We start from the raw sequence: 55,564 nt of genomic DNA on the forward strand, positions 1-55,564 counted from the left end.
GGGCTGTTCGCGGGCCCCCTTTTCCGCCGTGGGCGGCGTGCTGGGCTTTGACGTAGGTCGAGTCGAGGGCGGCCGCTTCGCCGGACCATCCGGCTTTGGCCAGGGCCTACAGCATGCCGGTCCAGAAACGGCGGCGCGCCCATCTGTTGAAGCGGTTGTTGAGGGCCGTACTCGCTCGGGCAATCCTTCCAGCGGCAGCCGGACTTGATGACGTGCAGGATGCCCGACAGGATGGTGCGGTCGTCCTTGCGACGAGCGCCGAACTGGTCGATGGGCATGAACGGCGCCATCGCCTGCCATTGTTCGTCCGACAGCCAGAACAGCTCTGCCATAGCCTCCTCCGTCTGGGAGGCGATCCGATTCACATTTCCCTCATCCTTGCAACGCCTTGAACGGGTATAGACCCTAGATCCCGAAGGAGAAGGGATCGACCTTGGGGTTGTAGGCTGAAAAAATGCACGAAAAGAGTGTGGCCATCGGAGCCGCTGCGACAAAACAGTAGATGCAGAATTTATTTCAGGCGTCGCGTCGTGTCGCGCCGACCGCCGCGTCATGCCCCGATGGAGCGAGTCCCCGATCCGCGAGGTACGTACCGGCTTCCGGCGGGCAACGTACGACCCGGGATGAGGCCGGACAGGACTCGTCCACCGGCCTCGGTGACGAAAGGCGATCGATGCCGTCCGCCTTGTCCCGCCGCCGTCGCGCCGGTTCGTCCCCGTAGCCAGCGCGGGCGTCGGAGACCCCGTACCGCTCCAAGGCGGATGGCCGGCGAGGGCACAGCCCTCGCCCCGGCTCCCCGTCGTCACGCCGCGGCGCGGTAGCCTTCGCCCGCCAGGCCGGCGGACGGATCGTGGCGGCCGGTCGCCCGCACCATGCCGTCGGCGCCGTCCAGCGTACCGGGCACGAGGTCGAGGGCGAGGAAGCGCTCCGGCGCGTAGGGGCCGGGCAGGCGCAAGCCGCCGACCCGCTCGCGGGTGAAGCCGAAGCGGGCGTAGTAGGGCGCGTCGCCGACCAGGATCACGGCCCGGTGACCGAGGGCGGCGGCGCGGGCGAGCGCCGCGCGCATCAGCCCGTGGCCGATGCCGAGGCCGTGGAGGCCGGGCTCGACGGCGATCGGTCCGAGCATCAGGGCGGGCGTGCCCCCGGCATCGACGTCCCACAGCCGCACGGTGGCGACCAGTCGGCCGTCGAGCTCGACCACGAGGGCGAGGCCCTCCGCGGGAAGGCGGCCCTCTCGCAGGCGCTCGCAGGTCTTGGTGAAGCGGGCCTCGCCGAAGCACGCGTCGAGCAGGTGCTCGCGGGCGGCGACATCGGCGGCGCGCTCGTCGCGGATCTGGATCATGGCCGTACCCTCCCGAGACTGACAGAAGACGGGCAAAGGACAGCCCTCGCACCCGCCGCATCGGCGGGCCGTCCGGGACTTGAGGATGGGTGACGAGGAGAGGCGTCGATGCGCCGGGCTCCCTAGAACGGGGAACCCGGCGCATCGTTCCGTTGGGTCAGCGCCGTGTCGGCCCCGGACCTCGATGGGAGACCCGGATCAGATCACGTAGGACTGGAGCGGCGGGAAGCCGTTGAACGCCACCGCCGCGTAGGTGGTGGTGTAGGCGCCCGCGCCCTCGATCAGCACCTTGTCGCCGATCGCGAGCGAGATCGGCAGCGGGTACGGGGTCTTCTCGTAGAGCACGTCGGCCGAATCGCAGGTCGGGCCGGCGAGCACGCAGGGGACCGTGCGGTCCTCGTCGTGCTCGGTGAGGATGCGGTAGCGGATCGACTCGTCCATCGTCTCGGCGAGGCCGCCGAACTTGCCGATGTCGAGGTAGACCCACCGCACCTCGTCGGTGGCGTCCGACTTCTGCGAGACCAGGACGACCTCGGCCTCGATCATGCCGGCATTGCCGACCATGCCACGGCCCGGCTCGATGATCGTCTCGGGGAGCTGGTTGCCGAAATGCTTGGTCAGCGCCCGGAAGATCGCGTCGCCGTAGGATTCCACGCCCGGCACCGCCTTGAGGTACTTGGTCGGGAAGCCGCCGCCGAGGTTCACCATCGAGAGATGGATGCCGCGATCGGCGCACTCGCGGAAGATCATCGCGGCCGAGGCGAGCGCCCCGTCCCAGGCTTCCGTGTTGCCCTGCTGCGAGCCGACGTGGAACGACACGCCGTAGGCGTGCAGGCCCGCCCGGGTGCCGTGCTCGAGCACGTCCACCGCCATCTCGGGCACGCAGCCGAACTTGCGCGAGAGCGGCCACTCGGCCCCGGCGCCGTCGCACAGGATGCGGCAGAACACCTGCACGTCCCCGCGGGCGACCTTGACCGCGTCGGCGGCGCGGGCGATCTTGTCGACCTCGGCCTGGCAGTCGACTGCGAAGAGCCGCACGCCGAGCTGCAGCGCGCGGGCGATGCAGCGCTCCTTCTTGATGGTGTTGCCGAACGACACCCGGTCGGCGGTGGCGCCGGCGGCGAGCGCCATCTGGACCTCGACCACCGAGGCGGTGTCGAAGCAGGAGCCCATCTCGGCGAGCGCGCGCAGCACCTCGGGGGCCGGGTTCGCCTTGACGGCGTAGAACACCCGGGTGTCCGGCAGGGCACGGGCGAAGGCGGTGTAGTTGTCGCGCACGACGTCGAGGTCGAGGACCATCACGGGACCCTCGTCCCGGCCGAGCTCGCGGCGCACGCGCAGGAAATCGCGGATGCGATCGGTCATGATCAGCCCCACCAAAGGTTCGAGAGGGCTCCCGCGGGAACCCGATGTCGAGATCAAGACGGCGCGCGTCGGCCGTCCGGCGTCAGGGGGCGATGCGGCGCGGCGCGGACGTGCTGTGGAGACACGCCGCGCGTCGCGGGCACAGAGCACCCGGAAGCTGCCTTTGCTTGGAACGGGGAAACCCGATCCGCACTCGGGGCAAGGAGAAACAAGCCTCTTCGGTGTCGGCCTTTGGAGGGCCGACGAGACCAAAAAAGCCCGTTCGTCGTTGCTTTAAGCTGCGTCCCCCGTGGAGAGCGGGGTTCGCCGGTTTTGCCTCCGGCTGCCGGTTGTTGTCGGGGTCCGGTGTTTCCACCTGGATGCCGGCCGGAGGGATCCACCCTTCCCGGCCATCGATCCTTTAAGACCCCTGGCGGCTGTCCGGCCTCTTGTCCGGATGCCCACCAACCGGCACGCGGCCACAGGCACGTGCGAAATTGGGCAAGGCAGTAGATACGGACCACGGCCCCCCGCCGCAAGCCCCATCGCGGGGTTTTTCGCCGGATTTCCCCGGCGTGGCCCCCGCGCCACGCCCCCTGGAGAGGCCGTCGCGTCGCGGGGCCTTCTCAAGCGGCGCCGGACGCGCCATTCAACCCGGCGACAGACAGCAAAGAGGCGCGCGTTCAGGACCCGCGCCCTATCCTCCGGGACACCATGACGATCTCGCCCTCGCGCCGCGCGCTCCTCGCCGGCCTGCTCTCCTCCGCCGCCCTCAGCCGGGCGGCCTCCGCCCAGGTCGGGCCGACCCAGCCCGGCCCGAGCGCCCTGCCGCCGCCCGCGCCCGCCCCGGCGCCCTCCGGCCCGCCGCGCTTCCGCTTCGACGAGGTGGTGCGGCGCGCGAAGGCCCTGGCCGGCGCCCCGTTCGAGGCGAGCGTCGCGCCGCTGCCGGCGCCGCTCGCCTCCCTCGACTACGATGCCTGGCGCGACATCCGCTTCCGGCCCGACAAGGCCCTCCTGGGAGACCAGGACGGGCCGTTCCGGCTCCAGCTCTTCCACCTCGGCTTCCTCTATACCCGCCCGGTCGTCGTGAACGTGGTGCGGGACGGGGTGCCGACGCCGGTGCCCTACCAGCCGGCCCTGTTCGATTACGGTCGCACCACCATCGACAAGCCGCTGCCGGTCAATCTCGGCTTTGCCGGTTTCCGGCTGCACTATCCGCTCAACAAGCCGGGCGTGCTCGACGAGCTGATCTCGTTCCTCGGCGCCAGCTACTACCGCTTCCTCGGCCGCGACCAGCTCTACGGGCTCTCGGCCCGGGGGCTCGCCGTCAACGTCGAGGGCGTCGGCGGGCCGGAGGAATTCCCGGTCTTCCGCGAGTTCTGGATCGAGATGCCGCCGAAGGGCGCCGACCGGGCGGTGATCTACGCGCTGCTCGACGGGCCGTCCTGCACCGGCGCGTTCCAGTTCCTGGTCTATCCGGGCGACGAGACCGTGGTCGACGTGCGCTGCACGCTCATTCCGCGCCGCGAGATGGCGAGGGTCGGCCTCGCGCCGCTGACCTCGATGTTCTTCATCGGCGAGAACGACCGCCACCATTCGGACGATTACCGCCCCGAGCTGCACGATTCCGACGGGCTCCTGATGCAGTCGGGCGGCGGCGAGTGGATCTGGCGGCCCCTGCGCAACCCCAAGGAGCGCTGGGTCTCGGCCTTCGAGGACCGCAACCCGAAGGGGTTCGGGCTGATGCAGCGCGACCGGGTGTTCGAGGACTACCAGGACCTCGAGGCGTTCTACCACCGCCGCCCGGGCTACTGGGTCGAGCCGCAGGGCGAGTGGGGCGAGGGCACGGTGCGCCTCGTCGAGCTGCCGACCGAGAACGAGACCCACGACAACATCGTGGCCTCCTGGCAGCCGAAGCAGCCCTACAAGCCCGGCGAGGCGGTGGAGCTGTCCTACAAGATCCGCTCGCTCGCCGAGACCGACGACCTGCATCCCGGCGGGCGGGTGGTGAACACCTACGTCGCCCGCACAACGGCGAGCGGCGGCACGGCGGATGCGAGCGAGCCGCGCACCCGGCGCTTCCTCGTCGACTTCTCCGGCGGCGACCTCGCCTACTGGCTCACCGACCCGAAGGCGGTCGAGATCGTGCCCTCGACCACCGCCGGCAAGATCACCGCGATCTCCCTGGTGCCCAACCTCCACGTGAAGGGCTTCCGCGCGGCGATCGACGTGCGGCTCGACGGGGCCGGGCAGTCGACGGAGCTGCGCGCTTTCCTGCGCGCGCGCGGCCAGACCCTGACAGAGACCTGGACCTATCCGTGGAAGGCCGCGTGAGCGCGCGCCCCGCCCAGGCGCCGGCCGTCACCATCCGGCCGGCGCGTCCCGAGGACCTCGACGCCCTGGTGGCGCTCGAGGCCGCGGCCTTCGCCACCGACCGGGCGGAGCGCCGGGCGATCCGCCACGCCATCGGCTCGCCGTCGATCTCGCTGCTCGTCGCCCTCGACGATGCGGTCCTGGTCGGCGCCGCCACGATCGAGCGCCGCCGCGGCAGCCGGCGCGCCCGTCTGTCCTCGATCGCGGTGGCGCCGAGCCGGGCCGGCACGGGTTTGGGCCGGGTGCTGCTCGCGGCCGCCGAGGCCGAGGCCCTGGCGCGGGAGTGCGACCGGCTGCGGCTCGAGGTCCGCGAGGACAACGGCGCCGGCATCCGCCTCTACGAGCGCAGCGGCTACCGCCGCTTCGAGACCGTGCCGGACTACTACGAGGACGGCACCACCGCCTGGCGCTACGAGAAGCCGCTGGCCGGGGAGGGGGCGGGAGGCGCCGTCCCTGATCCGTCCTGATACAACCATGGAACGAGCGGGCCGGCGGCGGTACCACTGTTCGCCCTTGACGCAGCGAAATGTGCCGATCCGATATGGTTTCCGATCGGTTACCGTTGGCACGCCGCACGCACAGATCCCGGAGACCGAGGCACAGGATGCCTCACATCGGGATGAGGTACCACCATGGCCACGACGAACGCCGAACTCCGCCGGACGATCTTCGCGCAGCATAGCGGGATGATCGGGGCGGCAGCGCCCGCCATCGTGCCCGATCGGTTCTCTCAGCGTTTCGAGCCGGACTCTCGACGTCCGGCGCGCGGGCAGGATGGTTTCGCCGACCGTCCCGACGCGCGCGAGGTGCGCACCATCGAGATCGTCCTCGTGCCGGATCGACGGACCGGGGGCGGCTGGCTCCGGGGGCTCGGGACCGTCGCGAAGATCCTGGCGGTACCGGCCGTCATCGCCGGCGCGCTCCTCGCCGAGCCGGTCTACGATTGCCGCAAGCAGAAGAGCTACGGGATGCTGTATTACGGCACCACCGTGCAGATGTGCGTGAGCGAGCGCCTGTCCGGCCGCTTCGGCGGCGTGCAGGCGGCCGTGGACCGGACGATGCGGGCGATGTGAGGATCACGGTCCCCGCCCCGCGGAGCAGGGCTGTCCGGGGAAAGGAGGAGACGCGTGTTTCCCATCTCCCCGCTGGCGGCTAGAGCATTTTCCGATGAAGTGGAAACCGGTTCGTCGCAGAAAATGCGACAAGACAATGACTTGGAGAGCTTCGCGATTGCAGCGCGATCGTGAAGTGCTCTAGCGTATTCACACAACTCGGTTCGAGCGGTTTGCCCATTGAAGGTCGCGCGCCTCTCCTACCCCTTGTGGGGAGGAGTTGGAGGTGGGGTGGTGCCGCGTAGAACTCGACGCCCCATTCTGCACCACCCCCACGCGGGATCTTCGATCCCCATAATCCCTCCCCACAAGGGGGAGGGGGCAGGCGCACGGCAGCGAGAGGCTTGGGAGAAAGACCTCGGGGGTCGATCACTCGTCCGCGGCGAAGCGACCGTGGCAGTGCTTGTACTTCTTGCCCGAGCCGCAGGGGCAGGGCTCGTTGCGGCCGACGCGGCCCCATGTGGTGGAATCGTCGGGGTTGCGCTCCAGCACCGGCGCGTCGGCGGCGAGCGCCTGGCCGGCGAACTCGTAGGCGCCGCCCCCGCCGCCCGCCGCGCCCTCCGCGAAGGCGAACTCGTTCTCGCCGGTCACGGGATCGAGGTGCTGGGCGAACATCGGCGGCAGGCTCGGCTGCTCCGGCTCCTGGTACATGATCTCGACCCGCATCAGCTGGCCGGTCACCTGCTCGCGCAGGGAGCCGACGAGGCTGTTGAACAGGTCGAACGCCTCCGACTTGTACTCGTTGAGGGGATCGCGCTGGGCGATGCCGCGCCAGCCGATCACCTGGCGCAGGTGGTCGAGGGTGACGAGGTGCTCGCGCCAGAGATGGTCGAGGCTCTGGAGCAGCACCTGCTTCTCCACGTAGGCCATCACCTCCGGGGTGTTGCGGGCGGTGCGCTCGGCATAGGCCTCGTCGGCCGCCTTGCGCAGGCGCTCGCGGATCTCCTCGTCGGCGATGCCCTCTTCCTTGGCCCAGTCCTCGACCGGGACGTCGAGGTTGAGGTCGCGGGTCACGCTCTCGCGCAAGGACGCGATGTCCCACTGCTCCGGATAGGCGTCCTCCGGGATGTGGCGCGCCACCACGTCGTCGATCACGCCCTGGCGCATCTCGTCGACGGTCTCGCGCACGCTCTCCTGCGCCATGAACTCGCGGCGCTGCTCGAACACGACCTTGCGCTGGTCGTTCATGACGTTGTCGTACTTCAGCACGTTCTTGCGCATGTCGAAGTTGCGCGCTTCGACCTTCTGCTGCGCCTTGGCGATCGCCTTGTTGATCCAGGGATGGATGATCGCCTCGCCCTCCTCGAGCCCGAGGCGCTGGAGCATGCTGTCCATGCGGTCGGAGCCGAAGATCCGCATCAGGTCGTCCTGAAGCGAGAGGTAGAACTTCGAGCGGCCGGGATCGCCCTGGCGGCCGGAGCGGCCGCGCAGCTGGTTGTCGATGCGCCGGCTCTCGTTGCGCTCGGTGCCGACGATGTAGAGGCCGCCGGGCAGCGCGGTCTTGCGTCCCGCCTCCGGGTCGGCGGGCTCGCCCGAGGCCAGGACCTTGGCGCGGTTCTGGTCGATCTCGGCCTTCAGGGTCGCGATGCGGGCGTCGCGCTCCGGCCCCTCGGGGACGTTGGCGAGCTCCTGCTCGATCCGCATGTCGAGGTTGCCGCCGAGCTTGATGTCGGTGCCGCGGCCGGCCATGTTGGTGGCGATGGTGATCGCGCCGGGCACGCCCGCCTCGGCCACGATGTAGGCTTCCTGCTCGTGGAAGCGGGCGTTCAGCACCGCGAAGCGCTTGGTCACCCGGCCCTCGCGGGCCGCCGCGTAGACGTCCTCCAGCGCCGACGGGTCGCTGTAGTCGAGCGGCGTGTAGCCGTGCTTCACCAGGAGGCCGGCGATGTGCTCCGAGCGCTCGATCGAGCCGGTGCCGACCAGCACCGGCTGCAGCCGGGCATGCGCCTTGTCGATCTCCTTGATGATCGCGGCGTACTTCTCGTCGACGGTGCGGTAGACCTCGTCGTCCTCGTCGACGCGCTCGACCTCCTTGTTGGTCGGGATCTCGACCACTTCGAGGTTGTAGATCTCGTGGAACTCGTCCGCCTCGGTCGAGGCGGTGCCGGTCATGCCGGCGAGGTGCTTGTAGAGCCGGAAGTAGTTCTGGAAGGTGATCGAGGCGAGCGTCTGGTTCTCGGGCTGGATCTCGACCCGCTCCTTGGCCTCGAGCGCCTGGTGCAGCCCCTCCGAGTAGCGCCGGCCGGGCATCATGCGGCCGGTGAACTCGTCGATGATCACCACCTCGTCGTTGCGGACGATGTAGTCCTTGTCGCGGGTGAACAGGGTGTGGGCGCGCAGAGCCTGGTTGACGTGGTGGACCAGCGTCACGTTGTGGGCATCGTAGAGGTCGCCCTCCTTGAGGATGCCGGCCTCGCGCAGCAATTCCTCGATGTGCTCGTTGCCGGCCTCGGTCAGCGAGACGGTGCGCTGCTTCTCGTCGAGGTCGTAATCCTCGCGCACCAGGCGCGGCATCACCGCGTCGATCATGGTGTAGAGGTCGGAGCGGTCGTCGATCGGACCGGAGATGATCAGCGGGGTGCGCGCCTCGTCGATCAGGATCGAATCGACCTCGTCGACGATCGCGAAGTTGTGGCCGCGCTGGACCATCTGGCCCAGCTCGTACTTCATGTTGTCGCGAAGGTAATCGAAGCCGTACTCGTTGTTGGTGCCGTAGGTGATGTCGCAGGCATAGGCCGCCTTGCGCTCGGCGTCGTCGAGCCCGTGCACGATGATGCCGGTGGTGAGGCCCAGGAAGCGGTAGACCCGGCCCATCCATTCCGCGTCGCGGCGGGCGAGGTAGTCGTTGACCGTGACGACGTGCACGCCCTTGCCCGACAGGGCGTTGAGGTAGGTGGCGAGCGTCGCCACCAGGGTCTTGCCCTCGCCGGTCTTCATCTCGGCGATGCCGCTCTCGTGCAGCACCATGCCGCCGATCATCTGCACGTCGAAGTGGCGCTGGCCGAGCACGCGCTTGGCCGCCTCGCGCACGGTGGCGAAGGCCGGGACCAGGATGTCGTCGAGGGTCTTGCCGGCGGCGAGCTCGGCCTTGAGCGCGTCGGTGCGGGCGCGCAGGGCCTCGTCGGACAGGGCGGCCAGTTCGGGCTCGAGGGCGTTGATGGCCTGGACGCGGGGTCGGTATCCCTTCACCCGGCGGTCGTTGGACGACCCGAAGATCTTCTTGGCAAGGGAACCCAGCATCGTGAACCTGCGATCGATCGTAGCGGTAGTGGCGCGCGCCGCGGGCGCCTTATAGGCCCATATAGGGAGCCGTGCACCCAAAAGGCAGCCGTCGCCCGGCACGAGCGTGGCCGTGCTGCGAAAGACGGGGGGAGGGGGCGGACGACGCCGCTTGATTCCCGCCCCGGCACCGCCCTAGCTCCCGTGCTGCGATCAGCAAGGACGACGGCCGGCGGGGAAACAACCGCGGCCCGGGGAGGAACATCATGACACGCTTGAGCCGGGCGCTCGCCCGCACCACCGCCCTCGCCGCCGGGCTGGCTTTCGCCGTCGCCGCCCAGGCCCAGAATGCCGCACCGAAGGGCGCCTCCGACGGCGTGGTGAAGATCGGCATCCTCAACGACCAGTCGGGCGTCTACGCCGATTTCGGCGGCCGCGGCTCGGTCGAGGCGGCCAGGATGGCGGTCGAGGATTTCGGGGGCAAGGTCCTCGACGTGCCGGTGCAGATCGTCGACGCCGACCACCAGAACAAGCCCGACATCGCCTCGAACGTCGCCCGCCAGTGGTACGACACCGACAAGGTGGACGCGATCATGGAGCTGACCACCTCCTCGGTGGCGCTCGCCGTGCAGGGCCTGTCGAAGGAGAAGCGCAAGATCACCATCGTGGACGGCGCCGCCACGTCCGATCTCACCGGCAAGCAGTGCACGCCCTACGGCTTCCACTGGGCCTACGACACCCACGCGCTCGCGGTCGGCACCGGCGGCTCGCTGGTCGAGACCGGCGGCGACACCTGGTTCTTCCTCACCGCCGACTACGCCTTCGGCACCGCGCTGCAGGCCGACGTGACGCAATACGTCACCCAGAAGGGCGGCAAGGTGGTGGGCGCGGTGCGCCATCCGCTCAGTGCCCAGGACTTCTCGTCGTTCCTGCTCCAGGCGCAGGGGTCGGGCGCCAAGATCATCGGGCTCGCCAATGCCGGGCTCGATACCTCGAACGCGATCAAGCAGGCGGCGGAATTCGGCATCGTCCAGGGCGGGCAGCGGCTCGCCGCCCTGCTGTTCACGCTCTCGGAGGTCCACGGCCTCGGCCTCAAGGCGGCCCAGGGCATCGTGCTGACGGAAGGCTACTACTGGGACCTCGACGACCAGGCCCGGGCCTTCGCCAAGCGGTTCATGGCCAAGACCGGCAAGATGCCGAACATGATCCAGGCCGGCACCTATTCCTCGGTGCTGCATTACCTGAAGGCCGTGAAGGCCGCCGGCACCGACGACACCGACGCGGTGGCGGCCAAGATGCGCGAACTGAAGGTCGACGACTTCTTCGGCCGCGGCGGCACGGTGCAGGCCAACGGCCGCATGGTCCACGACATGTACCTGTTCCAGGTCAAGTCGCCGGCCGAGTCGAAGGCGCCCTGGGACTACTACAAGCTGCTCGCGACCATTCCGGGCGACAAGGCCTTCCTGTCGGCCAAGGCGAGCGGGTGCCCGCTGACGCAGTAACCACGGAAGCGGGGGCGCCGGACCGGCGCCCCCGCTCTTGCATCAGGCGAAGTACTGGCCGCCGTTGATCGTCAGCGTCGAGCCGGTGATGAAGCCCGCCTGCTCGCCGGCCAGGAACTCAACCGCGCGGGCGATCTCCTCGGCCTCGCCGAGGCGGCCGACCGGGATGTGCGGCAGGATCTTGGCCTTTAGCACCTCCTCGGGGATCGCCTTGACCATCTCGGTGCCGATGTAGCCGGGCGCGATCACGTTGACGGTGATGCCCTTGTTGGCGTTCTCCTGCGCCAGCGCCTTGGCGAAGCCGATCACGCCGGCCTTGGCGGCGGAGTAGTTGGTCTGGCCCATCTGGCCCTTCTGGCCGTTGATCGACGAGATCAGGATGATGCGGCCGAAGCCGCGCGAGCGCATGCCGTCGATCAGCGGACGGGTGCAGGTGAACATCGAGTCGAGGTTGGTGCGGATCACCGCCTGCCACTGCTCGAAGGTCATCTTGTGGAACATGCCGTCGCGGGTGATGCCGGCATTGTTGACCAGGATCTCGATCGGGCCGAGCTCGGCTTCCGCTGCGCGGATGCCGGCCTCGCAGGCGGCCGGATCGCCGACGTCGAACTTGAAGACCGGGATCCCGGTCTCGGCCTTGAAGGCCTGCGCGGCCTCGTCGTTGCCGCCGTAATTCGCCGCGACCTTGTAGCCGGCCTCCTTCAGCCCCTTCGAGATCGCGGCGCCGATGCCGCGGGTGCCGCCGGTGACCAGTGCGACGCGTTCTGCCATGTGCCCTCTCCTCTTGGACGTGCGAGCGGTTTCATCCCTCGGCGCATCTCCGTGGTACTTTACGGAAGGCCGACGTTCCACAACGAAGGCGGGTGCTGTCCCGCTTCTTTAAGTACTAACTGTAAGGGGCGGCCGGACTTCCGGCCGCCCCTCGTCGCGCGGCTAATATTTCAGCGCGACTTGATCGATCGAGCCTGTGCCGACGCGTGCGGCGTTCAGCGCTCGAGGCACATGGCGACGCCCATGCCGCCGCCGATGCAGAGCGTGGCGAGGCCCTTCTTGGCGTCGCGGCGCTGCATCTCGTGCAGCAGCGTGACGAGGACGCGGGCGCCCGACGCGCCGATCGGGTGGCCGATGGCGATGGCGCCGCCGTTCACGTTGACCTTCGCATCGTCAAAGCCCAGGTCCTTGTTGACCGCGAGCGCCTGGGCGGCGAAGGCCTCGTTCGCCTCGATCAGGTCGAGGTCGGAGGCCTTCCAGCCGGCCTTCTCCAGGGCCTTGCGCGAGGCCGGGATCGGGCCGGTGCCCATGATCTTCGGGTCGACGCCGGCGGTGGCCCAGGAGGCGATGCGGGCGAGCGGCTTGAGGCCGCGCTTCTCGGCCTCCGCCGCCGACATCAGCACCAGGGCGGCGGCGCCGTCGTTGATGCCCGACGCGTTGCCGGCGGTGACCGTGCCGTCCTTCGAGAAGGCGGGCTTCAGCTTGGCCATCCCCTCGGGGGTCGCGCCGTCGCGGATGTACTCGTCGGTGTCGACCACCACGTCGCCCTTGCGGCCGGGCACGGTGACGGGGGCGATCTCGTCCTTGAAGCGGCCGTCCTTCTTGGCGGCCTCGGCCTTGTTCTGCGAGCGGGCCGCGAAGGCGTCCTGCTCCTCGCGGGTCAGCTGCCACTGCTGGGCGATGTTCTCGGCGGTGTTGCCCATGTGGTAGCCGTTGAAGGCGTCCATCAGGCCGTCCTTCAGCATCGTGTCGACGAGCTTGAGGTCGCCCATCTTCTGGCCGCCGCGCAGGTACTGGGCGTGGGGGGCCATCGACATCGATTCCTGGCCGCCGGCCACGATGATGTCGGCGTCGCCGTTGGCGATCTGCTGCATGCCGACCGCGACGGTGCGCAGCCCCGAGCCGCAGAGCTGGTTGAGGCCCCAGGCGGTCTTCTCCTGCGGGATGCCGGCGGCCATGGCGGCCTGGCGGGCCGGGTTCTGGCCCTCGCCCGCGGCGAGCACCTGGCCGAAGATCACCTCGTCGACCTCCTCGGGGGAGACCTTGGCGCGCTCGAGCGCCGCCTTGATGGCGACCGCGCCGAGCTTGTGGGCCGGGACGGTGGCGAAGGCCCCGTTGAACGAGCCGACCGGGGTGCGGGCCGCACCCACGATGACGATATCTGCCTTCTCAGCCATGCGCCTCTCCTGACCCTCTCCCAGCGTCGTGGGCCGCCGCCGGCGCGATCTCCCGGCGGCCGCGCCCCACGCGCTTTGGGGTGGATGAAAGCTTTGCCCTCCGGGAAGTCAAGGCGTGCTCCGCCCGTTATCGCTCTGGCAGCGCGGCCAGTTTGCGTGGACGGCGCGCAGATTGCTGTTTTCGCCGGCACACGAAGGCTTTAAGGTCGGTTCATGAGACACGGTGAAAATTCGGCTCGCCCGGTACCGTCCAGTTCCCGCCGGGTTCGCCAAGAGGGAGACAACGCACCGATGGCGGACAGCGGCAAGTCGACACCCACCGTCATCAAGAAGTACGCCAACCGGCGTCTCTACCACACGGGCACCTCGACCTACGTCACCCTCGAGGACCTCGCCGCGATGGTGCAGGCCGGCGAGGACTTCGTGGTCTACGACGCCAAGTCGGGCGAGGACATCACCCGCTCGGTGCTGACCCAGATCATCTTCGAGCAGGAGAACAAGGCCGGGGCCGAGAACCTCCTGCCGGTGGCGTTCCTGCGCCAGCTGATCCGCTTCTACGGCGACAGCATGCGGGCGATGGTGCCGAGCTTCCTCGAGCATTCCATGCACCACCTCGCCCGCGAGCAGGACGGCCTGCGCGAGAAGATGTCCCAGACCTTCGGCCCCACCGCCTTCCAGCACGCCATGGAGGAGCAGGTGCGGGCCAACATGAGCTTCTTCAACGAGGCCATGCGGATGTTCACGCCGTTCGGCCCGGGCGGCCAGCCGGGGAGCCCCGACGCTCCGGCCGAGGCGCCGGTCCCGGCAGCCCCGGCCCCGAAGGCCGAGCTCGACGACATCAAGCGCCAGATGGCCGAGATGCAGAGCCGGCTCGAGGCGCTGGCCAAGAAGTAGCGCGGGACCGCGGGGGAGGGCGGAACACGGCAGGGCCCTTGCGACGTTGACGGCGCATCGATCCGCGGAGTCCGTGCCATGTCCCAGCCCGACACGCCCGTCCCGCACCCGGACCCGCCCGGGCGGGCCCTCGTCCCGATCCAGGCGCCGACGCCCGTCCCCGCGGTGCCGGCCCGCCCGCTCGCCACCTTCCTGGTCCAGCTCATCGACGGGCCGGACGGGGGCTTGCGGCCCTCGCGGCTCCATCGCTCGCAGGTCGCCTCGGCGCGCTACGCGGCGGGCGGCGATCTCTGAGCCGGCGTTCGGCTCCCGGGGGATTTCACGACCACGGGGCGTCGGGCGTGACCCGTCGAACGGCCGCGCGAGAACGTCGACGGGCTACGACCGCCTCGCGCGCGCCTCCGGCTCCAGCAACGTCATCAGCGAGCGCAGCGGCGGGCTGGCCTCCCCCGACCAGACGAGGTGGGTGCGGCTGAGCCGCAGGTGGTCCGGCAACGGGTGGCGCGCGACCGCGGTGGCGAGCACGGCATGGTCGAGCACCGCGGCCGGCACGATGGCGGCTCCGGTCCCGGCGGCCACGCAGGCCACGATGGCGTGGTACGAGCTCATCTCGAGAATCCGCTCCGGCGACCGGCCCGCCTCGGCGAGCCAGGCGAACAGGCGCTGGCGGTAGGAGCAGCCGTGCGGGAACGCCACCACGGTCCGGGCCCGCTCCGGCCCCGCCTCCGCCGTGCCCTCCGCGGCGATCAGCACCAGCTCCTCGTCGAAGGCCGGCATCGACGACAGCGGGCCGTGCTCGAACGGCTCGGACACGAAGGCCGCCTCGACCTCGTGGCGTTCGAGCTGGCGCAGCATCGCCCGGGTGGTGCCGGTCTGCAGCTCGATCGTCACGTCGGGATGGTGCGCGTGGAAGGCCGAGAGGACCGGCGGCAGCCGGGCACCGGCGGCGCTCTCGATCGAGCCGAGCCGCAGCACGCCCCGCACGCCGCCGCCGCGCAGCTCGCGCTCGGCGAGGTCCGCCAGCTGCAGCAGCTTCTCGGCATGGCCGAGCAGGGTGCGGCCGGCCTCGGTGAGGACGAGCGACCGGCCCTCGCGGCGAAACAGGAGGACGCCCAGCCGCTCCTCGAACTGCTTGATCCGGGTGGTCACGTTGGACGGCACCCGATCTAGCAGGCTCGCCGCCCGCGTCACCCCGCCCTCCCGCACCACGCAGCGGAAGATGTGCAGGTCGTCGAGATTCATCGTTCTCATAGAGAGAACGATATATCAGAAGAATTCATTTTCCAAGAATGAGTGCCGGGTGTCTGATCCCGGCATGCACACGCCCCTTGCGTCCCCCGCCCGCTCCGCCACGCGACCCGCGACCTGGCCCGTCGTCGCGAGCGGCGTCCTCGCCCTCGCGGTCGCGATGGGCATCGGCCGTTTCGCCTTCACGCCGCTGTTGCCGTTGATGCTGCGCGACGGCACCCTGACCGCGGAGGCCGGCGCCGAGTGGGCGGCGGCGAACTATCTCGGCTACCTCGCCGGTGCGCTGACCGCGGGGCGGTTCTCCGGCAATCCGGGTCGTGGTCTGGCCGCGAGCCTCGCCGGCGTGGCGCTGACGACCCTCGCGATGGCGCTCGCCGGTGCGCCCGCGCCGGCCCTCCTTGGCACGGCGTTACGCGCCGCGGCCGGCCTGTTCAGCGCCTGGGCGCTCGTCTGCGCCAGCAGCTGGTGCCTGGCCGCGCTCGCGCGGGGCGGGGCGGCGCGCCTGGGCGCCTGGATCTATACCGGGGTGGGCCTCGGCATCGCGCTTGCCGGAGCGCTCGCCTGGCTCGGCGGGCGCCAGCCGGCAGCCCGGCTGTGGCTCGAGCTCGGCGGTCTCGCCGTCGCCGGCGTGCTGCTCGCCGGATTCCTCGCCCGGGGCGCCGACGCGATCCCGGCCGGAACCCCGGAGCGCGAGGCCGCGGCGGTCGCGCGGGGTGCGGCCGACGGGCAGGGCGCGCTGATCCTGTGCTACGGCCTGTTCGGGTTCGGCTACATCGTGCCGGCGACGTTCCTGCCGGCGATGGCGCGCGACCTCGCGCCCGATCCGCTGGTCTTCGGCCTAGCCTGGCCGCTCTTCGGCCTCGCGGCGATCCTGTCGGTGGCGGGCGCGGCCCGCTACCTCGCGGCCGTTCCGCGCCGGCGGCTCTGGGCGGCGGCGCAGGGCCTGATGGCGCTCGGCACCGCCCTGCCGGTCGCGATCCACGCCCTCTGGGCGGTCGCCGCCTCGGCGCTCCTCGTCGGCGGCACCTTCATGATCGCCACCATGGCGGGGTTGCAGCTGGCGCGCGAGGCGCGGCCCGACGACCCGACCCCGCTGCTCGCCCGGATGACCGCCGCGTTCGCGGCCGGGCAGATCGGCGGCCCGCTCGCGGTGCGCGCCTTAGGAGCCGGCGGCGGGGACGGGCTCGGCCCGACGGGGGCGGTCGCGGCCTCCCTCCTCGGACTCTCGGCCCTGTGGCTGTGGCGGGCGGGGCGCCGCCCGGTCTGAGACGGCCCACAAACGAGAACGGCGCCCGCGAGGGGCGCCGTCATCCCGTGCCGGTCAGCGGCGGCGCGGAGGCGCCGCCGAACCGCATCACGCGTCGGACTTGACCTTCAGGACCTGGCGACCGCGGTACATGCCGGTCTTCAGGTCGATGTGGTGGGGGCGGCGCAGCTCGCCGGAATCCTTGTCCTCGACGTAGGTCGGGGCCTTGAGGGCGTCGGCGGAACGGCGCATGCCGCGCCGCGACGGGGAGGTCTTTCGCTTCGGAACGGCCATTGGAACTGTATCCCGTGCAACAAAATAGGCGCGAAGCTGCTCCCGGGCGGAGCCGCCGCGCGCGTCGCGATCCTGATCGGAGCGGGGTCTATAGAGGAGACGCGCGCTCCTGGCTAGGGGACCGATCCCAGAAATCCGCCCGGCCCGTCATACACCCATTCATGCACCCATTAAGGTGCCGTTCAACGGCGAAGGTCGCATGATGGGTCCAGCCGCTCCGGACTGCCCAGGCCCGGGCACCCGAGGGCGGCACGATCGGAGCTCTTCCCGATGACGCGCTTTCCCCGCCTGACCCGCGCCCTGGCGCTGACCGCCCTTCTCGCTGCGGGCCCCGCTCTCGCTCAGACCCCGGCGCCGTCGACCCCAACGGCGCGGCCCGCTCCCACCACGACGGCCCCGGCGGCGCCGGTCGCCCCCAAGGCGCCCGAGGCCCCGAAGGCCGCCCCCGCCGCGCAACCGGCGCAAGCCGGCAAGCCCGCCCTCATCGACCTCAACAGTGCCAGCAAGCAGGAGCTCGAGACCCTGAAGGGCATCGGCGCGGCGCGCTCCGAGGCGATCGTCAAGGGCCGGCCCTATCGCGGCAAGGACGAGCTGTTGTCGAAGAAGATCGTCCCGTCGAACGTCTACGAGGACATCAAGGACAAGGTCATCGCCCGTCAGAAGTCCTGACCGCCCGGATTCCCGGCGCAGCCTTGGGCGCATCCTTGCCGGCCCGGGGGAGGGGTGCTAGGCGCCGGGGCAACCCCTCTCGACGTTGCCCCGGACGCGCCTCCCATGCCCCATCGCCTGCACCGCGGCGACCTGCCCGACGATTACGTGCCGGGCCCGGCCATCGCGGTCGACACCGAGACCCTCGGCCTCCAGCCCCACCGCGACCGGCTCTGCGTGGTGCAGATCTCCCGCGGTGACGGCGAGGCCGACCTGGTGCAGATCCCCAAGGCCGGCCCCGAGCCGGTGGTGCTCAAGCGGGTCATGGCCGATCCGGCGGTCACCAAGATCTTCCACTACGCCCGCTTCGACCTCGCGGTGCTCTACCATCGCCTCGGCGTGATGCCGGGGCCGGTCTACTGCACCAAGATCGGCTCGCGGCTCGCCCGCACCTACACCGACCGGCACGGCCTGAAGGACCTGGTGCGCGAGCTCCTCGGCGTCGACCTGTCGAAGCAGCAGCAATCCTCCGACTGGGGCGCCGACACCCTGACCCAGGCGCAGATCGACTACGCGGCCTCGGACGTGCTGCACCTCCACGCCCTGCGCGCCCGCCTCGACGCGATGCTCGCCCGCGAGGACCGCGCCGCCCTGGCGCAAGCCTGCTTCGACTTCCTGCCGACCCGCGCCCGCCTCGACCTGCTCGAATGGGACGAGACCGACATCTTCGCGCATAGCTGAGTGCATTTCACGACGCTCCCGATCGCCGTCGGCATCCGGTGGGGCGGTGGCCCGACGGGAGTGTCGTGAGACACTGGGCCGAGACAGAAGCCTGGCCGTTCTGTTAACCTTCCGGCCATAACTTCGACACCGGACCGGGGCAGGGGTGGGGCGTGTCCCGCGCACCCCGCCCGGGTCTCGGCATGACGCAGGTGGCCACAACCTTGCTCGACGCGGTCCCGTCCCCGGCCGGCCCGGCCCTCGATTCCCGGCGCCTGCGCGCCCATACCCGCGCCCGCCGGCACAGCGCCCAGGTGCGCTGGCTGCGCCGCGCGATCCCCCTCGGCGCGGGCGCGGCCGGGCTGGCCATCGTGGTCGGCACCTGGCTCAACCCGTTCGCCGATCTCGGCGTCTCGGTCAGCCTCGGCTCGATCGGCGTCTCGGGCTCGAAGGTGACGATGGAGAGCCCGCGCCTCTCGGGCTACCGCTCGAAGGACAACCGCCCGTACGTGGTCACCGCGAAGGCCGCGCTCCAGGACGTGCGCAAGCCCTTCGTCATCGAATTGCAGAACATGCTCGGGCGCCTCACCACCGACGAGTCGGGGGGGCTCGCCCATATCGAGGCGACGGCCGGCATCTTCGACACCCAGAAGGAGGCGCTGGAGCTGAGCCAGCATATCCGCCTCTGGACCGACAAGGGCCAGGAGGCGCGCCTCACCTCGGCCCATGTCGACTTCAAGGCCGGCGCGATGTCCTCGCGCGAGGCCGTCACCGTCACGATGCCGACCGGCTCGATCCGGTCCGACGGCCTCGAGGTGACCGAGAGCGGCAAGACCATCTCGTTCGTCGGCAACGTCAAGGCGGTCTTCTCCAACCACGCCCCTTCCGAGACCTCGGAGCAGGATCCGCCGCTGCGGACCACCGAGGCCCAGATCAAGGACGATTGAGCCCGTGCCCCGTCTCCCGGCCCTCGCGGCGCTCGGCTGCCTCACCCTCGCGACGCTCGCCCTGCCCTCCGTCCCGCGGGCCGAGACCCCGGCCGCACCCGCCACCAAGAAGAAGGAGGCGGGCTCCGGCTTCGGCGCCTTCGGCAGCGGCGGCGGCAAGGAGCCGATCAAGATCGACGCCGACCGCCTCGACGTGTTCGACCGCGAGAACAAGGCGATCTTCGCCGGCAACGTCGTGGCGGTGCAGGGCGAGAGCACCATCCGCTGCTCCAGCATGACCGTGCACTACCAGCGCAAGGAGAAGGAGCCGAAGGGCAAGGCGGAGGCGAAGGCGCCCGAGGCCAAGCCCGACGCCAAGGCCTCCCTCACCCAGCCCCCGGATGCCAAGCCCGTCGAGAAGGCCGTGAAGGTCGAGGCGAAGCCCGAGCCCAAGGTCGAGAAACCCGAAAAATCGTCCGATCCCACCGACGGCAGCGCGATCCGCCAGGTGGTCTGCGCCGGCCCGGTCACGGTGGTGTCGAAGGACCAGGTGGCGAGCGGCGACAACGCGGTGTTCGACCGGGTGGCGAACCGCGTCGTGCTCACCGGCAACGTGGTGCTGAGCCAGTGCCAGAACGTCACCCGCGGCTCGCGCCTCGTCTACGACATGAATACCGGCCGGGCGAACATGGACCCGGTCGCGGGCGGTCGTGTTTCGGCGATGTTCGTGCCGGGCGGCAAGGACGACAGCGCCAAGGGCAAGCAGGCCGGCTGTGCCCAGCCGCCGGGACAGGCGGGCAAGGCGGCGCCGAAGCCCAGGGGATAAGCCGGGCACCGAGGGGATCGATTGGCGGTGAAACCGCATGTCCTGCGGAGGTGGGCCCGAAGGAGGCGGTACGAGGGCCGAGCGGCCCGTCACCTGTCGGCAAGCGCCTGTTGTCCGACAGAGGTTTCGATCGCAGGTGAGTCACCGGACCCGGCCTCCAATCGAGGAGGGAATGGCGCATGCCTGCCATGCCGTTGCCGTCGGCGGTCATTCGACTTCGGTGGAGAGGGGTCGGATGAGAGCCATCGCGTAGGCCTCACCGCCGCGCCGCATCGCTCTCACACTCAATGAGACCACCTAACAGAACGGCTCGATCGGGTCGGTTGGGCGTTGTCTGGTAGGGATCGCCCGCTTCTTCCCGACGATCTCTGGACTGCGATCGCCCCGCTTCTGCCACCGCACCCACCTCGCCCGGAGGGTGGGCGTCCTCGGCTGGACGATCGCGCCGCCCTGACCTGCATCCTGTTCGTGCGGCGCTCGGCATCCCCTGGGAGATGCTGCCGGCCGCGATGATGTCGTGGACCAGGCGGCCGGAATCCTGCGGTGCTTCGAGAATACCATCGATCGGCGACCCGGTGCGCCCGAGGGGCGTGCGCCTCGGGGATGCTCGGTCGAGCGATCCTGGGCGACGCGGTCGACGTCGGGGCGCCGTTCGAGCCGGCCCTGCGCGGGCGGAAAATGGGGAGGCCCGCGCTCGTCGGGTCTCCACGCGAATCAGGATGGCGTACGGCAGGAGCTACGAGGGCCGAGCCGGCGTGCCGCCCATCAATGCTCCCCGACCTCGCCCAGATGCGCCAGCAGCGCCTCGGCGACCTTCTCGGGCGCCTCGCGGGTCGGGAAGTGGCCGACGCCCTCCAACTCGACCTGGCGGTAGGTGCCGGTGAAGAACTGCTTCTGGCCCTCGAACGAGGCCGGCAGCAGGCAGGTATCGGCGGCCCCGTGGATTACCAGGGTCGGCACGTCGATGCTGCGGGCCTCCTCGGCCGCCTGCCGCAATTCCGCGAAGCGCGGGTCGGGCGCGTCGGCGCCCCAGCGCGAGCGGTAGAAGTTGAGGGTGATTGCGGCCCAGTCCGGGTTCTGGAGCGAGGGCGCGGTCTTCGAGAAGGTCTCGTCGGTGAACCACGGGCCGGGCGGGCTCCAGGCCACCCATTGCTCGCGGGCGAAGGCGAGCGGGTTCTCGCGCACGAAGGCGGCGCCCGGCTCGGTGTTCATGAACCATTGGTACCAGAAGGCCCGCACCTGCGGCAGCGGCGGCACGCCGAGGCGGCCGGGCGCCCAGGGCACCGAGAGGGCGGTTATCGAGGTGACGCGCTGCGGCCGGGCGGCGGCGATGAGGTAGGCGACCCGCGCGCCCCAATCGTGCCCGATCACCGGCAGGCGCGAGAAGCCGAGGGCGTCCATGAAGGCCAGGATGTCGGTGGCGAGCGCCGCCGGCTCGCCGGTCCTGGGCGTCGCGGCATCGAGGAACTTGGTCGGCCCGCAGCCGCGCCAGTAGGGCACGATGGTGCGCCAGCCGGCGGCGTTGAGGAGCGGCACCACGCGATCGAAGGTGCGCGGATCGTCCGGCCAGCCGTGCAGCAGCAGGACCGGCTGGCCCATGTCGGGGCCCGAGGCCTCGTAGGTGATCTCGACCTCGCCGGCGGCGACGCTGTTGACGTCCATGGGCGGTACTCCCCGTGCAAAAACGCGAAGGGCGAGGCCCGAAGGCCCCGCCCCTTGCAAACCCTCACCCGTCGAGATGGGTCAGGCGATGATCTTGTCGATGGTGATCGGCAGCTCGCGGATCCGCTTGCCGGTGGCGTGGAACACCGCGTTCGCCACTGCCGCCGCGGCGCCCACGATGCCGATCTCGCCCAGCCCCTTGACGCCGAGCGGGCTGACCTTGTCGTCGTGCTCGTCGACGAAGATCACGTCGATGTCGTGGATGTCGGCGTTCACCGGCACGTGGTACTCGCCGAGATTGTGGTTCATGATCCGGCCGAGGGTGTGGTCGAGCATCGACTCCTCCTCGAGCGCCGCGCCGATCCCCATCACCACCCCGCCGAGGATCTGGCTGCGGGCGGTCTTGAGGTTGAGGATCTTGCCGGCCGCGATGGCGCTGACCACCCGGGTCACCCGCACCACGCCGAGATCCTCGTCGATCTTCACCTCGGCGAAGACCGCCGAGTGGGTGTAGGCCGAGAAGCGCATGTTGGTGAGCATGCTGGGCTTCACCTTCTCGGTCGCCTCGACCCGCTCGACGCCGCCGGCCCGCATCGCCGCGGCGATTCCGACCTTTCGCGCGGGATCGCCCTGAAGCCGGATCTCGCCGCCCGCGAAGGTGACGTGGGCGAAGTCGGCGTTGGCGAGCGGCGAATCGGCCATGCCGCGGGCGTAGCCGAAGAGCTTTTCCGCCACCGTGCGGCAGGCCGCCTGCACGGCCGCGCCCGAGGAGGCCGCGGTCCAGGAGCCGCCGGCGAGCGGCGCCTCGGGGAGCGCGGTGTCGCCGAGCCGGGTGGTGACGTGGTCGAGGTCAAGGCCGAGGGCGTCGGCGCCGATCTGGGCGAGGATCGTGTAGGTGCCGGTGCCGAGATCGGCGGTGGAGCAGGCGAGTTCGAGCTTGCCGTCGGGCGTGAGCGTGGCGCTGGCGCTCGACTGCATCATCATGGCCTCCCACACGCCGGTGGCCATGCCCCAGCCGACGAGCTCGCGCCCGTCGCGCATCGAGCGCGGCTCCGCCTTGCGCTTCGACCAGCCGAAGCGTTGCGCGCCCTGCTCGTAGGCGGCGCGCAGCGCCTTGGAGGTGAAGTCCTTGCCCTCGCCCTCGTCGCTCTCGGCGTAGTTGCGCAGCCGCAATTCCAGCGGATCGACGCCGGTGGCGTAGGCCAGCTCATCCATCGCCGATTCGAGGGCGAAGATGCCGGTGACCGCGCCCGGCGCCCGCATGTCGGACGGGGTGTAGGTGTCGATCTTGGCGAGCTTGTAGTCGAGGGTGACGTTCGGGCAGTGGTAGAGCAGGCCCGACCAGTTGACGACCGCCTCCTGGTAGTCCTCGAAGGTCGAGGTCCCGGCCACCGCGTCGTGGGTGAGCGCCTGGAGCCGGCCGTCCTTGTCGGCGCCGAGCGCCACCGTCTGGTAGGTCTCGGGCCGGTAGCCGAAGGTGAACATCTGGTCGCGGGTCAGCACCACCCGGACCGAGCGCTCGAGGTCGAGGGCGGCCGAGACCGCGAGGTAGAGCTGGTATTGCGGCCGCAGGCCCGAGCCGAAGCCACCGCCGACGTAGGGCGTGATCACCCGCACGTCGTCGGGCTTCAGGTCGAACACGCTGCAGACGTAACCCTGGGTGTTGTTCACGCCCTGGATCTTGTCGTGGATGGTGAGCTTGCCCTTGCCCTCGTACACCACCGTCGAGGCGTGCGGCTCCATCGGGTTGTGGTGCTCGATCGCCTGCTTGTACTCGTGGCGCAGCTGGATCGGGGCCGCGTCGTAGGCGCCGGCCGCATCGCCGCGCGGGTCCGGCGGCGGCTTGATGCCGGAGCGTTTCTTGGGCGGCACGTAGGCCGCGTCGCGGTTCTTCGCCAGATCGGTGTTCGGTACCTCCTCGGCGTAGGTCACCTTGACGAGGCTGGCGCCGTGGCGGGCGAGCTCGAAGCTCTCCGCCACCACCAGCGCCACCGGCTGGCCGCCATAGACGATCTCGGGCCCGTTCAGCGCCCGGAACGGCGAGCCGGGGGGCGCGACCTGATCGCGGTAATTGTAGTCGAGCCAGGCGGTGCGCGGCCGGTTCTCGTGGGTGAACACCTTGATCACCCCGGGCACCGCCTCGGCGGCCGTGGTGTCGATCGCCGTGATGCGGCCCTTGGCGATGGCGCTCGACACGACGACGCCGTGGGCGAGGTCGGGGGCGGTGAACTCGGCGGCGTACTTGGCGGCGCCCGTCACCTTGGCGGGGCCGTCGAGCCGGCTCCGGGCGGTGCCGACGTAGTGGGATGGGGTGGCCATGGGTTACCTCAGGCGATGCGCTTGTCGGTCTGGGATTGCGGCGTGCCGGCGGCGGCCTGAGACAGTCCCCGCACGATGGCGCGCCGCGCCAGCTCGACCTTGAAGGCGTTGTGGGCGTAGGGCCGGGCCTCGGCCAGGATCACGTCGGCGGCCTCGCGGAAGGTCTGTTCGGTCGCCGGCTTGCCCTGGAGGCGGCTCTCGGCTTCCGCGTTGCGCCAGGGCCTGTGGGCGACGCCGCCGAGCGCCAGGCGCGCCGTGCGGATCGTGTCGCCGTCCATCTCGAGGGCGGCGGCCACCGAGACCAGGGCGAAGGCGTAGGACAGCCGGTCGCGCAGCTTCAGGTAGGTGTAGTGCTTCGAGAAATCCTCGTCCGGCAGGTCGACCGAGAGCACGATCTCGCCGTGGCGCAGGGTGGTGTCGCGCTGCGGCTCGTCGCCGGGCAGGCGGTGGAACTCGCCGAAGGGAATCGCTCTCCGGCCGTTCGGACCCTCGACCTGCACGGTGGCATCGAGGGCGGCCAGCGCCACGCACATGTCGGAGGGGTGGGTTGCGATGCAGGTGTCGGAGGCGCCCAGGATCGCGTGGATGCGGTTGACCCCGGTCATCGCCGGGCAGCCGCTGCCGGGCTCCCGTTTGTTGCAGGGCGTGCCCTCGTCGTAGAAATAGTAGCAGCGGGTGCGCTGGAGCAGGTTGCCGCCGGTGGTGGCGGCGTTGCGCAGCTGCGGCGAGGCGCCGGCGAGCAGCGCGCTGGCGAGCAGGGGATAGCGCTCGTTGACCAGCGGGTCGTAGGCGACCGTGGCGTTGGGCACCAGCGCGCCGAGGCGCAGGCCGCCGTCGTGCTGGACGATCTCGTCGAGGGGCAGGCGGGTGATGTCGACGATGCGGCCGGGCCGCTCGACGTTGTACTTCATCAGGTCGACGAGGTTGGTGCCCCCGGCGATGAAGCGCGCCGCGGGATCGGCGGCCAGCGCCTGCACGGCCTCCTGGACGGTGCCGGCGCGGGTATACTCGAACCGGTTCATTCCGCGGCCTCCTTGAACGACGAGGTCTTGCTCTTCAGGACATCCTCGACCGCGTCGACGATGTTGGAATAGGCGCCGCAGCGGCAGATGTTGCCGCTCATGTGCTCGCGGATCTCCTCGCGGGTGCGGGCCCGGCCCTCCTCGATCAGGGCCACCGCCGACATGATCTGGCCCGGCGTGCAGTAGCCGCACTGGAAGGCGTCGTGCTCGACGAAGGCGGCCTGGACCGGGTGGAGGGCGCCCGACGACAGGCCCTCCACGGTGGTGACCTCGGCCCCGTCCTTCTGCACCGCCAGGGCGAGGCAGGAATTGATCCGCTTGCCGTCGACGATCACCGTGCAGGCGCCGCACTGGCCGTGGTCGCAGCCCTTCTTGGTGCCGGTGAGGTCGAGTTCCTCGCGCAGGAGGTCGAGGAGCGTGGTCCAGGGCGCGACCTGGAGCTGGCGCTCCTGCCCGTTGACCGTGAGGGTGATCGGGATCGTGCCCGTTCGGGCGGAGGTGCCGCTGTCGCTCAGCATGGGCGTGACCGTTTCTCGAAACACGGGGAGCCCGGGGCCGGCGCGCGCCGGGTGAGGCGCGCAACTCCGCCCGGGCTGGCGTACCCGATAACCGTTCCAGGGTGCGGGCGTTCCCCAAGGTCGAACGCCGGGGGTTAGGTGGGGCGGACTGGCGTCGCACGAGCCTCGGTGGGACGGCGCATGGGCGTATCCCGGGCCATGCGCCGGAAGCCGCGTCCCACGGCTTCTGGCCGCTCTCCGGCTGGGCTAGTGATGACGCCGTGACGATCGGGCCCGCGGGGCCCTGACGCAGACCGGAGACACCGCATGGCCGCGCTTGACCGGATCCTCGACGACATCGACCGCGACCTCGACAATTCCCTGGAGCGGCTGTTCGCCTTCCTGCGCATCCCGTCGATCTCGACCGATCCGGCCTACGCGGCGGAGTGCCGGAAGGCGGCGGAGTGGTTGAAGGGCGATCTCGCTGCCATGGGCTTCGAGGTCTCGTTGCGCGAGACCGGCGGTCACCCGGTGGTGCTCGCGCATTACCGCAAGCCCGGTGCCCCCCACGTCCTGTTCTACGGCCATTACGACGTGCAGCCGGTCGATCCCCTGGACGAGTGGGAGACGCCGCCCTTCGAGCCGCGCATGGCGACGCTCGCGGACGGCCGCAAGGTGATCAGCGCGCGCGGCGCCTGCGATGACAAGGGCCAGGTGATGACCTTCGTCGAGGCCTGCCGGGCCTTCAAGGCGATCGACGGCGAGCTGCCGGTCGGCGTCACCCTGCTGATCGAGGGCGCGGAGGAGGACGGCTCGAAGTTCCTGCCCGAATGGGTCGCGCAGAACCGCGACGAGCTGAAGGCCGACGTGGCGCTCGTCTGCGACACCGGGATGTGGGACCGCGACACCCCGGCCATCACCTCGTCGCTGCGGGGGCTGGCCTATTTCGAGGTCACGGTCGCGTGCGCCGACCGCGACCTGCATTCGGGCCTGTTCGGGGGCGCGGCCGCCAACCCGATCCGGGTGCTCTCGCGCATCATCGCCGACCTGCACGACGACCGGGGCCGGGTGACCGTGCCGGGCTTCTACGACGGCGTGCACGACACGCCGGACGACGTGCTGGAGCAGTGGCGCGGCCTCGACCTGACCCCCGAGAACTTCCTCGGCACCGTCGGCCTGAATACGCCCGCCGGCGAGCGCGACCGGATGCTGATCGAGCAGATCCAGTCCCGCCCGACCTGCGATGCCAACGGCATCATCGGCGGCTATACCGGCGAGGGCACCAAGACGGTGATCGCCGCGAAGGCCAGCGCCAAGATCTCGTTCCGCCTCGTCGGCGACCAGGACCCGGAGGCGCTCGACCGCAACTTCCGCGCCTTCGTCGCGGCCCGCATCCCGGCCGATTGCTCGGTTGAGGTGATCACCCACAAGGGCTCGCGGGCGCTGGCGCTCCCCCACGGCATGCCGGCCCTGGAGGCCGCCAAGGGCGCGCTCGCCGAGGAATGGGGCCGGCCCCCGGTGACCATCGGCTCGGGCGGCTCGATCCCGATCGTCGGCGACTTCAAGCGCACGCTGGGCCTCGACACGCTCCTCGTCGGCTTCGGTCTCGACGACGACCGCGTGCACTCGCCGAACGAGAAGTACGACCTCCAGAGCTTCCACAAGGGCACGCGCTCCTGGGCGCGGATCCTGACGGCTTTGGCGAAGTAGGACGGCGTGGGTTCCGCCGCCGGGACGACCGGCGGTGGACGGCCCGAGGCGCATCGTCGACCGGGAGCGGGCCCCGAGGTGCAGCAGAAGGTCATCGGTCTGATCGGCGGGATGAGCTGGGAGAGCTCGGCCGAGTACTATCGCATCGTCAACGAGACGGTGCGGGCCCGCCTCGGGTCCTTGCGCTCGGCGCGCTGCCTGATGTGGTCGTTCGACTTCGGCGAGATCGAAGCCCTGCAGCATGCCGGGCGCTGGGACGAGGCGACCGCCGCCCTGATCGATGCCGCCCGGCGGCTGGAGCGGGGCGGGGCCGATGTCGTGCTGATCTGCACCAACACCATGCACCGCATGGCCGACGAGGTGCAGGCCGCGATCGGCCTGCCCTTGCTGCACATCGCCGACCCGACGGCGGAGCGCATCCGCGCCGCCGGCCTGTCCCGGGTGGGCCTGCTCGGCACCGCCTTCACCATGGAGCAGGACTTCTACAAGGGCCGCCTCGCGACGCGCCACGGCTTCGACGTGCTGGTGCCCGAGGCCGGGGACCGGGCGGAGGTGCACCGGGTGATCTACGAGGAACTGGTCCAGGGACGGGTGTTGCCGGCCTCGCGCGAGGCCTACCGGGCGGTCATCGCCCGGCTGGTCGCGCGGGGCGCGCAAGCCGTCATCCTCGGCTGCACGGAAATCATGCTGCTGGTGCGGCCGGAGGACAGCCCGGTGCCGCTGTTCGACACGACGGCGCTCCACGCCGAGGCGGCAGTGGATTGGGCGCTCGACCCGGGCGCCTAATCGCCGTTCACCAATCGCCGGCTGAGACCATTGTGCCGCTCCGCCAGCCGCTCCGTCTCCAGCGTCAGCAACCGCCCGTCCCGCACCACGATCCGCCCGTTGATCACGCTCAGCGCCACCGCGGGCGGTGCGCAGAACACCAGCGCCCCGACCGGATCGTGCAGGGCGCCGGCGGAGGACAGCCCCCGCAGCTCGAAGGCGACGCAATCGGCGGCCATGCCGGGGGCGAGCGCCCCGATATCGTCGCGCCTGAGCACCTTGGCGCCGCCGAGCGTCGCGATCTCCAGGGCCTCCCGGGCGGTCATCGCGGCCGGGCCGTAGCCGACTCGGGCGAGCAGCATCGCCTGGCGCGCCTCGCCGAGCAGGTGGCCGGCATCGTTCGAGGCCGAGCCGTCGACGCCAAGGCCGACGGAAACCCCTTCGCAGCGCATCCGCGGCACCGGGGCGATGCCGGAGGCGAGCCGCATGTTCGAGCACGGGCAATGCGCCACCCCGGTGCCGGTGCGGGCAAACAGCCGGATCCCGTCCTCGTCGAGCTTGACGCAGTGGGCGTGCCAGACGTCCGGCCCGACCCAGCCGAGATCGGCGGCGTACTCGGCCGGCGTCTTCCCGAATCGTTCGCGGCTATACGCGACGTCGTCCTGGTTCTCGGCGAGATGGGTGTGGAGGCAGACCCCGTAGGACCGGGCGAGGGCGGCGGCATCCCGCATCAGGCCCTCGCCGACCGAGAAGGGCGAGCACGGCGCCACCACGATCCGGCGCATCGCGTAGCGCGCGGGGTCGTGCCAGGTCTCGATCAGGCGGCTTGTATCGGCGAGGATCGCGGCCTCGTCCTCGACCAGGGCGTCGGGCGGCAGGCCGCCGGCACTCTCGCCGAGGCTCATCGCCCCGCGGGCGGCGTGAAAGCGCAGGCCGATCTCATCCGCCGCTTCGATGCTGTCGTCGAGGCGGCAGCCGTTGGGATAGAGGTAGAGGTGGTCGCTCGACGTGGTGCAGCCCGACAGCATCAGTTCGGCCATCGCGACCTGCGTCGACACCCGCACCATCTCGGGCGTGAGCCGGGCCCAGATCGGGTAGAGCGCCTTCAGCCAGCCGAACAGGTCGGCGTCCTGCGCCGCCGGCACGGCGCGGGTGAGCGACTGGAACATGTGGTGGTGGGTGTTGACGAGGCCGGGCATCAGGACGTGGCCGGGCAGGTCTATCACCGCGTCGGCGCCCTCGGGCAGCGCCTCCGGGCCGCCGACCGCGACGATCCGGTTGTCCTCGATCAGCACGAACCCGTCGGCGATCTCGCGCCGGTCGGCATCCATGGTGACGACGCGCGCGGCGTTGCGCAGGAGAAGCGTGGCCATGCGGGGCTCCGGCGGGGAGGGCGGCCATGCTCGGGCCCGGCCGCGGCCCGGTCAAGCCGTGCTTGACCGCCGGGCAGGCCTCGGGCACCCCGAACGAGCCCGAGACGGAGGCCCAGACATGTCGCCCGAGACGCCGCGCCTGACCACCCACGTGCTCGACACCGCCCATGGCCGCCCGGCCGCGGGCGTCGCGGTCGGGCTCTGGCGCCTCGCCGAGGGCAGCCGGGAGGAGGTCGCCCGCACCGTCACCAACGTCGACGGGCGCTGCGATGCGCCGCTTCTGGCCGGCCCGGCCCTGCAGCCGGGCATCTACGAGCTGGTCTTCGCGGTCGGTGCGTATTTCGCGGGTGTCGGCGATGCCGGGGCCAGCGACTTCCTGGACGACGTGCCCGTGCGCTTCGTGGTCCGGCCGGGCCTCGACCACTACCACGTCCCCCTGCTGATCGCGCCCTATTCCTACAGCACCTACCGGGGCAGCTGAGGCCCCGGGCGCGGCTCTCCGGCGGTCAGAGCATGCCCGCCTTCTGCCAGCCGCGGCGGCGCTCCATCAGGCCGTGCTCGCGGTAATGCAGCAGCGGGTTCACGCCGGCCCGCGCCACGTCCGGGTTGGCCGAGAGGTAGCCGCTGGTGCTGAACTCGGCGGAGGGGTCCCGCCCCTCGCGCCAGCCGAAATACAGGTAATGCTCGAACGGGTCGCAGCCCTCGGCCGCCACGTCCGGGTTCTTGCGGAGGTAATAGGCCGGGTCGAACCCCCCGATGAGAGCGGGCGGGCTGGCCTTGCGGCTCCAGTTGACGATGCGCCACAACATCGGACGTTTCGGGCTCCCACGGGAGGGCCGAGCGACGCCGGTATTCGATGACCTAGCGTTCAGCCGGATTCCCGAACCACAGCAAACCTGAATCGCAGGCTCCGTGCAAGTGGCCGGATCACCGACTTACGATCGCAGCGGCCCCCCTTTTCGGACGAGGATTATTTTTGCGTTTGCGAGATCGGAACGGGTCCGCCGGCCGGCCGGTCGCGCGGCGGCCCGGCCCCGGCTCGGCATTGCACCACCGGACGGGGGGGTGGTGCCGGCGGAGCGGACCGGGCAGGAAGAGGACGGATGCAGACGACAGGATCAGCCATGCCGCGATACTTCTTCAATACGCAGATCGGCGAAGACGTCATCACCGATCTGAACGGCGAGGAGCTGCGCGATCCCGATCATGCCTGGGAGGCGTCGCGCGCGATCATCCACGCGATGGTGCAGGATCCGAAGATGGCGCAATCCGGCAACCAGGACCGGCTGCTTGCCGCCATCCTGGTGGTGACCGACGAGGCCGGCGAGGTGGTGCTGGAATTCCCTTTCGCGGAGGCGCTGGCCGCCGACGCACCCTTGGCCGACGCGCCGAGCCTCCATTAGCCCGCGGCCTGCGGCCCCGCCCGGCCTGGTCGGGGACACCCGCCCGGGCAAGATCGGCTGTCAGTCCTCGCCGGGGCGAATCGGCGCGCCGGCGTGACAAATCGCGGCCGCGCCCCATATGTCCAAGTGGCGCCCGGGGGCGAGCCGCACCCGGCGGCCCGTTCGGCCCGGCCGCCCCCCGGGGTCGCGGCTCGCCCGCGCCCCGTACGAGGGATGACGTCATGGCGACCCAAGACAGCACTGCGCGCGGACAGGCCGAGACCCGCGCGGCTCGGGCCCAGATGCAGGCCGAAATGGCAGCGCAGGCCTGGGCCGACCTCGCCAGCGCCGAACGCAACCGCGACGACAACACCGCCCGCCTGAAGGCCTTGCGCCTCGCCCGCGAGGCCGAGGCCGAGGCCGTCGTCGCCGCCAAGCCCGCCCCGAAGCCGCGGGCGAAGAAGGCCACCGTCCGGGCCCGCGCGGCGACCTGATTTTCTGAGCCTTCGCCCGGCGGCGCGAACGGCCCCGGTCGCAGCAAAGCCCGGGATCGTCCCTTCCTGCGGGGAGGGGACGATCCCGGGCTTTTCCGTGTCTGCGAGACGGGAGGAGGGGGCGGTCCGGCCGGGCGGGAGCGAGGCCGGAACGCGCCGTGCGTTCGGCGGGCACGGGGGCCCGCCGCCCTCACCGCTACTCGAGGCTGAGCGCCACGAACCGCACCTCGCCGTCCTTGTTGGCGACGAGGAGCAGCGCCGACTTGCGGCCGTCCTTCTTGATCTGGTCGATGCGCCGGGTGACGTCGGTGGGCGAGGTCACCGCCTCCTGGCCGACCTCGACGATCACGTCGCCGGGCTGGATGCGCTTGTCGGCGGCGTTGGAGTTCGGGTCGACCCGGGTGACCAGCACGCCCTTGACGCTGTCCTTGACGCCGAAGCGCTTGCGTCCCTCGTCGGACAGGCCCGAGAGGTTCAGGCCGAGCGCCTGACGGGTGACGTCGGCGTTGGGCTGCGGCTTGCTGAGGGCGGCCTGCTGCTGCGGCTTGTCGCCATCCTCCAGGCGGCCGAGCGTGACCTGCTTGGTCTGCTCCTGGCCCTTGCGGATCGTGGTCACGTCCACGACCTTGCCGACCGGGGTCGAGGCGACGATGCGGGGCAGGTCGCTCGAGCTCTTGACGTCGACGCCGTTGAACTTGGTGATCACGTCGCCGACCTCGAGGCCGGCGGTGCGGGCCGGGCCCTTGTCGTCGACGCCGGCGATCAGCGCGCCGCGGCCGCCGCCCTTGAGGCCGAGCGCCTCCGCGGTGGTGTCGTCGACGTTCTGGATCCGCACGCCGAGCCAGCCGCGGCGCACCTCGCCGAACTGCCGCAGCTGGTCGATCACCGGGCCGGCGGTGGCGGTGGGGACGGCAAAGCCGATGCCGACCGAGCCGCCGGTCGGCGACAGGATCGCGGTGTTGATGCCGATCACCTCGCCGTTCATGTTGAACAGCGGACCGCCCGAGTTGCCCTTGTTGATGGCCGCGTCGGTCTGGATGTAGTTGTCGTAGGGGCCCGACTCGATGTTGCGGCCGCGCGCCGAGACGATGCCGGCCGAGACCGAGCCGCCCAACCCGAACGGGTTGCCGATCGCGATCACCCAGTCGCCCGGGCGCATCTTCTCGGAATCGCCGAGCGGGACGGACTTCAGCGGCCGGTCGGGATCGGGCTTCACCCGCAGCACCGCGAGGTCGATCTTCGAATCCTTGCCGATGATCTCGGCCTTCAGCTTGCGGCCGTCGTGCAGGATCACCTGGATGTCGTTGGCGTCGCCGATGACGTGGTTGTTGGTGACGACGATGCCGGACGAGTCGATGATGAAGCCCGAGCCGAGCGAGTTCGAGCGGCGCGGCGCACGCGGCTGGCTCTCGGCCCCGCCGCCGCCGCCCTGGCCGCGGCGGTTGAAGAACTCCTCGAACAGGTCCTCGAACGGGGTGCCCTGGGGCAGCTGCGGCAGGGTACGGCCGCGCGCCTCCACGGTGGTCGAGGCCGAGATGTTGACCACCGCATCCGTCACCTGGTCGGCGAGGTCGGCCAGCGATTCCGGCCCCTTGGCCAGGGCGACGCCGGGCAGCGACGCGGTGCCGACGGAGAGCGCCAGGAGCGCTCCGGCGAGGGCGGGCAGGCGCCGTCTCGCGAAGGCGGAGTTACGGCGCGAGGAAGCGGCCATCTTGGGAACCTCGTTGGGCAATAGGCGTCAAGGGTGTCACGGCACGGGCCGGCGCGGGGACGCGTCGGTCCCGCCCGCGCGGCCCGGGCAGCCCCGGCGCGGAGCCGGGAGCGTGCCTTAAGATCGTCTCCCGGCGGAACGGTTCAAGTCCCGCGACAACTCAGCCGAAGAGCAGGCGCACCACGCCGACCACGACGACGCCCGCCACCGCCGAGACGAGGCCGACGAGGCGCATCCGCTCCATCGGGGATTGCGAGGCTTCCTGCATCGCCCGGCGCATCGCCCCCGGGAAGGCGGCGCAGAGCAGGCCCTCGATGGCGAGCGCGAGGCCGAGCGCCGCGGCGAGGTCCTTCACGGTTTCCCCAAGGCGCGTCGCGCCCCTTCCGTTTCCCCCTGCGGTCGCATCTTCGTGTCGTCTCCGCCGCCCGGCCGGCCCGTACGGCCGCCGTCACACGCAAATGCGCCCCGCCGAGGCGGGGCGCTGGATGTCGTCACAGGTCGAGCCGGTCCCGCGCAGGGCTCCGGCCGATCACTGGCCGGCTTGTGCCGGGGCCGGGGCCGCGGCGGGCCGGGCCCGGCCCTGCGGGTCGTTGAAGTAGCGGAAGAACTCCGAGCCGGGGCTGATCACCAGCCGCGTGTCGGGCCCGGTCAGGCCCTTCTCGTAGGCCTGCATCGAGCGATAGAAGGCGAAGAAGTCCGGATCCTGGCCGAAGGCCTCGGCGAGGATGCGGTTGCGGTCCGCCTCGCCCTGGCCGCGGAGCTGGTCCGCCTTCTGGTTGGCCTCGGCGAGCAGGACCGTCACGTCGCGGTCGGCCCGCGCCTTGATGGTCGCCGCCACCTGGGCGCCGTTGGCGCGCAGGTCCGCCGCCTCGCGCTCGCGCTCGGTGCGCATCCGCTGGTAGACCGCCTGCGAGTTCGCCGCCGGCAGGTCGACGCGGGTCAGGCGCAGGTCGACGATCTCGATGCCGAGGTTCTTCGCCTGCCGGTTCACCTCTTCCTGGATGCGGTTCATCAGGGCTTCGCGCTGGGTGCGCACGATGGCGTCCCGCGAGGCGCTGGCGAGCACGTTGCGCATCGCCGCGTTGGTGAAGCTGCCCAGGCGCTGGTTGGCGACCTGGATGTTGTTCACCGCCTGGTAGAAGCGCAGCGGATCGATGATCTTGTAGCGGGCGAAGGCGTCGACCTCGAGGTTCTGGCGGTCGGCCGACAGCACGGTCTGCACCGGCAGGTCGAGGTCGAGCAGCCGCTTCTCGAACATCGTGACGCTCTCGAGGAACGGCACCTTGAAGTACAGGCCCGGCTTGTCGGTGCCGGCCTGGTTCAGCACGGTGCGCACCCGGCCGAACTGCAGCACCAGGGCCTGCTGGGTCTGCCCGACCGTGAAGGCCGAGGCGTAGATCACCACCAGGACGAGGGCGCCGAGGACGACGAGGCCGGTGCGGAGGGCGTTGCCGTTCATCGGGCGCTCCCCTGGGCCGAGGTGCCGGGACGGGTGGCGAATTCCTGCAGCGGCAGGACCGGCACCACGCCGGCGGCGGCAGCGCCGGCGCCCGCCGTGGCGCCCTGGTCGATGATCACCTTGTTCACGCCGCCCAGAACCTTCTCCATCGTGTCGAGGAACATGCGCTCGCGGGAGACCGCGGGCGCGAGCTTGTAGGATTCGTAGACCTCGCGGAAGCGCTGGGCCTGGCCGGTCGCCTCGGCGGTGGCCTGGGACTTGAACGCCTCGGCCTGCTGCACCGCCTGCGCGGCGCGGCCGCGGGCCTCCGGCACCATCCGGCTGGCATAGGTTTCGGCCTCGTTGCGGGCGCGGGCCGCGTCCTGCTGGGCCGCGTTCACGTCGACGAAGGCCTGGCGCACCTCGACGGGCGGGCTCACGCCCTGGAGCTGGACCACGTTGATCAGCACGCCGGCGCCGTAGGAATCGAGCGCCTTCTGGATGATCTGCTGCACCTCCTGCGCCACGCTCGACTGCTCGGTGGTCAGGATCGCCTGGATCTGGCGACGGCCCACCACCTCGCGCATCGCGCTCTCGGCCACCGACTTGATGGTGCCCTCGGGGTTCTGCAGGTTGAACACGAAGTCCTCGGCCTTGGCCGGGTTGACGCGCCACTGCACGTCGAAATCGATGTCGACGATGTTGTCGTCGCCCGTCAGCATCAGGCTCTCCTCGGGAACGTCCCGGGAGCGCTGGGCGCCGATGCCCGAGCGGTAACCGATCTGGATGCTGCGCGACTCGCCGACATTCGGCTTGACCACGGCGCCGATCGGGTAGGGGAAGTTGTAGCGCAGGCCCTCGCCGGACTGGCCGGTGTAGCGGCCGAACACCGTGTTGATGCCGACCTGGTTGGGCAGCACCGTGTACCAGCCGGTCATCAGCCAGAGCGCCAGCACGACCAGCACCGCCAGGGCCGCGCCCTTGGCGCCGACCGAACCGCCGCCGGGCATCAGGTTGCGCAGGCGGTCCTGGCTCCGACGCAGCAGATCCTCGAGGTCCGGCGGCTGGTTGCCGCCGCCCGATCCCCCGCCGCCGCCCCACGGGCCGCCGCCGCCACCGCCGCCCGAGCCGCCGCCCCAGGGGCCGCCGCCATTGCCGCCGCGGTTGCCCCAGGGACCACCCCCGTTGCCGCCGCCGCCGCTACCGCCGCTCTGATTGCTCCAAGGCATGCTCGCCCACGTCCTTTCCCGGCCGGCACGCCCCGCGCTGTCTCTCGCGTCCCGCACGGCACTCGCATCACTCTCGTACTCGCTCTCTTGCGATATCGGACGAGCCCCACGCGAAAGCAACCTCCGGTCCCGCTCCAATTCTCAAGGTTCGTGCGCCGCCGCGGGAGTACCATCGCCGCACCCGGGGAATTGAGATGGCCGGACCGTCTCAGACGTGCCGTTCCAGCGTCGCGAACCGGAAGGCGTGCTCGTCCTCCGGCCCGGACGGGTGGGCCTCGGACGCGACCTCGCGGAAATCGGCGGGGATCTCGGGGAAGCGCGCGTCGCCGTCCGGCGCCGTATCGACCTCGGTGAGGTGGATGCGGCCGGCCCGTGCCATGGCCAGCGCGTAGATCTCGCCGCCGCCCGCCACCATCACTTCCTCGACCGGCCCGGCGAGCCGCAGGGCGTCGTCGAGACTCGTCGCCCGCTCCACGCCGGGCGCCGTCCAGGCGGGATCGCGGGTCATCACGATCACCCTCCGCCCCGGCAGCGGCCGGCCGATCGAGTCCCAGGTCTTGCGGCCCATCACCACCGGCTTGCCCATGGTGAGGGCGCGGAAGCGGCGGAGGTCGCTGCGCAGGCGCCAGATCAGCGAGTTGTCGCGGCCGATGACACCGTTCCTGGCGACCGCGGCGATCAGGGTGACGAGGGGAGGGGACATCCTAGACGGCCACCGGCGCCTTGATCGCCGGGTGCGGGTCGTAGCCCTCGATGGCGATGTCGTCGTAGCGGTAGTCGAACAGCGAACGCACCGACGGGTCGAGGTGCAGGCGCGGCAGCGGGCGGATCTCGCGGGAGAGCTGCTCGCGGGCCTGCGCGACGTGGTTGGAATAGAGGTGCGCGTCGCCCAGCGTGTGGACGAAGTCGCCGGGGGTGAGGTCGAGCACCTGCGCCATCATGTGGGTGAGGAGCGCGTAGGACGCGATGTTGAACGGCACGCCGAGAAACACGTCGGCGGAGCGCTGGTAGAGCTGGAGCGAGAGCCGGCCGTCGGCGACGTAGAACTGGAACAGGCAGTGGCAGGGCGCGAGCGCCATCCGGTCGAGGTCGGCCGGGTTCCAGGCCGAGACGACGAGGCGGCGCGAATCCGGGTTGCGGCGGATCTCGTCGAGCACCCAGGCGATCTGGTCGACGCTGCCGCCGTCGGGCTTCGCCCACGATCGCCACTGCCGGCCGTAGACCGGGCCGAGGTCGCCGTGCTCGTCGGCCCACTCGTCCCAGATCGTCACCCCGTTCGCCTGCAGGTAGGCGACGTTGGTGTCGCCGGCGAGGAACCACAGGAGCTCGTGGATGATCGACTTCAGGTGCAGCCGCTTCGTCGTCACGAGGGGAAACCCCTCGGCGAGGTCGAACCGCATCTGGTGCCCGAACACCGAGAGGGTGCCGGTGCCGGTCCGATCCTGCTTCTCGACACCGTCGTCGAGGATGCGCTGGAGGAGGGCGTGGTAGGGGCGCATGGCGGGCTTCCGCGTGGAGCGAGGATTCGGGGCGCCGCGCGGCGCTCGAGAAACCCCTCTGTGTCGATGCGTCGGTGGAGGAACGGTTCCCGGCCCGGCCGCGTGATGGAGCAGGATAGCGCGTCGCCGGCCCGGGCGTGAGACGCGCGGCGGCGGATTCAGCCGGTGCTCCACACCCGCGCCAGCACCACGGCGCCGTTGCTGAGCGCGTGGAGCGCGATGCAGGGCCACAGGCTGCCGGTCCACAGCCGCATCGCGCCGAGCGCCACCCCGAGGGGCAGGACCGAGACCGGCTGGAGCAGGCCGCGCTCGGCGTGGCAGAGCCCGAAGACCAGGGCGCCGACCGCGACCGTGGCGGCCGGCGGCAGGAGGGCGCGCAGGCGCGAGAAGAGGTCGCCGCGAAACAGCATCTCTTCGGCGAGCGGCGCCAGCATCACCAGCCACAGCGTCCAGGCCAGGAAGACCTCGCCGGTGAGGAACGGCGACAGGCGCCAGGCCCGGACCGGCACCGCTCCCGACAGGAGCAGGAGCCCCGCCGTCCAGGCGACCTGGAGCGGCGGCCAGAGAATCAGCAGGAGCACCGCGCGCCGGGGCAGCGCCGGCCGGGCAAAGCCGATCCTCTCCGGGGAGAACCGGGCGGCGGCCAGCACGAGGAGCGCCAGGGCGGCCGGGGGCAGCACCGTGAGGGCGAGCGCCGCCCGCTCAGGTCCGGTCAGGTCCGCGAACGGCAGCAGGCCGGGTGGCGGGGACGGCAGGCGCCGGGCGAGGGCGAGCGCGCCGAGAACGAGGCCGAACGCGGCGAGCTGGAGCAGCAGCGCCCGCAGGATCGCCGCCGCGACGGCCCAGGCCCGGCGGGGTCCGCCGCCGGGGTTCGGGGGAGCATTTCCGGGCGCCGGAGACACGCTTTGCGAAACGGATGCAGAATGGTGCGGGGCGGGCTTCAAAAGCGGCACGGAACCCCCTATATTCGCCTTGCCGGTCGCGAGGCCGGCTATGGCGATAAACGTTCTTCGGAATAAACCTATCGGACCCGGGGGCGGTACCCGGCGCCTCCACCCAAGCCCGGAACGGCCCGTTCGGTTCGGGCTTCGGCGGGGGCGAAATAGGATCGACGAGGGCGTAAAGGTTGAGCTTTCGCTCGGCATGGTTCCGCCGTTATCGGGCCAATGCAATAGTTGCCAACGACAACTTTGCTCCGGTGGCGGTGGCCGCGTAAGCGGTCCCCAATACCAAACGAAGTCCTACCGGGTAGCACCGAATAGGCGGGGTTCGGAGGCACCTGGCAACAGAAGCCTCCACTTCGAATTCTCTTCCCGCGAGCGATGCGGCGCCAGGCAACGGTTGATGGCAGACGATCTGATTCGCTACGATCTCCTGGTGCAGGATGCCCTGCGCAACGTCGTGCGCAAGGTTCTGGGCGATGCGGCGCGCGACGGCCTGGCCGGCGAGCACCATTTCTACGTCTCGTTCCGGACCGACTATCCCGGCGTGCGGGTCTCGCAGCGGCTGCGGGAAAAGTACCCGCAGGACATGACGATCGTCCTCCAGCACCAGTTCTGGGACCTCGGCGTCACCGAGCACACCTTCGAGGTCGGCCTGTCCTTCTCCGGCGTGCCGGAGCGGCTGCTGGTGCCGTTCGAGGCGGTGACCGGCTTCTTCGATCCGTCGGTGCAGTTCGGCCTCAAGTTCGAGCTGAACGACGGCACCGCGACCGCCGAGGACGCGGCCCCGACCCCGGCTCCCTCGCCCCTGCGGGCGATCCGCGGCGCCGGCTCGGAGCCGAGCGAGTCGCTGCCCAAGGTCCCGGCGATCGGCAGCAACGTGCCCAAGATCCTGCCGGCCGCGAAGATCGACCTCAAGGCCGACGCCAAGGCCAAGGACGGCGCGGGCAACGACGAGACGGATGGCGGCGAGGCCAAGCCCGACGAGGCCGCCGAACGAACCGACGCCCCTCAGGAGGGTGCGTCCGTCGTCAGCCTGGACGCGTTCCGCAAGAAGAGCTGAGCCGAGCCGCCGGTAGCGTTCCGGCCCGCTCGCTCCCTTCGCATTCACCATCAGAGCCGTTCGGACGCCGTCTTCATCGGCCTCCGAACGGCTCTTTGCGTTTGGCCTGGCTCGGGTGCGCCTCACCCCCGCGCCGTCACCCGCATCCGCAGGCCGTCCTGCGGCCGGAGCGTCACCCGGTGCAGCGGCACCACCGGCCCGGCCTCCGGCGCCCGGTCGAGTCGCACGGCGTGCAGGACGTGGGCGAGCACCAGGGTCGCCTCCATCACCGAGAAGCTCGCGCCGATGCAGACCCGCGGGCCGGCCCCGAACGGCAGGTAGGCGTAGCGGTCGATCCGGGCACGGTTCTCCGGCAGGAAGCGCTCGGGGATGAAGGCGTCGGGCTCGTCCCACAGCCGGCGGTGGCGGTGGAGCACGTAGGGGGCGACCGTCACCAGCGAGCCGCGCGGGATCTTGATCCGGCCGATCCGGTCCTCGGCCAGCGCCTGCCGGCTCATGAACGGCACCGGCGGAAACAGGCGCATCGCCTCCTCCAACGCCGCCTTGGTGCGGGGCAGGGCCTCCAGGCCCGGGGCCGGGTTTTGGGCGAAGGCCGCGTCGATCTCGGCCTCGACCGCCTCGCGCGCCGTTTCGTCCTGCGACAGGCAGTAGAGCGTCCAGGTCAGGGCGTTGGCGGTGGTCTCGTGGCCTGCGCCGATGAAGGTGACGATGTTGGCCCGCACCTCGAGGTCGGAGAGGCCGCGGCCGGTCTCCGGGTCCTGCGCCTGGAGAAGGAGTGTCAGGAGGTCGTGCGGCGCCTCCTCGCCGGAGGCGACGAGGGCGCGGCGGCGCTCGATCAGCTCGTCCACGACCTCGGCGAAGAAGCGTAAGGCCGGCCGCGCCTTGAGCCGGCCGATCCGCGGCAGCCAGTCGGGCATGCCGAACACGTCGAGGGGGTCGATCGGCCCGAGCGCCTCGAAGTAGCGGGTGATCGCGCGCCCGAGCGCGTCGGGCTCGCGGGCGAGGCCATGGGTGAAGATCGTGCGTTCCAGCACGTCGAGGGTGACCCGGGTCATCTCGAGGCCCGCATCGACGCTCTGGCCGTCCCGGCGCTTGAGCCGGCGGGCGAGGCGGGCGGCGGCCCCCGCCATCGGTGCCTCGAAGCGGGCGACGTGGCGGGGCGAGAAGATCGGCGCGAGGGTGCGCCGCTGCAACCGCCACTCGTCGCCCTCCGCGGTCAGCAGCCCGTTGCCGAGGCCCGGCGCCAGCACCCGGCGCTGCAGGTCGTCCTTGCGGTAGTTGGCGGCGTTGTCGACCATCACGTGGCGGATCGCCGAGGGCTCGCTCACCACCGTGACGCGGCCGAGCGCCCCCTCGCCGGTGACGATCGGCTTCTCGAAGTGCTCCTCGTACCAGGTGGTCAGCGGGTTGGCGCGCGCCGCGCGCAGGAAGCTGAACAGCCCCATCGGCTCGGTCCTCGGGCGGGGCACGGCGGGACGGAAGGGGGCGGCCACGGCCGCCGCGGGGGAGGTCATCCGGACTCCTTGAGCGTGGCGTGATTCGGGGCGTGCCGGGGCATCGCGCAATCGCCGCTCATGGCTTAAGTAGGCGCCGTTTCGCACCGCCAAAGAGGCCAAGATGTCGCCGACCGAGACAACCACCCGCACGGAATCCGATACGTTCGGGCCGATCGAAGTCCCGGCGCACCGCTACTGGGGTGCCCAGACCCAGCGCTCGATCCAGAACTTCCGCATCGGCACCGAGCGGATGCCGGCGCCGCTCGTCCACGCGCTGGGCCTCGTCAAGCAGGCCGCGGCGCTGGTGAACCGCGACCTCGGCGTGCTCGATCCGAAGCTGGCCGAGGCCATCGCGGCCTCCGCCGCCGAGGTGGTCGAGGGCCGCTACGACGACGAGTTCCCGCTGGTGGTCTGGCAGACCGGCTCGGGCACGCAGTCGAACATGAACGCCAACGAGGTCATCGGCAGCCTCGCCAACGAGCGTCTCGGCGGCCAGCGCGGCGGCAAGTCGCCGGTGCACCCCAACGACCACGTCAACCGCGGCCAGTCCTCGAACGACGTCTTCCCGACCGCGATGCACATCGCGGTGGCGCGCGAGATCAACGACCGGCTGATGCCGGCGCTCCGGCACCTGCACGGCGCCCTCGACGCCAAGGCGAAGGATTTTGCCGAGATCGTCAAGATCGGCCGCACCCACCTGCAGGACGCGACCCCGGTCACGCTGGGCCAGGAATTCTCCGGCTACGCCGCGCAGGTGGCGCTCGGTGGCGCCCGCGTCGGAGCGACCCTGCCGGGCGTGCTGGCGCTGGCGCAGGGCGGCACCGCGGTCGGCACCGGCCTCAACGCGCATCCAGAATTCGCCGAGAAGTTCGCCGCCAAGGTGGCGGAGCTGACCGGGCTGTCCTTCACCTCGGCCGAGAACAAGTTCGAGGCGCTGGCGACCCACGACGCCCTGGTGTTCACGCAAGGGGCGCTCAACGCGCTGGCGAGCGGCCTGTTCAAGATCGCCAACGACATCCGGCTGATGGGCTCGGGGCCCCGCTCGGGCCTCGGCGAGATCTCGCTGCCCGAGAACGAGCCCGGCTCGTCGATCATGCCCGGCAAGGTCAACCCGACCCAGGCCGAGGCGCTGACGATGGTGTGCTGCCAGGTGATCGGCAACGGCACCACCGTGTCGATGGCCGGCAGCCAGGGCCACCTCGAGCTCAACGTCTACAAGCCGGTGATCGCCAACGCGGTGCTGCAATCGGTGCGGCTCTTGGCCGACGCCGCGGTGAGCTTCGCCGACAACTGCGTCGTCGGCATCAAGCCGAACCACGACCGCATCGCCGACCTGATGAGCCGCTCGCTGATGCTCGTCACCGCGCTCGCGCCCTCGATCGGCTACGACAAGGCCGCCGAGATCGCCAAGACCGCGCACAAGAACGGCACCACCCTGAAGCAGGAGGCCTTGCGCCTCGGCTACGTCACCGAGGAGCAGTTCGACGCGGTGGTGCGGCCGGAGGACATGCTGGCGCCGAGCGCCGAATAGGCCCACTCTGGCGTCGAGCCCCGCGCAGCCGGACGCCGCGCGGGGCGTTTCCACCACGGGGGCGCGGAGGATCGGGCATGGCCGAGATCATCAACCTGAAGCAGGTCCGCAAGGCCCGCGAGCGCGCCGCCAAGGACGCGCAGGCGGCGGAGAACCGCGTCGTCTTCGGCCGCCCCAAGGCAGCGAAGACCCGCGAGGAGGCCCGCAAGAGCCTGGAGTCCGCCCGCCATGAAGGCCACCGGCTGAAGACGCCCGACGGCGAGGCATGAGCCCGAAGGGCGGTCCGAGCGACGAGAGCCCGAAGGGCGGTCCGAGCGACGAGAGCCCGAAGGGCGGCCCGATAGACAAGAGCCCGGAGGGCGGTCCGAGAGGCGCCGGCCCGGAGGACGACCTCGCGGGCATGGACCCGGACAGCCCGCCGCCGGGTCGCCTGCCCGAGGGCGGGCTTCTCAAGCGCTCCCTCGTCATCGCCGGCCACCGCACCAGCGTCTCCCTCGAGGCGGCGTTCTGGGAGGCCCTGCGGCGGCTCGCGGCTGCCCGCGGCCTGTCGATCCAGGCGCTGGTCGGGCGGATCGACGCCGAGCGGGGCGAGCAGAACCTGTCCTCGGCGATCCGGGTCTTCGTCCTGCGGGCGGTGTGGCCCGGCGAGGATTCGGCCGGGCCCGCGGACATCCGGCGTGAGGCCCAGCCGGTCCGCGGGTGATCCCGCGTCTCGGTCCGGCGGCCGTGCCGGCCGTCAGCGCCGGCCGGTCGCGGATCCGCTGAAGCTACCGGTCTTCGTGGTCTCGTCGGTCGCGTCGCGATGGAGGCGGTTGGCGACTTTGCCGGCCGGGGCGACGACGAGGCCGGCGGGCGGGGCGCCGCGCTGGACCTTCTGCGAGACGTGGACGGGCGGGTGGGCCGCGGCCCCCTTGGCAGGCGGCGAGACCGGGGCGCCGGCGTTGAACGGGGCCCGCATCTGCGTCTTGATCTGCGTCTTGCCGTCGGCGCCGACCTTCGGCAGCGCGAAGGACGGGCTGATCGACGGTATCGCGCCGAGGCGCGGGCGGAGCATGGCGCCCAGGACGGCCGGATCGGCGTCGGCGGAGGCGACGTGGATCGAGGCGGGTCGCGCCGGAGGCAGCGGCACCGAGACGAGGGCGGCGGCGAGCGCGGTCGTCGGGGTCGCCGCCGCGATCGCGGTCGGCGCCGGGCCGGCGAATTCGGACGGCCGCCGGGGCGGCAGCGGTGCCGTCGCGAGGCGCGGCTTCTCGGGTTTCTCCGGCGCCTCGGGGGCCTCCGGCTCGGCGGCGCCGGTCGTCGCGTCGGGCGCTGCCGCCGCGGCGGGCGCCTCCTGCGGCGCGACCGGCTCCGGCACGCGCAGGGCGGCCTGGCGGGGGGCCGCCTCCGGCATGAGGGCGCTCGGGGCCGCCGCGTCGGCATAGGCCATGGCGGTACGGCTGGCGGCCTCGTCCGGCTGGGCGCTCGCGAGCGCCACCGGGCGGACCCGGCCGGAGCGCGAGGACAGCACCACCGGTGCGGGCGGCGGGGGGGCGGCGGGCTTGGCGCCGCCGAACAGCATCGCGAAGAACTGGCCGACGACGTTCGGGCTGTCCTCCTCGTCCGCCGCGGCGATGGCTTGGTTCACGCCCATCACGGTGCCGCCGCGGGAGAGGATCTCCGCCTTGGCCATCTCGTAGCCCGGCATCGGCCGGCCGTCGGCCGGCAGGTGGACGGTGCGGCCGTCGGGGAAGAGGCGGGCGAGCTGGTCGTGGCTCATCCGCGGCCAGGAGCGCACCGAGCCGACGTCGAGGTGGACGAACGGGCTGTTGGCCTGCGGATACCAGCCGACGCCGCCGCGCTGCATCTGCATGCCGATCGCCCGGATCCGGTCGATCGAGACGTCGGCGAGGTAGAAGTCCATCGCCTTGCCGAGCATGTGCTGGCTGTGCTCGGCCACCGCGCGGGAGCGGCGGCGCAGGGCGGCGTTGGTCTGGGGCGAGCGGTAGGCCGAGACGACGTGGATGGCGTCCTGCGAGCCGACGGCGCGGTGGGCCTCCCACACCACGTCGAACAGGCGCGGGTCCATCTTGGTCGGCTCGTCGAGGCGCCAGTCGCGCAGGAGCCAGTTCAGCTGCTCCAGGGCGGCCCGGTCGTAGCGCCCGTCACGCTTGAACGTGATCGCGGCGCTCTCCTTGGTGTGCTCGTGGAAGATCGAGATCGTTCGGGTATCGCCGTTGGCGACCGCGTCCTGCGTGCCGCTGGTCGAGCCGAGCACGGCGCCCAGGCAGGCTACCAGCGCCAGCGCGGCGCGGCGGCAGGAGCGGGATCCCCGGGTCGGGTCGGCCGCCCCGCGGCCGGCACGCTTGAGCGCTCGCACGATCCCTCATCCTCACTCGGGCCGACGGGCCCACATGGTGAACGCAGGGTTGCCGAGAACCGTAAACAAAGGGTTAGCGGGTCCCCGCGACAGGACCCGAAGAGGGCTAGGCCGTAACCGTGGCGAAAATCGGCCCCGCTTCACGTTTCCGTGCGGGACGGATGCGCGAGGGCTCGACGCGCGCGCGGCCGCGACCCCGAACGGGATCGCGGCCGGCCGTCGCGGGCCGCGCGAGCGGCCCGGAGCAGGGGAGGGATGGCCTGGACGGGGCCCGCGGCCCCTACCACCAGCCTCGGCGGATCGCCCCGGTCTCGCCGAAATAGTCCGGGGCCGGCTGCACCACGGCGGGCTCCTGCGGTTCGGTCGCGGTGGCGACCGGGCGGCGCGGGGCCGGGCGGGGCGCGGCCTGCTGCTGGGCCAGGTCCCGGTCGCGGCGCGGTGCGGCGGCGGGGGCGCCGGATGGCGTCCCGGCGGGCTTGGCGACCTTCGGCTTGTGGCCGGCCTCGGGCGGCAGCGCCTCGTTCGAGAGGCCGAGCGCCACCTTCACCCGGGCGTTGACGCCGTAGAGGTCCGGCAGGCTGCGCAGGGCCCCGGTCCCGTCGGCCTCCAGGGTGAAGTAGGCCAGATGCACCGGGATCTTCTCGGGCAGCATCACGGTGCGCTCGCCCTTGCCGATCAGGCCTTTCAGCCGCTCGGTCGGCCAGCGCGGCCCGAGCACCATCTGGGCGAAGCGGAAGGGGTCGTCGACGCGCACGCAGCCGTGGCTCAGCGCCCGCTCGGAGCGGGAGAACAGGGTGCGGTTCGGCGTGTCGTGCAGGTAGACCGCGTGGTCGTTGGGGAACATGAACTTGATGAAGCCGAGCGCGTTGCGCTCGCCCGGCGGCTGCCGGATGGCGATGCCGTTGCCGCGCTTGACCACCTGGTAGCCGAGGCGCGCCGCGTAGTTCGGGTCGCGGGCGAGGCCCGGCAGGAACTGGCTCTTGAGGATCGAGGGCGGCACCGTCCAGGACGGGTTGACCACCGCGTAGGTCATCTCGCCCGAGAAGATCGGGGTCGGGGAATCCGGCTTGCCGACGATGACCCGGGCCTCGTCGAGGACGCGGCCGTCGCGGATCACCCGCACCTTGTATTCGGGGATGTTGACGAAGACGTGGGTGCGGCCGAGATCGGCCGGCAGCCAGCGCCAGCGCTCCATGTTGGCGAGGAGGTCGGCCTCCTGCCGGTCCGGGCTCGGGCCGGCGAGGGCCGCCACCGTGGCGGGATCGAGGACCCCGCTCGCCTTCAGGCCACGCTGGCGCTGGAAGCTCGCCACCGCCGTCGCCACGCCCTCGTCGTAGGCGGTGGCGTCCTGGGCGCCGGTCAGGCCGAAGCGGGCGCGGATCAGCGGTACCCGCGCGTCGCGCATGCCGGCCTTGAGCGCCGGGCCCTTGGGCAGGCGCACCATCGGCACCGCGCGGTTCGGCTGCTGGGCGCGCAGGGAGGCGAGCCTGGCCTTGAGGGCGAGGTAGCCGGGCTGGGCCGGGTTGTAGGCCTGGAGCAGGGTGCCGGCATTCGTCGCGGCCGGGGTGAGCCGGGTCAGCACCGCGTCGGCCCCGGGCAGGTCGAGCTTCGGGGTGATGAAGCGCGACAGGCGCGACGGCTCGAGGCGCGCGCCGCGGGCGTCGCGGGCGTAGAGCACCGCCGCCGCCGACAGCTTCAGGTCGGCCTCGGCCCGGTCCGCCGCGGTGGCGTGGGGCGGATCGAGGAGCGGGATCGGGTAGGCGAGGGGGTCGAGCCCGTCCTCGCCCGCCGCCTGCAGCCGGGCGATCACCGCCTTGGCGGCGTCGGACCAGCCGCTCTCGGTCAGCCAGACCGACTTGAAGGCGCCGAGCGCGTAGAAGGCCTGCATCGCCTCGCGCTGCTTCGCGTTGAGGCGGCGGATCAGCGTGAAGGCCGGGTCGGCGAGGCGCGCCGCCACCACCTCGGCCACCGGGTCGCCGGGGGCGGGCGGCGGCAGGGCGGGAGCCGAGGCTTCCGCCGGGGCCGCCGGCACCTCGGGAGCGGGCGGGCTCGCGGCGGCCGGCGGCGTCGCCGGCACGGCCTCGGGCGAGACCGCGGCGGTCGCGGCCTTGCTCAGGTCGGGCTTGCTCGGGTCGACCTTGGGAGCCTCGACTTTGGGAGCCTCGGCCTTCGGGAGCGCGGCCTCGGGCGGGCTCGCGGCGGCGGCCCTGTCCGGGATCGTGGTGACCGCGGGGGGCGGCGCGGCTGCGCTCGCGGCGGCCTCGCCGGCCGTCGCCACCGCGGCGACGCCCTCGGCCCGTGCGCCCGGCTGGCCGGGCTGGGCCGCCAGCAGCACCGCGAGGGTCGCCGCTGCGCCGACATTCCGGCCGGTCCTGCGCTTGGGAGCCATGGTCCTCTCCTCGAAGCCGCGGCCGGGGAGCGGCCACGCTGGATAACTCGATCAGTCAGCACGTCGGTGCAGGCCGCACCATCGCATGGCTGCCACACCCGGGCGGAATGCCGCCCGGCCTCGTGCACGACGTGCGCCACGGCACGCGACAGTGTTCGCCGCGCGACATCGCTCGCGCTCCCCCGGCAGGGGAGCCCAGAGCCCGTCAAATGCGGTTTTCTTCGGACCGGACGGCAGAATCAGGCGGCGTCTTCCGCCTTCTCGTCGTCGAGGCCGAGTTCCTTCAACTTGCGATAGAGGGTCGAGCGGCCGATGCCGAGCCGGCGCGACACCTCGGACATTCGCCCGCGATAGAATTGCAGGGCATAGCGGATGATCTCGCCCTCCAGCCCCTCCATCGTCTTCATCTCGCCGGTCTCCTCGGCGACGAGGGAGAGGGCGTGGGGGTCGCGCACCTCGACCCGGACGATCTCGCGCACCGGGGCCGGCGCGGTGCCGGGCTCGGGCGAAGCGGGCGCCGCGGGGATGCGCACGTCGAAGCCCTGGACCTGGGCGGCGATCTGCGGGAATTCCGCGATCGTCAGCTCGTCGCCGTCGGCGAGCACCACGGCGCGAAACAGCGCGTTCTCGAGCTGGCGCACGTTGCCGGGCCAGTCGTAACGGGTGATCAGCGCCATCGCCTCCGCGGCGATGCCGCGGACCCGCTTGCCCTCCTCGGCCGCGAACCGGGCGCAGAACGAGCGGGCGAGGTCCGGGATGTCCTCGCGCCGGGCCCGCAGGGGCGGCAGGGTCATCGGGAAGACGTTGAGGCGGTAGTACAGGTCCTCGCGGAAGCGGCCCTGCTTCACGAGGTCGAGGAGCGAGCGGTTGGTCGCCGAGATCAGCCGGATGTCGACCCGCACGCTCTTGCGCCCGCCGACCGGATCGACCTCGCCCTCCTGCAATGCCCGCAGGAGCTTCACCTGCGCGTCGAGGGGCAGTTCGCCGATCTCGTCGAGGAAGAGCGTGCCGCCCGAGGCCTCGACGAACTTGCCGAGATGGCGCTCGGTGGCGCCGGTGAACGCCCCCTTCTCGTGGCCGAACAGGGTCGATTCGACGAGGTTGTCGGGGATCGCCCCGCAATTGACCGTGACGAACGGCTTGCCGCGGCGCTCGCCCGAGCCCTGGATCGCGCGGGCCAGCACCTCCTTGCCGACGCCGGACTCGCCCTCGATCAGCACCGGGATGTTCGATTTCGCCGCCCGCTCGGCGAGCCGCATCACCCGGCCCATGTCGGGGCTCTTCGAGGTGAGGTCGCGGAACGACAGGGCGCCCGACGCCCGCCGGCGCATCCGCCGGATCTCGTCCTGGAGCTGGTCGACCTGGAGGGCGTTGCGGATCGAGACCTGGAGCCGCTCGGGCCCGGCGGGCTTGACCACGAAGTCGATCGCGCCGGCCCGCATCGCGTTGACGACCGCGTCGATCGAGCCGTTCGCGGTCTGGACGATGACCGGCGTGTCGATGCCGGCCTTGCGGAGTTCCGCCAGCACGCCGAGCCCGTCGAGGTCGCCCGGCATGGCGAGGTCGAGGAGCACCACGTCGATGCCGGCATCGGGGGCGCGCAGCGCGTCGAGTCCGGCGGTCCCGCTCTCGGCGACCGCCGCGTCGTACCCGAGGCGCCGCACCATGGCCTCCGCCAGGCGGCGCTGCACGGGATCGTCGTCGACGATGAGGACCGTGGTGGTCATCTGCTCTCCTCGGTGGCCGGGGCGGCGGGTCGCGCCGCCCGGGCCTCGTTCCGTGTCCGGCGCCGCGCTCCGGCGAGGGGGCGGCACGAATCGCGGGGCTGTTTCGTTTCGAGCCGCATGCTGCGCCACAACCGTAAAGTCGCCCTTAACGCCAACGGACGGTTCCCGGCCTGCGGGCCGTCCGGCGGCACGGCACGTGCTCTGCCGATCCTTGCGCGGCAATCGCCGCCGCCTCGGTTGATCGCGGGCCGGTGGGAGCCGATATGTCCCGGCGCACGCCCGACACCGCCTTCGCGCCCCGAGAGGAACACCCCCATGCCCCAGAGTGCCGCCGCGCCGTCGGACAGCGCCCTGAGCACCGCCCAGGCCACGGCCCGCGCCGTCGATCTCGGGCCGCTGCCGGAATGGGACCTGTCGGACCTCTATGCCGGTCTCGACGACCCGGCCTTCGCGGCCGACCTCGCGCAGGCCGAGGCCGAGTGCCGGACCTTCGCGGAGAGCTATCGCGGCCGCGTCGCCGACCTCGTCGCGGGCGACGGGGCCGCCGACCGTCTCGGCACCGCGGTCGCCGCCTACGAGGCGATCGAGGACCGGCTGGGCCGGCTGATGTCCTATGCCGGCCTCGTCTACTCGGGCGACACCACCGACCCGGCCCGGGCGAAGTTCTACGGCGACACCCAGGAGCGCCTGACCGCCGCGGCGAGCGACCTGCTGTTCTTCACCCTCGAGCTCAACCGGATCGAGGACCGGCTGGTCGACGCGGCCGCCGCCCACCCGCCGCTGTCGCGCTACCGCCCCTGGCTCGAGGACATCCGCCGCGAGAAGCCGCACCAGCTCAGCGACGAAGCCGAGAAGCTCTTCCTCGAGAAGTCGGTGACCGGCCGCGCCGCCTGGAACCGGCTGTTCGACGAGACCATCGCATCCCTGCGCTTCCCCCTGCGGGGCGAGGAACTGACGCTGGAGCCGACCCTCAACAAGCTCCAGGATCCGGACGAGACCGTGCGCCGGGACGCGGCCGGCGCGCTCAGCAGCGTGTTTCGCACGAACCTGCGGGTGTTCACGCTGATCACCAACACGCTCGCCAAGGACAAGGAGATCTCCGACCGCTGGCGCGGCTTCGCCGACGTGTCGGATGCCCGCCACCTCGCCAACCGGGTCGAGCGCGACACCGTCGAGGCGCTGGTTGCCGCCGTGCAGGCGGCCTATCCGCGCCTGTCGCATCGCTACTACAAGTTGAAGGCGCGCTGGTTCGGCCGCGACAGCCTGGCCTACTGGGACCGCAACGCGCCGCTGCCGAAGGTCGAGCAGCGCACGATCCCCTGGGCCGAGGCGCGCGAGACCGTGCTGTCGGCCTACGGCGCCTTCTCGCCCAAGATGGCCGAGATCGCCCGGCGCTTCTTCGACGGCGGCTGGATCGACGCGCCGGTGCGCCCCGGCAAGGCGCCGGGCGCCTTCGCCCACCCGACCGTGCCCTCCGCCCATCCCTTCGTGCTCGTCAACTACCAGGGCAAGCCGCGGGACGTGATGACGCTCGCCCACGAGCTCGGCCACGGCGTCCACCAGGTGCTGGCGGGCCACAACGGCGCGCTGATGGCCCCGACGCCGCTGACGCTGGCCGAGACCGCCAGCGTGTTCGGCGAGATGCTGACCTTCCGGCGCGTGCTGGAGGCCACCACCGACCCGGTCCAGCGCCGGGCGATGCTGGCCGCCAAGGTCGAGGACATGATCAACACGGTGGTCCGCCAGATCGCGTTCTACGCCTTCGAGCGCAAGGTCCACCTGGCCCGGCGCGAGGGCGAACTGACCGCCGAGAAGATCTGCGAGCTGTGGATGTCGGTCCAGGCCGAGAGCCTCGGGCCGGAGATCCGCCTCGACGAGGGCTACGAGCCCTACTGGGCCTACATCCCCCACTTCATCCACTCGCCGTTCTACGTCTACGCCTACGCCTTCGGCGACTGCCTGGTGAACTCGCTCTACGGCGTCTACCAGGGGGCGAACGGGGCGCCGGCGGCGGAGGAGGCCTTCGTCGAGCGCTACTTCGCGCTGCTCGCCGCCGGCGGCAGCCGGCCCTACGGCGAGCTTCTGGCGCCGTTCGGGCTGGACGCCCGCGACCCGGCCTTCTGGCAGATCGGCCTGTCGATGATCGAGGGCATGATCGCCGAGCTGGAGGCGATGGAGGCGTGAGGGTGCCGGCCGGCGGCCGACGACCCGGCCGTCGCGTTTCAGGGTCGCGGATCGGTGGGTGAGGACTGCCAAGCCTCTCCTTGTCCCACTCGCGGCCTCATCCCGAGGTGTCAGTCGATCGCGGATCGACTGACCTCGAAGGAGGGCTCCAGGAATCTTCGTGCCTGCTGGAGGCCTCCTTCGAGGTCAGCCCGTCTTCGATGGGCTGACGCCTCAGGATGAGGGTGTGGGTTGGACGAAAAATCTCCCGCGATACGGGGATCGTTGGTCGAGGGGGCCTGAGAAGAGGCAGGAGCCGCTGCCGAAAACTCAGGGCACCTCACACCCCCGCCGCCCCGCCATCCGAGCGTGGATCGTGGGTCGCCTCGATCCGGCCGTTGCCCGGGTGGCGCACCAGCAGGCCGGCATGGCCCAGCGAATCGATGTAGGAGCCGCCCAGCTCCTCGACCTCGTGGCCCATCCGCGACAGCGCCGCGATGCAGGCCGAGTCGAACCGGTCCTCGACCTTCACGGTCATTGAGTCCGCGCCCCAGGTGCGGCCGAACAGGAGGCGCGGCGCGTCCACCGCCTCGGCGACGCCCATGCCGTAGGTGGCGTAGCGGGTGAAGACCTGGGCCTGGAACTGCGGCTGCCCGTCGCCGCCCATGCTGCCGTAGGACATGACCCGCCCGTCGGCGAGCACGGCGAGCGCCGGGTTGAGGGTGTGGAACGGCCGCCGCCCCGGCTCCAGCGGATTGACGGCCTTCGGGTCGAGCGAGAACGCGATGCCGCGGTTCTGCCAGGTGAGGCCGGTGCGCGGCAGGACGAGGCCTGAGCCGAACTCCCAGTAGACCGACTGGATGTAGGAGACCGCGACGCCGTTGCCGTCGATCGCTCCCATCCACACCGTGTCGCCGTCGCCGACCGGGCGTACGGGATAGGGCGAGGCCCGGTCCATGCGGATCGCCGCGGCCTCGGCCGCCAGGCGCTCCGGCGCGAGGAAGGTCGCGGGGTCGTGGCGCAGGCGGTCGAAGTCGGTCACCACCGCGTCGCGGACCCGGAAGGCCCGCTTCGTCGCCTCGATCAGGCCGTGGTAATGCGCTGCCGTCTCGGGCCGGATCGCGCCCAGCCGCTCGTAGAGGCCGAGGATCATCAGCGCCGCCAGGCCCTGGCTCGGCGGCGGGCAATTGTAGACCGTCCCGCCCGAGAGCTTCAGCGACAACGGCGCCCGCGACACCGCCCGGTAGCGCGCGATGTCGGCGCGGGTGACCGGGCTGCCGGCCCGCTCCAGGTCCGCGGCGACCTCGCGGCCGACATCGCCGCGGTAGAAGTCGTCGAGCCCGGCATGGCCGAGCTGTTCGAGCGTCGCGGCGAGCGCCGGCAGCGCCCGCACCGTCCCGGCCTTTGGCGGCTCGCCGTCGACCAGGAAGGTCTCCTTGAAGCCCGGCTGGTCGTGGAGCGTGTCGAGCTCCTTCGGCACGTAGCGCGCCTCGGAGGCCGAGACCGCCACACCCTCGCGGGCGTGGCGCACGGCGTCGGACAGGATCAGGTCGAGGGGCAGGCGCCCGCCGAGGTCGCGGGCGATCCCGTGCGCGATGGCCCAGCCGCCGACCGCACCGGCCACCGTCAGGGCCGCGTCGGGCCCGCGCTCGGGGATCGTCTCGTAGCCCTTGTCGCGGTAGCGCTTGATGGTCGCGAGGCTGCCGGCCGGCCCGCAGGCCTCGATCGCCCGCACGACGCCGTTAGGCCCGCGGATCAACCAGAAGCCGTCGCCGCCGAGACCGTTCATGTGGGGGTAGACCACCGCGATGGTCGCCGCCATGGCGAGCATCGCCTCGACGGCGTTGCCGCCCTCGGCGAGGATCGCCCGGCCGGCCTCGGCGGCGAGATGGTGGGGGGCCGCGCAGGCGGCGCGGGGGAAGACGGGGGTTTCGGGCATCGGCGGTTTGGACGGCTCTCGGCTCGGATGACGGGCGGCTTGCGATGACGTTACGAAGTCGACGGGCAGGGGCCCGCGCGGTTGCGCGCAGCCGCCGGTTCAGGCTAGTCCCCGGAGCCATGAAACGATAGGCGCCTCGCGCGCCCGTCGCCCCGCCACACAGCACAAGGGTCAGGCCGCGTGCCCGCATCAGCTTCCCTCAAGCCCCGCAGCCTCGTCACCATCCTCAGCATCATGGTGCTGGTCGGCGTCGAGGTGTTCGCGGTGGCCATCGCGGCGGGCTGGGCGCTCGCCGGCATCTTCGAGCTCGGCGACACCGTCGGCCACATCCTGATGGTGCTGTTCAGCCTCTGCGCCCTCTACATCATGGTCCAGCTCTGGCGCCGGGCGACCAGCATCGAGCCGATCCGTTAAGGCGCGACCCCCGATGATCGACCGTCGTTCGCTGCTCGCCGGCGCCGCGCTCCTGCTCGCCTCCGGCCCCGAGGTCATGAGCGCCGAGCTGCCCCTCGGCACGCCGGAGCCCTTCGGCTTCGAGGCCCTGAAGGCCCGGGCGCGGGAGATGGCGGCCAAGCCCTACGCGCCGCCCGCGATTCCCGACCGCGACGTGCTGCAGGCGATCGACTACGACGCCCACGGCAAGCTGAAGTTCAAGCCCGACCACGCCCTGTGGGCGGACGGCCCGAGCGCCTTCCCGGTCACGTTCTTCCACCTCGGCCGCTACTTCCAGAAGCCGGTGCGGATGCACGTCGTCGAGGGGGGCCAAGCCCGCGAGATCGTCTACGATCCGGCCGCCTTCGAGATGCCGGCGGATTCCCCGGCGAGGCGCCTGCCGCCGAATCCGGGCTTTGCGGGTTTTCGCTTCCAGGAGCGCCGCGGCGGTCCGCTCGACTGGCGCCGCAACGACTGGGTCGCCTTCCTCGGCGCCTCGTATTTCCGGGCGATCGGCGAACTCTACCAGTACGGCCTCTCGGCCCGGGGGCTCGCCCTCGACACGGTGATGCCGGACCGCCCCGAGGAATTCCCGGACTTCACCCATGTCTGGTTCGAGACCCCGGCGGCGGATTCCGACACCGTCACGGTGATGGCGCTGCTCGACGGCCCCTCGGCCGCCGGCGCTTACCGCTTCAGGATGCGCCGCACCAAGTCGGTGGTGATGGACATCGAGGCGAGCCTGCACCTGCGCAAGGATGTCGGCCGCTTCGGCCTGGCGCCGCTGACCTCGATGTACTGGTTCTCCGAGACCGCCAAGCCCACCGCCGTGGACTGGCGCCCGGAGGTGCACGATTCGGACGGGCTGGCGCTCTGGACCGGCACCGGCGAGCGGATCTGGCGCCCCTTGCGCAACCCGCCCCGCACCATGGTGTCGGCCTTCTCGGACGAGCGTCCGCGCGGCTTCGGGCTGATGCAGCGCGACCGCCTGTTCGACCACTACCAGGACGGCGTCTACTACGACCGCCGGCCCTCGCTCTGGGTCGAGCCCCTCGGTGATTGGGGCAAGGGCAGCGTCCAGCTGGTCGAGAACGCCACCGACGACGAGATCCACGACAACGTGGTGGCGATGTGGGTGCCGGCCGAACCCGCCCGCGCCGGCTCCTCGCACGACCTCGCCTACCGCCTGCACTGGGTCGCGGGCGAACCCTACCCGAGCAACCTCGCCCGCGTCGTCGCGACCCGCGAGGGCAATGGCGGCCAGGCCGGCACCGACCGGCCGAAGGGCGTGCGCAAGTTCGTGGTCGAGTTCCTGGGCGAGCCGCTCGGCCGCCTGCCCGCCGGGGTGAAGCCGGAGGCCGTCCTCACCGCGTCGCGCGGCACCTTCCCGCTCGCCCGCACCGAGGCGGTGCCGGACGACGTGCCGGGCCACTGGCGCGCCGAGTTCGACCTCGCGGTGACGGGCGCGGAGCCGGTCGAGCTGCGGCTGTTCCTGCGGCGCGGCGACGAGACGCTGAGCGAGACCTGGACGTATCAGTATATTCCGGCGGCGTGAGCCTGCCTCGACGGATTTGACACGCGCCATCGTCATCCCGGGGCCGCGAAGCGGAACCCGGGATCCATAACCGCTGACGTTTCAGGATGATGCGGAACGCTGACCGCTTCGTTCGGCAGCGTCAGCGGTTATGGATCCCGGGTTCTCGTCTTCGACGAGCCCCAGGATGACACGGTGGAGCGAAAAGGTCGGTGACAGATATCCAAAGGAGAAGCCCCGCGGCTCGCGCCGCGGGGCTTCTCTTTTCGTCTAGGGTCGGAGGGCGTCAGCCCACCCGCACCCGCCAGATCTCCTCGGCGTATTCCCGCATCGTCCGGTCGGACGAGAACCACGCGGTCCGCGCGGTGTTGAGGATCGCCGACTTCCACCAGGTCTTGGGCCGGCGCCAGGCCGCATCGACCTCGCGCTGGGCGCGCCAGTAATCGTCGAAATCGGCGGTGAGCAGGAAGCGGTCGCCGTGAGTCAGTTCGTCGACGAGCGGGCGGAAGCGGCCCGGCTCGCCCGGCGAGAACCCGCCCGCGGCGATCATGTCGAGGGCGCCGCGCAGGCGGGCCGAGGCCGCGATGGCCCGCGAGGCGTAGCCCGGCTGGGCCTGGACCCGCTGGACGCCGGCCGCATCGAGGCCGAAGATGAAGATGTTGTCGGGACCGACATGGTCCTTGATCTCGATGTTGGCGCCGTCGAGCGTGCCGATGGTGAGCGCGCCGTTGAGGGCGAGCTTCATGTTGCCGGTGCCCGAGGCCTCGAGGCCCGCGGTCGAGATCTGCTCCGACAGGTCGGCGGCCGGGATGATCGATTCGGCGAGGCTCACCGAGTAGTTCGGCACGAAGGCGACCGTCAGGCGGCCGGCCACGTCCGGATCGGCGTTGACGCGCTTGGCGACGTCGCTGGCGAGCCGGATGATCAGCTTGGCTTGGGTATAGCTCGGCGCCGCCTTGCCGGCGAAGAGCTTGACCCGGGGCGTCCAGTCGCGGTGCGGCTCGGCCTTGATCGCCTGGTAGAGCGC

The 55,564-nt window shown here is 71.3% G+C and carries 49 protein-coding genes, 1 other RNA gene and 2 pseudogenes (1 of these 52 cut by a window edge); 25 read left to right on the forward strand and 27 right to left on the reverse strand.

Annotation, left to right across the window (positions count from 1 at the left end; translation table 11 throughout):
• The 3 genes and pseudogenes from V3T34_RS19980 to V3T34_RS19990 all read right to left on the reverse strand — a co-directional run.
• Nucleotides 1-332, reverse strand: a pseudogene (locus V3T34_RS19980) (transposase); the annotation flags it as partial.
• Nucleotides 333-802: 470 nt separating this feature from the next.
• Nucleotides 803-1,342 carry a GNAT family N-acetyltransferase gene (locus V3T34_RS19985; RefSeq protein ID WP_091889380.1) on the reverse strand — a complete coding sequence of 180 codons (540 nt, stop codon included), beginning with the start codon at nt 1,340-1,342 and terminating at the stop codon, nt 803-805.
• A 198-nt stretch (nt 1,343-1,540) separates the two neighbouring features.
• Nucleotides 1,541-2,707 carry a type III PLP-dependent enzyme gene (locus V3T34_RS19990; RefSeq protein WP_060850938.1) on the reverse strand — a complete coding sequence of 389 codons (1,167 nt, stop codon included), beginning with the start codon at nt 2,705-2,707 and terminating at the stop codon, nt 1,541-1,543.
• Nucleotides 2,708-3,400: 693 nt separating this feature from the next.
• Between V3T34_RS19990 and V3T34_RS19995 the strand changes: the two genes are divergently transcribed.
• From V3T34_RS19995 to V3T34_RS20005, 3 genes are all read left to right on the forward strand, one after another.
• Nucleotides 3,401-5,020: a glucan biosynthesis protein G gene (locus V3T34_RS19995; protein ID WP_305078271.1), complete on the forward strand. Its 1,620-nt coding sequence runs from the start codon at nt 3,401-3,403 to the stop codon at nt 5,018-5,020.
• Nucleotides 5,017-5,526 carry a GNAT family N-acetyltransferase gene (locus V3T34_RS20000; RefSeq protein ID WP_305078269.1) on the forward strand — a complete coding sequence of 170 codons (510 nt, stop codon included), beginning with the start codon at nt 5,017-5,019 and terminating at the stop codon, nt 5,524-5,526. The genes V3T34_RS19995 and V3T34_RS20000 overlap by 4 nt, the downstream gene beginning before the upstream one ends.
• 165 nt (nt 5,527-5,691) lie before the next feature.
• Entirely contained in the window at nt 5,692-6,132 is a 441-nt protein-coding gene (locus V3T34_RS20005; RefSeq protein WP_091889379.1) for a hypothetical protein, read from the forward strand.
• A gap of 408 nt (nt 6,133-6,540) precedes the next feature.
• Here the strand turns inward: V3T34_RS20005 and secA are convergent, their stop codons facing one another.
• Nucleotides 6,541-9,411 carry a preprotein translocase subunit SecA gene (gene secA / locus V3T34_RS20010; protein WP_305078268.1) on the reverse strand — a complete coding sequence of 957 codons (2,871 nt, stop codon included), beginning with the start codon at nt 9,409-9,411 and terminating at the stop codon, nt 6,541-6,543.
• A gap of 245 nt (nt 9,412-9,656) precedes the next feature.
• Between secA and V3T34_RS20015 the strand changes: the two genes are divergently transcribed.
• On the forward strand, nt 9,657-10,892 hold the full coding sequence (locus tag V3T34_RS20015) for an ABC transporter substrate-binding protein (RefSeq protein WP_305078267.1): 1,236 nt from the start codon (nt 9,657-9,659) through the stop codon (nt 10,890-10,892).
• A gap of 42 nt (nt 10,893-10,934) precedes the next feature.
• Here the strand turns inward: V3T34_RS20015 and phbB are convergent, their stop codons facing one another.
• Together phbB and V3T34_RS20025 are read right to left on the reverse strand one after the other, a co-directional pair.
• Nucleotides 10,935-11,663 (reverse strand): acetoacetyl-CoA reductase, encoded by a 729-nt coding sequence (gene phbB / locus V3T34_RS20020; protein ID WP_060850688.1) that lies wholly within the window; start codon nt 11,661-11,663, stop codon nt 10,935-10,937.
• Between the two features lie 215 nt (nt 11,664-11,878).
• Entirely contained in the window at nt 11,879-13,060 is a 1,182-nt protein-coding gene (locus V3T34_RS20025) for an acetyl-CoA C-acetyltransferase (RefSeq protein WP_060850687.1), read from the reverse strand.
• 291 nt (nt 13,061-13,351) lie between these two features.
• Between V3T34_RS20025 and phaR the strand changes: the two genes are divergently transcribed.
• Nucleotides 13,352-13,954 (forward strand): polyhydroxyalkanoate synthesis repressor PhaR, encoded by a 603-nt coding sequence (gene phaR / locus V3T34_RS20030; RefSeq protein WP_091889375.1) that lies wholly within the window; start codon nt 13,352-13,354, stop codon nt 13,952-13,954.
• 78 nt (nt 13,955-14,032) lie between these two features.
• Nucleotides 14,033-14,248: a hypothetical protein gene (locus V3T34_RS20035; RefSeq protein WP_060850685.1), complete on the forward strand. Its 216-nt coding sequence runs from the start codon at nt 14,033-14,035 to the stop codon at nt 14,246-14,248.
• An 84-nt stretch (nt 14,249-14,332) separates the two neighbouring features.
• Here V3T34_RS20035 and V3T34_RS20040 read toward each other — a convergent pair whose 3' ends face one another.
• Entirely contained in the window at nt 14,333-15,196 is an 864-nt protein-coding gene (locus tag V3T34_RS20040; RefSeq protein WP_305078266.1) for a LysR family transcriptional regulator, read from the reverse strand.
• A 73-nt stretch (nt 15,197-15,269) separates the two neighbouring features.
• On the opposite strand from V3T34_RS20040, the gene V3T34_RS20045 reads away from it, so the two are divergent.
• Nucleotides 15,270-16,469, forward strand: a complete 1,200-nt coding sequence (locus V3T34_RS20045) for a YbfB/YjiJ family MFS transporter (RefSeq protein ID WP_305078265.1) — start codon at nt 15,270-15,272, stop codon at nt 16,467-16,469.
• A gap of 87 nt (nt 16,470-16,556) precedes the next feature.
• Here V3T34_RS20045 and rpmF read toward each other — a convergent pair whose 3' ends face one another.
• Nucleotides 16,557-16,742 (reverse strand): 50S ribosomal protein L32, encoded by a 186-nt coding sequence (gene rpmF, locus V3T34_RS20050; RefSeq protein WP_048425702.1) that lies wholly within the window; start codon nt 16,740-16,742, stop codon nt 16,557-16,559.
• A 270-nt stretch (nt 16,743-17,012) separates the two neighbouring features.
• Here rpmF and V3T34_RS20055 point away from each other — a divergent pair, with 270 nt between their 5' ends.
• From V3T34_RS20055 to V3T34_RS20075, 5 genes and pseudogenes are all read left to right on the forward strand, one after another.
• Nucleotides 17,013-17,411 carry a ComEA family DNA-binding protein gene (locus V3T34_RS20055; RefSeq protein ID WP_305078263.1) on the forward strand — a complete coding sequence of 133 codons (399 nt, stop codon included), beginning with the start codon at nt 17,013-17,015 and terminating at the stop codon, nt 17,409-17,411.
• 105 nt (nt 17,412-17,516) lie between these two features.
• Nucleotides 17,517-18,131, forward strand: a complete 615-nt coding sequence (locus tag V3T34_RS20060) for a ribonuclease D (RefSeq protein WP_060850682.1) — start codon at nt 17,517-17,519, stop codon at nt 18,129-18,131.
• 191 nt (nt 18,132-18,322) lie between these two features.
• On the forward strand, nt 18,323-19,057 hold the full coding sequence (gene lptC / locus V3T34_RS20065; RefSeq protein ID WP_244533677.1) for an LPS export ABC transporter periplasmic protein LptC: 735 nt from the start codon (nt 18,323-18,325) through the stop codon (nt 19,055-19,057).
• A gap of 4 nt (nt 19,058-19,061) precedes the next feature.
• Complete coding sequence (locus V3T34_RS20070; RefSeq protein WP_060850681.1) at nt 19,062-19,862, forward strand: LptA/OstA family protein; 801 nt, start codon at nt 19,062-19,064, stop codon at nt 19,860-19,862.
• A gap of 330 nt (nt 19,863-20,192) precedes the next feature.
• Nucleotides 20,193-20,374, forward strand: a pseudogene (locus V3T34_RS20075) (transposase); the annotation flags it as partial.
• A gap of 253 nt (nt 20,375-20,627) precedes the next feature.
• On the opposite strand, the gene V3T34_RS20080 reads toward V3T34_RS20075, so the two are convergent.
• From V3T34_RS20080 to V3T34_RS20095, 4 genes are all read right to left on the reverse strand, one after another.
• A complete protein-coding gene (locus V3T34_RS20080) occupies nt 20,628-21,524 on the reverse strand; it encodes an alpha/beta fold hydrolase (protein WP_305078262.1) in 897 nt (298 codons plus the stop codon).
• Nucleotides 21,525-21,605: 81 nt separating this feature from the next.
• Entirely contained in the window at nt 21,606-23,843 is a 2,238-nt protein-coding gene (locus V3T34_RS20085; RefSeq protein ID WP_305078261.1) for a xanthine dehydrogenase family protein molybdopterin-binding subunit, read from the reverse strand.
• Between the two features lie 8 nt (nt 23,844-23,851).
• Complete coding sequence (locus V3T34_RS20090; protein WP_305078260.1) at nt 23,852-24,865, reverse strand: FAD binding domain-containing protein; 1,014 nt, start codon at nt 24,863-24,865, stop codon at nt 23,852-23,854.
• Entirely contained in the window at nt 24,862-25,383 is a 522-nt protein-coding gene (locus V3T34_RS20095; protein ID WP_305078259.1) for a (2Fe-2S)-binding protein, read from the reverse strand. The genes V3T34_RS20090 and V3T34_RS20095 overlap by 4 nt, the downstream gene beginning before the upstream one ends.
• 306 nt (nt 25,384-25,689) lie before the next feature.
• Here V3T34_RS20095 and V3T34_RS20100 point away from each other — a divergent pair, with 306 nt between their 5' ends.
• Nucleotides 25,690-27,072: a M20/M25/M40 family metallo-hydrolase gene (locus V3T34_RS20100; RefSeq protein WP_305078258.1), complete on the forward strand. Its 1,383-nt coding sequence runs from the start codon at nt 25,690-25,692 to the stop codon at nt 27,070-27,072.
• 78 nt (nt 27,073-27,150) lie between these two features.
• Nucleotides 27,151-27,858 carry an aspartate/glutamate racemase family protein gene (locus tag V3T34_RS20105; protein ID WP_305078257.1) on the forward strand — a complete coding sequence of 236 codons (708 nt, stop codon included), beginning with the start codon at nt 27,151-27,153 and terminating at the stop codon, nt 27,856-27,858.
• Here V3T34_RS20105 and V3T34_RS20110 read toward each other — a convergent pair.
• On the reverse strand, nt 27,855-29,210 hold the full coding sequence (locus V3T34_RS20110) for an 8-oxoguanine deaminase (RefSeq protein WP_305078256.1): 1,356 nt from the start codon (nt 29,208-29,210) through the stop codon (nt 27,855-27,857). The genes V3T34_RS20105 and V3T34_RS20110 overlap by 4 nt on opposite strands.
• A gap of 118 nt (nt 29,211-29,328) precedes the next feature.
• On the opposite strand from V3T34_RS20110, the gene uraH reads away from it, so the two are divergent.
• Nucleotides 29,329-29,691 carry a hydroxyisourate hydrolase gene (gene uraH / locus V3T34_RS20115; protein ID WP_305078255.1) on the forward strand — a complete coding sequence of 121 codons (363 nt, stop codon included), beginning with the start codon at nt 29,329-29,331 and terminating at the stop codon, nt 29,689-29,691.
• Between the two features lie 25 nt (nt 29,692-29,716).
• On the opposite strand, the gene V3T34_RS20120 is transcribed toward uraH, so the two are convergent.
• A complete protein-coding gene (locus V3T34_RS20120) occupies nt 29,717-30,019 on the reverse strand; it encodes a hypothetical protein (RefSeq protein ID WP_060850673.1) in 303 nt (100 codons plus the stop codon).
• Between the two features lie 315 nt (nt 30,020-30,334).
• Between V3T34_RS20120 and V3T34_RS20125 the strand changes: the two genes are divergently transcribed.
• Together V3T34_RS20125 and V3T34_RS20130 are read left to right on the forward strand one after the other, a co-directional pair.
• A complete protein-coding gene (locus V3T34_RS20125) occupies nt 30,335-30,613 on the forward strand; it encodes a DUF6894 family protein (RefSeq protein WP_060850672.1) in 279 nt (92 codons plus the stop codon).
• Nucleotides 30,614-30,834: 221 nt separating this feature from the next.
• Nucleotides 30,835-31,086, forward strand: coding sequence for a hypothetical protein (locus V3T34_RS20130; RefSeq protein ID WP_060850671.1), 252 nt, complete (start codon nt 30,835-30,837; stop codon nt 31,084-31,086).
• Between the two features lie 196 nt (nt 31,087-31,282).
• On the opposite strand, the gene V3T34_RS20135 is transcribed toward V3T34_RS20130, so the two are convergent.
• The 7 genes from V3T34_RS20135 to V3T34_RS20165 form a co-directional block, all read right to left on the reverse strand.
• On the reverse strand, nt 31,283-32,797 hold the full coding sequence (locus V3T34_RS20135) for a Do family serine endopeptidase (protein WP_305078254.1): 1,515 nt from the start codon (nt 32,795-32,797) through the stop codon (nt 31,283-31,285).
• A gap of 160 nt (nt 32,798-32,957) precedes the next feature.
• Nucleotides 32,958-33,152 (reverse strand): DUF2065 family protein, encoded by a 195-nt coding sequence (locus tag V3T34_RS20140; protein WP_060850669.1) that lies wholly within the window; start codon nt 33,150-33,152, stop codon nt 32,958-32,960.
• Between the two features lie 174 nt (nt 33,153-33,326).
• Nucleotides 33,327-34,256, reverse strand: a complete 930-nt coding sequence (hflC, locus tag V3T34_RS20145; protein ID WP_060850668.1) for a protease modulator HflC — start codon at nt 34,254-34,256, stop codon at nt 33,327-33,329.
• A complete protein-coding gene (gene hflK / locus V3T34_RS20150; protein WP_060850667.1) occupies nt 34,253-35,464 on the reverse strand; it encodes an FtsH protease activity modulator HflK in 1,212 nt (403 codons plus the stop codon). Before hflK ends, hflC begins: the two co-directional genes overlap by 4 nt.
• Nucleotides 35,465-35,672: 208 nt before the next feature.
• Nucleotides 35,673-36,167 (reverse strand): dihydrofolate reductase, encoded by a 495-nt coding sequence (locus tag V3T34_RS20155; RefSeq protein WP_305078253.1) that lies wholly within the window; start codon nt 36,165-36,167, stop codon nt 35,673-35,675.
• Between the two features lies 1 nt (nt 36,168).
• The gene (locus tag V3T34_RS20160; RefSeq protein ID WP_091889351.1) at nt 36,169-36,963 is read right to left on the reverse strand and encodes a thymidylate synthase; all 795 of its coding nucleotides are present in this window, start codon (nt 36,961-36,963) and stop codon (nt 36,169-36,171) included.
• Nucleotides 36,964-37,121: 158 nt separating this feature from the next.
• Nucleotides 37,122-37,865 carry a CPBP family intramembrane glutamic endopeptidase gene (locus V3T34_RS20165; RefSeq protein ID WP_305078252.1) on the reverse strand — a complete coding sequence of 248 codons (744 nt, stop codon included), beginning with the start codon at nt 37,863-37,865 and terminating at the stop codon, nt 37,122-37,124.
• A 33-nt stretch (nt 37,866-37,898) separates the two neighbouring features.
• On the opposite strand from V3T34_RS20165, the gene ssrA reads away from it, so the two are divergent.
• Nucleotides 37,899-38,263, forward strand: a transfer-messenger RNA (tmRNA) gene (gene ssrA, locus V3T34_RS20170).
• 44 nt (nt 38,264-38,307) lie between these two features.
• Entirely contained in the window at nt 38,308-38,967 is a 660-nt protein-coding gene (locus tag V3T34_RS20175) for an SspB family protein (RefSeq protein WP_060850663.1), read from the forward strand.
• Between the two features lie 122 nt (nt 38,968-39,089).
• Here the strand turns inward: V3T34_RS20175 and V3T34_RS20180 are convergent, their stop codons facing one another.
• Nucleotides 39,090-40,481, reverse strand: coding sequence for a cytochrome P450 (locus V3T34_RS20180; protein ID WP_305078251.1), 1,392 nt, complete (start codon nt 40,479-40,481; stop codon nt 39,090-39,092).
• Nucleotides 40,482-40,584: 103 nt separating this feature from the next.
• On the opposite strand from V3T34_RS20180, the gene fumC reads away from it, so the two are divergent.
• From fumC to V3T34_RS20195, 3 genes are all read left to right on the forward strand, one after another.
• Nucleotides 40,585-41,994 carry a class II fumarate hydratase gene (gene fumC / locus V3T34_RS20185; protein ID WP_060850661.1) on the forward strand — a complete coding sequence of 470 codons (1,410 nt, stop codon included), beginning with the start codon at nt 40,585-40,587 and terminating at the stop codon, nt 41,992-41,994.
• Nucleotides 41,995-42,071: 77 nt separating this feature from the next.
• Entirely contained in the window at nt 42,072-42,263 is a 192-nt protein-coding gene (locus tag V3T34_RS20190) for a DUF4169 family protein (protein WP_060850660.1), read from the forward strand.
• Between the two features lie 131 nt (nt 42,264-42,394).
• Nucleotides 42,395-42,697, forward strand: a complete 303-nt coding sequence (locus tag V3T34_RS20195; protein WP_060850935.1) for a ribbon-helix-helix domain-containing protein — start codon at nt 42,395-42,397, stop codon at nt 42,695-42,697.
• 33 nt (nt 42,698-42,730) lie between these two features.
• Here the strand turns inward: V3T34_RS20195 and V3T34_RS20200 are convergent, their stop codons facing one another.
• From V3T34_RS20200 to V3T34_RS20210, 3 genes are all read right to left on the reverse strand, one after another.
• Nucleotides 42,731-44,353, reverse strand: a complete 1,623-nt coding sequence (locus tag V3T34_RS20200) for a peptidoglycan L,D-endopeptidase MepK (RefSeq protein WP_407942737.1) — start codon at nt 44,351-44,353, stop codon at nt 42,731-42,733.
• Nucleotides 44,354-44,633: 280 nt separating this feature from the next.
• On the reverse strand, nt 44,634-46,742 hold the full coding sequence (locus tag V3T34_RS20205; RefSeq protein WP_305078250.1) for a L,D-transpeptidase family protein: 2,109 nt from the start codon (nt 46,740-46,742) through the stop codon (nt 44,634-44,636).
• A 239-nt stretch (nt 46,743-46,981) separates the two neighbouring features.
• A complete protein-coding gene (locus V3T34_RS20210; RefSeq protein WP_060850657.1) occupies nt 46,982-48,469 on the reverse strand; it encodes a sigma-54-dependent transcriptional regulator in 1,488 nt (495 codons plus the stop codon).
• Nucleotides 48,470-48,784: 315 nt separating this feature from the next.
• On the opposite strand from V3T34_RS20210, the gene V3T34_RS20215 reads away from it, so the two are divergent.
• Nucleotides 48,785-50,653 carry a M3 family oligoendopeptidase gene (locus V3T34_RS20215; RefSeq protein ID WP_305078249.1) on the forward strand — a complete coding sequence of 623 codons (1,869 nt, stop codon included), beginning with the start codon at nt 48,785-48,787 and terminating at the stop codon, nt 50,651-50,653.
• A 319-nt stretch (nt 50,654-50,972) separates the two neighbouring features.
• On the opposite strand, the gene V3T34_RS20220 is transcribed toward V3T34_RS20215, so the two are convergent.
• Nucleotides 50,973-52,571: a gamma-glutamyltransferase family protein gene (locus V3T34_RS20220; protein WP_305078248.1), complete on the reverse strand. Its 1,599-nt coding sequence runs from the start codon at nt 52,569-52,571 to the stop codon at nt 50,973-50,975.
• Between the two features lie 234 nt (nt 52,572-52,805).
• Between V3T34_RS20220 and V3T34_RS20225 the strand changes: the two genes are divergently transcribed.
• A complete protein-coding gene (locus tag V3T34_RS20225) occupies nt 52,806-52,985 on the forward strand; it encodes a hypothetical protein (RefSeq protein ID WP_060850654.1) in 180 nt (59 codons plus the stop codon).
• A gap of 13 nt (nt 52,986-52,998) precedes the next feature.
• Nucleotides 52,999-54,558: an OpgD/OpgG family glucan biosynthesis protein gene (locus V3T34_RS20230; RefSeq protein WP_060850653.1), complete on the forward strand. Its 1,560-nt coding sequence runs from the start codon at nt 52,999-53,001 to the stop codon at nt 54,556-54,558.
• 265 nt (nt 54,559-54,823) lie between these two features.
• Here V3T34_RS20230 and V3T34_RS20235 read toward each other — a convergent pair whose 3' ends face one another.
• On the reverse strand, nt 54,824-55,564 hold the final stretch of the coding sequence (locus V3T34_RS20235) for a glycogen/starch/alpha-glucan phosphorylase (RefSeq protein WP_305078247.1). 1,779 nt of this gene lie beyond the right edge of the window; only the last 741 of its 2,520 coding nucleotides appear in the window; its start codon lies beyond the right edge, outside the window; the stop codon is at nt 54,824-54,826.

Source organism: Methylobacterium ajmalii, from assembly GCF_036448855.1.
In the GTDB taxonomy this organism is placed as follows: domain Bacteria; phylum Pseudomonadota; class Alphaproteobacteria; order Rhizobiales; family Beijerinckiaceae; genus Methylobacterium; species Methylobacterium ajmalii.

Excerpts from the sequence above, each read along its gene's own strand:
- V3T34_RS20190 (WP_060850660.1), top strand. The coding sequence starts at position 42,072 with ATGGCCGAGATCATCAACCTGAAGCAGGTCCGCAAGGCCCGCGAGCGC.
- V3T34_RS20230 (WP_060850653.1), top strand. The coding sequence starts at position 52,999 with ATGATCGACCGTCGTTCGCTGCTCGCCGGCGCCGCGCTCCTGCTCGCC.
- V3T34_RS19985 (WP_091889380.1), bottom strand. The coding sequence starts at position 1,342 with ATGATCCAGATCCGCGACGAGCGCGCCGCCGATGTCGCCGCCCGCGAG.
- V3T34_RS20215 (WP_305078249.1), top strand. The coding sequence starts at position 48,785 with ATGCCCCAGAGTGCCGCCGCGCCGTCGGACAGCGCCCTGAGCACCGCC.
- V3T34_RS20120 (WP_060850673.1), bottom strand. The coding sequence starts at position 30,019 with ATGTTGTGGCGCATCGTCAACTGGAGCCGCAAGGCCAGCCCGCCCGCT.
- phaR (WP_091889375.1), top strand. The coding sequence starts at position 13,352 with ATGGCGGACAGCGGCAAGTCGACACCCACCGTCATCAAGAAGTACGCC.
- V3T34_RS20130 (WP_060850671.1), top strand. The coding sequence starts at position 30,835 with ATGGCGACCCAAGACAGCACTGCGCGCGGACAGGCCGAGACCCGCGCG.
- V3T34_RS20135 (WP_305078254.1), bottom strand. The coding sequence starts at position 32,797 with ATGGCCGCTTCCTCGCGCCGTAACTCCGCCTTCGCGAGACGGCGCCTG.
- V3T34_RS20055 (WP_305078263.1), top strand. The coding sequence starts at position 17,013 with ATGACGCGCTTTCCCCGCCTGACCCGCGCCCTGGCGCTGACCGCCCTT.
- rpmF (WP_048425702.1), bottom strand. The coding sequence starts at position 16,742 with ATGGCCGTTCCGAAGCGAAAGACCTCCCCGTCGCGGCGCGGCATGCGC.
- V3T34_RS20095 (WP_305078259.1), bottom strand. The coding sequence starts at position 25,383 with ATGCTGAGCGACAGCGGCACCTCCGCCCGAACGGGCACGATCCCGATC.
- V3T34_RS20005 (WP_091889379.1), top strand. The coding sequence starts at position 5,692 with ATGGCCACGACGAACGCCGAACTCCGCCGGACGATCTTCGCGCAGCAT.
- V3T34_RS20100 (WP_305078258.1), top strand. The coding sequence starts at position 25,690 with ATGGCCGCGCTTGACCGGATCCTCGACGACATCGACCGCGACCTCGAC.
- V3T34_RS20080 (WP_305078262.1), bottom strand. The coding sequence starts at position 21,524 with ATGGACGTCAACAGCGTCGCCGCCGGCGAGGTCGAGATCACCTACGAG.
- V3T34_RS20085 (WP_305078261.1), bottom strand. The coding sequence starts at position 23,843 with ATGGCCACCCCATCCCACTACGTCGGCACCGCCCGGAGCCGGCTCGAC.
- V3T34_RS20025 (WP_060850687.1), bottom strand. The coding sequence starts at position 13,060 with ATGGCTGAGAAGGCAGATATCGTCATCGTGGGTGCGGCCCGCACCCCG.
- V3T34_RS20110 (WP_305078256.1), bottom strand. The coding sequence starts at position 29,210 with ATGGCCACGCTTCTCCTGCGCAACGCCGCGCGCGTCGTCACCATGGAT.
- V3T34_RS20045 (WP_305078265.1), top strand. The coding sequence starts at position 15,270 with ATGCACACGCCCCTTGCGTCCCCCGCCCGCTCCGCCACGCGACCCGCG.
- fumC (WP_060850661.1), top strand. The coding sequence starts at position 40,585 with ATGTCGCCGACCGAGACAACCACCCGCACGGAATCCGATACGTTCGGG.
- hflK (WP_060850667.1), bottom strand. The coding sequence starts at position 35,464 with ATGCCTTGGAGCAATCAGAGCGGCGGTAGCGGCGGCGGCGGCAACGGG.
- phbB (WP_060850688.1), bottom strand. The coding sequence starts at position 11,663 with ATGGCAGAACGCGTCGCACTGGTCACCGGCGGCACCCGCGGCATCGGC.
- V3T34_RS20035 (WP_060850685.1), top strand. The coding sequence starts at position 14,033 with ATGTCCCAGCCCGACACGCCCGTCCCGCACCCGGACCCGCCCGGGCGG.
- V3T34_RS20155 (WP_305078253.1), bottom strand. The coding sequence starts at position 36,167 with ATGTCCCCTCCCCTCGTCACCCTGATCGCCGCGGTCGCCAGGAACGGT.
- V3T34_RS20225 (WP_060850654.1), top strand. The coding sequence starts at position 52,806 with ATGGTGCTGGTCGGCGTCGAGGTGTTCGCGGTGGCCATCGCGGCGGGC.
- V3T34_RS19995 (WP_305078271.1), top strand. The coding sequence starts at position 3,401 with ATGACGATCTCGCCCTCGCGCCGCGCGCTCCTCGCCGGCCTGCTCTCC.
- V3T34_RS19990 (WP_060850938.1), bottom strand. The coding sequence starts at position 2,707 with ATGACCGATCGCATCCGCGATTTCCTGCGCGTGCGCCGCGAGCTCGGC.
- V3T34_RS20210 (WP_060850657.1), bottom strand. The coding sequence starts at position 48,469 with ATGACCACCACGGTCCTCATCGTCGACGACGATCCCGTGCAGCGCCGC.
- V3T34_RS20060 (WP_060850682.1), top strand. The coding sequence starts at position 17,517 with ATGCCCCATCGCCTGCACCGCGGCGACCTGCCCGACGATTACGTGCCG.
- V3T34_RS20220 (WP_305078248.1), bottom strand. The coding sequence starts at position 52,571 with ATGCCCGAAACCCCCGTCTTCCCCCGCGCCGCCTGCGCGGCCCCCCAC.
- V3T34_RS20040 (WP_305078266.1), bottom strand. The coding sequence starts at position 15,196 with ATGAATCTCGACGACCTGCACATCTTCCGCTGCGTGGTGCGGGAGGGC.
- V3T34_RS20175 (WP_060850663.1), top strand. The coding sequence starts at position 38,308 with ATGGCAGACGATCTGATTCGCTACGATCTCCTGGTGCAGGATGCCCTG.
- V3T34_RS20160 (WP_091889351.1), bottom strand. The coding sequence starts at position 36,963 with ATGCGCCCCTACCACGCCCTCCTCCAGCGCATCCTCGACGACGGTGTC.
- V3T34_RS20125 (WP_060850672.1), top strand. The coding sequence starts at position 30,335 with ATGCCGCGATACTTCTTCAATACGCAGATCGGCGAAGACGTCATCACC.
- V3T34_RS20090 (WP_305078260.1), bottom strand. The coding sequence starts at position 24,865 with ATGAACCGGTTCGAGTATACCCGCGCCGGCACCGTCCAGGAGGCCGTG.
- V3T34_RS20205 (WP_305078250.1), bottom strand. The coding sequence starts at position 46,742 with ATGGCTCCCAAGCGCAGGACCGGCCGGAATGTCGGCGCAGCGGCGACC.
- V3T34_RS20015 (WP_305078267.1), top strand. The coding sequence starts at position 9,657 with ATGACACGCTTGAGCCGGGCGCTCGCCCGCACCACCGCCCTCGCCGCC.
- V3T34_RS20180 (WP_305078251.1), bottom strand. The coding sequence starts at position 40,481 with ATGACCTCCCCCGCGGCGGCCGTGGCCGCCCCCTTCCGTCCCGCCGTG.
- hflC (WP_060850668.1), bottom strand. The coding sequence starts at position 34,256 with ATGAACGGCAACGCCCTCCGCACCGGCCTCGTCGTCCTCGGCGCCCTC.
- V3T34_RS20195 (WP_060850935.1), top strand. The coding sequence starts at position 42,395 with ATGGACCCGGACAGCCCGCCGCCGGGTCGCCTGCCCGAGGGCGGGCTT.
- uraH (WP_305078255.1), top strand. The coding sequence starts at position 29,329 with ATGTCGCCCGAGACGCCGCGCCTGACCACCCACGTGCTCGACACCGCC.
- secA (WP_305078268.1), bottom strand. The coding sequence starts at position 9,411 with ATGCTGGGTTCCCTTGCCAAGAAGATCTTCGGGTCGTCCAACGACCGC.